46 protein-coding genes and 3 pseudogenes (1 of these 49 running past the window's edge) are annotated in these 57671 nt (G+C 68.3%); 26 read left to right on the top strand and 23 right to left on the bottom strand.

The window, feature by feature from the left end:
• Together AC0KUR_RS07445 and AC0KUR_RS07450 are read right to left on the bottom strand one after the other, a co-directional pair.
• On the bottom strand, positions 1-1080 hold the 5' portion of the coding sequence (locus AC0KUR_RS07445) for a DUF2957 domain-containing protein (RefSeq protein WP_049035969.1). The gene continues 534 nt to the left of window position 1, outside the view; the window shows 1080 of its 1614 coding nt (coding positions 1-1080); its start codon is at positions 1078-1080; its stop codon lies beyond the left edge, outside the window.
• A 620-nt stretch (positions 1081-1700) separates the two neighbouring features.
• On the bottom strand, positions 1701-1997 hold the full coding sequence (locus tag AC0KUR_RS07450) for a cupin domain-containing protein (RefSeq protein ID WP_059556917.1): 297 nt from the start codon (positions 1995-1997) through the stop codon (positions 1701-1703).
• A 420-nt stretch (positions 1998-2417) separates the two neighbouring features.
• On the opposite strand from AC0KUR_RS07450, the gene AC0KUR_RS07455 reads away from it, so the two are divergent.
• From AC0KUR_RS07455 to AC0KUR_RS07470, 4 genes are all read left to right on the top strand, one after another.
• On the top strand, positions 2418-3362 hold the full coding sequence (locus AC0KUR_RS07455; RefSeq protein ID WP_473375625.1) for an ABC transporter ATP-binding protein: 945 nt from the start codon (positions 2418-2420) through the stop codon (positions 3360-3362).
• A 3-nt stretch (positions 3363-3365) separates the two neighbouring features.
• Positions 3366-4127, top strand: a complete 762-nt coding sequence (locus AC0KUR_RS07460) for an ABC transporter permease (protein ID WP_034186063.1) — start codon at positions 3366-3368, stop codon at positions 4125-4127.
• Between the two features lie 152 nt (positions 4128-4279).
• Complete coding sequence (locus AC0KUR_RS07465) at positions 4280-5704, top strand: MFS transporter (RefSeq protein WP_034186062.1); 1425 nt, start codon at positions 4280-4282, stop codon at positions 5702-5704.
• Positions 5701-5940, top strand: a complete 240-nt coding sequence (locus AC0KUR_RS07470) for a hypothetical protein (protein ID WP_301742272.1) — start codon at positions 5701-5703, stop codon at positions 5938-5940. The genes AC0KUR_RS07465 and AC0KUR_RS07470 overlap by 4 nt, the downstream gene beginning before the upstream one ends.
• A 45-nt stretch (positions 5941-5985) precedes the next feature.
• Here AC0KUR_RS07470 and AC0KUR_RS07475 read toward each other — a convergent pair whose 3' ends face one another.
• A complete protein-coding gene (locus AC0KUR_RS07475; protein WP_034186060.1) occupies positions 5986-6216 on the bottom strand; it encodes a hypothetical protein in 231 nt (76 codons plus the stop codon).
• 207 nt (positions 6217-6423) lie between these two features.
• Between AC0KUR_RS07475 and AC0KUR_RS07480 the strand changes: the two genes are divergently transcribed.
• From AC0KUR_RS07480 to AC0KUR_RS07500, 5 genes and pseudogenes are all read left to right on the top strand, one after another.
• Positions 6424-6855, top strand: coding sequence for a YciI family protein (locus AC0KUR_RS07480; RefSeq protein WP_034186059.1), 432 nt, complete (start codon positions 6424-6426; stop codon positions 6853-6855).
• A gap of 105 nt (positions 6856-6960) precedes the next feature.
• A complete protein-coding gene (locus tag AC0KUR_RS07485) occupies positions 6961-7767 on the top strand; it encodes a DinB family protein (RefSeq protein ID WP_473375626.1) in 807 nt (268 codons plus the stop codon).
• Positions 7764-8504, top strand: coding sequence for an alpha/beta fold hydrolase (locus AC0KUR_RS07490; RefSeq protein WP_069705501.1), 741 nt, complete (start codon positions 7764-7766; stop codon positions 8502-8504). The genes AC0KUR_RS07485 and AC0KUR_RS07490 overlap by 4 nt, the downstream gene beginning before the upstream one ends.
• Before the next feature lie 110 nt (positions 8505-8614).
• Positions 8615-9493: an alpha/beta hydrolase gene (locus AC0KUR_RS07495; RefSeq protein WP_175026750.1), complete on the top strand. Its 879-nt coding sequence runs from the start codon at positions 8615-8617 to the stop codon at positions 9491-9493.
• Positions 9490-9615 (top strand): annotated as a pseudogene (locus AC0KUR_RS07500) (helix-turn-helix domain-containing protein); the annotation flags it as partial. The gene AC0KUR_RS07495 and the pseudogene AC0KUR_RS07500, both read left to right, overlap by 4 nt.
• 85 nt (positions 9616-9700) lie before the next feature.
• Here the strand turns inward: AC0KUR_RS07500 and AC0KUR_RS07505 are convergent.
• Positions 9701-9931 carry a hypothetical protein gene (locus AC0KUR_RS07505; RefSeq protein WP_034186208.1) on the bottom strand — a complete coding sequence of 77 codons (231 nt, stop codon included), beginning with the start codon at positions 9929-9931 and terminating at the stop codon, positions 9701-9703.
• A gap of 207 nt (positions 9932-10138) precedes the next feature.
• Positions 10139-11038 carry a hypothetical protein gene (locus tag AC0KUR_RS07510; RefSeq protein ID WP_473375627.1) on the bottom strand — a complete coding sequence of 300 codons (900 nt, stop codon included), beginning with the start codon at positions 11036-11038 and terminating at the stop codon, positions 10139-10141.
• 78 nt (positions 11039-11116) lie between these two features.
• Here AC0KUR_RS07510 and AC0KUR_RS07515 point away from each other — a divergent pair, with 78 nt between their 5' ends.
• Positions 11117-11455 (top strand): helix-turn-helix domain-containing protein, encoded by a 339-nt coding sequence (locus tag AC0KUR_RS07515; protein ID WP_006493567.1) that lies wholly within the window; start codon positions 11117-11119, stop codon positions 11453-11455.
• A gap of 18 nt (positions 11456-11473) precedes the next feature.
• On the opposite strand, the gene AC0KUR_RS07520 is transcribed toward AC0KUR_RS07515, so the two are convergent.
• The 7 genes from AC0KUR_RS07520 to AC0KUR_RS07550 form a co-directional block, all read right to left on the bottom strand.
• On the bottom strand, positions 11474-12172 hold the full coding sequence (locus tag AC0KUR_RS07520) for an energy transducer TonB (protein WP_473375628.1): 699 nt from the start codon (positions 12170-12172) through the stop codon (positions 11474-11476).
• A 212-nt stretch (positions 12173-12384) separates the two neighbouring features.
• The gene (pqqE, locus tag AC0KUR_RS07525; protein ID WP_473375629.1) at positions 12385-13524 is read right to left on the bottom strand and encodes a pyrroloquinoline quinone biosynthesis protein PqqE; all 1140 of its coding nucleotides are present in this window, start codon (positions 13522-13524) and stop codon (positions 12385-12387) included.
• 1 nt (position 13525) lies between these two features.
• Complete coding sequence (gene pqqD, locus AC0KUR_RS07530) at positions 13526-13807, bottom strand: pyrroloquinoline quinone biosynthesis peptide chaperone PqqD (RefSeq protein WP_049035955.1); 282 nt, start codon at positions 13805-13807, stop codon at positions 13526-13528.
• Entirely contained in the window at positions 13804-14523 is a 720-nt protein-coding gene (pqqC, locus tag AC0KUR_RS07535) for a pyrroloquinoline-quinone synthase PqqC (RefSeq protein WP_049035954.1), read from the bottom strand. Before pqqC ends, pqqD begins: the two co-directional genes overlap by 4 nt.
• A gap of 2 nt (positions 14524-14525) precedes the next feature.
• Complete coding sequence (pqqB, locus tag AC0KUR_RS07540) at positions 14526-15449, bottom strand: pyrroloquinoline quinone biosynthesis protein PqqB (RefSeq protein ID WP_049035953.1); 924 nt, start codon at positions 15447-15449, stop codon at positions 14526-14528.
• A 61-nt stretch (positions 15450-15510) separates the two neighbouring features.
• Positions 15511-15585, bottom strand: a complete 75-nt coding sequence (pqqA, locus tag AC0KUR_RS07545; protein WP_006485436.1) for a pyrroloquinoline quinone precursor peptide PqqA — start codon at positions 15583-15585, stop codon at positions 15511-15513.
• A 314-nt stretch (positions 15586-15899) separates the two neighbouring features.
• Positions 15900-17921: a sigma-54-dependent Fis family transcriptional regulator gene (locus AC0KUR_RS07550; protein ID WP_473375630.1), complete on the bottom strand. Its 2022-nt coding sequence runs from the start codon at positions 17919-17921 to the stop codon at positions 15900-15902.
• 317 nt (positions 17922-18238) lie between these two features.
• Here AC0KUR_RS07550 and AC0KUR_RS07555 point away from each other — a divergent pair, with 317 nt between their 5' ends.
• Positions 18239-19228: an alpha/beta fold hydrolase gene (locus AC0KUR_RS07555; RefSeq protein WP_473375631.1), complete on the top strand. Its 990-nt coding sequence runs from the start codon at positions 18239-18241 to the stop codon at positions 19226-19228.
• A gap of 59 nt (positions 19229-19287) precedes the next feature.
• Here AC0KUR_RS07555 and AC0KUR_RS07560 read toward each other — a convergent pair whose 3' ends face one another.
• Positions 19288-21618, bottom strand: a complete 2331-nt coding sequence (locus AC0KUR_RS07560) for a TonB-dependent receptor (protein WP_473375632.1) — start codon at positions 21616-21618, stop codon at positions 19288-19290.
• Between the two features lie 400 nt (positions 21619-22018).
• On the opposite strand from AC0KUR_RS07560, the gene AC0KUR_RS07565 reads away from it, so the two are divergent.
• The 6 genes and pseudogenes from AC0KUR_RS07565 (at position 22019) to AC0KUR_RS07590 (ending at position 30381) form a co-directional block, all read left to right on the top strand.
• On the top strand, positions 22019-23740 hold the full coding sequence (locus tag AC0KUR_RS07565) for a methanol/ethanol family PQQ-dependent dehydrogenase (protein ID WP_034186047.1): 1722 nt from the start codon (positions 22019-22021) through the stop codon (positions 23738-23740).
• 80 nt (positions 23741-23820) lie between these two features.
• Positions 23821-25026: a c-type cytochrome gene (locus AC0KUR_RS07570; protein ID WP_049033822.1), complete on the top strand. Its 1206-nt coding sequence runs from the start codon at positions 23821-23823 to the stop codon at positions 25024-25026.
• Positions 25027-25124: 98 nt separating this feature from the next.
• Positions 25125-25439 carry a high-potential iron-sulfur protein gene (locus tag AC0KUR_RS07575; protein ID WP_034186207.1) on the top strand — a complete coding sequence of 105 codons (315 nt, stop codon included), beginning with the start codon at positions 25125-25127 and terminating at the stop codon, positions 25437-25439.
• Positions 25423-27297: a sigma-70 family RNA polymerase sigma factor gene (locus AC0KUR_RS07580; protein ID WP_473375633.1), complete on the top strand. Its 1875-nt coding sequence runs from the start codon at positions 25423-25425 to the stop codon at positions 27295-27297. Before AC0KUR_RS07575 ends, AC0KUR_RS07580 begins: the two co-directional genes overlap by 17 nt.
• A 360-nt stretch (positions 27298-27657) precedes the next feature.
• The gene (locus AC0KUR_RS07585) at positions 27658-28728 is read left to right on the top strand and encodes a porin (RefSeq protein WP_473375634.1); all 1071 of its coding nucleotides are present in this window, start codon (positions 27658-27660) and stop codon (positions 28726-28728) included.
• A 248-nt stretch (positions 28729-28976) separates the two neighbouring features.
• Positions 28977-30381 (top strand): annotated as a pseudogene (locus AC0KUR_RS07590) (methyl-accepting chemotaxis protein).
• Between the two features lie 21 nt (positions 30382-30402).
• On the opposite strand, the gene pbpC reads toward AC0KUR_RS07590, so the two are convergent.
• Positions 30403-32814, bottom strand: coding sequence for a penicillin-binding protein 1C (gene pbpC, locus AC0KUR_RS07595; RefSeq protein WP_473375635.1), 2412 nt, complete (start codon positions 32812-32814; stop codon positions 30403-30405).
• Between the two features lie 54 nt (positions 32815-32868).
• Entirely contained in the window at positions 32869-38865 is a 5997-nt protein-coding gene (locus AC0KUR_RS07600; protein ID WP_473375636.1) for an alpha-2-macroglobulin, read from the bottom strand.
• A 291-nt stretch (positions 38866-39156) separates the two neighbouring features.
• Between AC0KUR_RS07600 and AC0KUR_RS07605 the strand changes: the two genes are divergently transcribed.
• On the top strand, positions 39157-40425 hold the full coding sequence (locus tag AC0KUR_RS07605) for a lipoprotein-releasing ABC transporter permease subunit (RefSeq protein WP_473375637.1): 1269 nt from the start codon (positions 39157-39159) through the stop codon (positions 40423-40425).
• An 8-nt stretch (positions 40426-40433) separates the two neighbouring features.
• Here the strand turns inward: AC0KUR_RS07605 and AC0KUR_RS07610 are convergent, their stop codons facing one another.
• Positions 40434-41243 carry a hypothetical protein gene (locus tag AC0KUR_RS07610; protein ID WP_473375638.1) on the bottom strand — a complete coding sequence of 270 codons (810 nt, stop codon included), beginning with the start codon at positions 41241-41243 and terminating at the stop codon, positions 40434-40436.
• A gap of 503 nt (positions 41244-41746) precedes the next feature.
• On the opposite strand from AC0KUR_RS07610, the gene AC0KUR_RS07615 reads away from it, so the two are divergent.
• Together AC0KUR_RS07615 and AC0KUR_RS07620 are read left to right on the top strand one after the other, a co-directional pair.
• A complete protein-coding gene (locus AC0KUR_RS07615; protein ID WP_473375639.1) occupies positions 41747-43717 on the top strand; it encodes a Xaa-Pro dipeptidyl-peptidase in 1971 nt (656 codons plus the stop codon).
• 243 nt (positions 43718-43960) lie between these two features.
• Positions 43961-44218: pseudogene (locus AC0KUR_RS07620) on the top strand (NUDIX domain-containing protein); the annotation flags it as partial.
• A 21-nt stretch (positions 44219-44239) separates the two neighbouring features.
• On the opposite strand, the gene AC0KUR_RS07625 reads toward AC0KUR_RS07620, so the two are convergent.
• Positions 44240-45169 carry a 2-hydroxyacid dehydrogenase gene (locus AC0KUR_RS07625; RefSeq protein ID WP_473375640.1) on the bottom strand — a complete coding sequence of 310 codons (930 nt, stop codon included), beginning with the start codon at positions 45167-45169 and terminating at the stop codon, positions 44240-44242.
• A 166-nt stretch (positions 45170-45335) separates the two neighbouring features.
• On the opposite strand from AC0KUR_RS07625, the gene osmF reads away from it, so the two are divergent.
• The 6 genes from osmF to AC0KUR_RS07655 all read left to right on the top strand — a co-directional run bounded on the left by osmF (position 45336) and on the right by AC0KUR_RS07655 (position 50405).
• Positions 45336-46259: a glycine betaine ABC transporter substrate-binding protein OsmF gene (gene osmF, locus AC0KUR_RS07630; RefSeq protein ID WP_069705516.1), complete on the top strand. Its 924-nt coding sequence runs from the start codon at positions 45336-45338 to the stop codon at positions 46257-46259.
• Complete coding sequence (locus tag AC0KUR_RS07635; protein WP_473375641.1) at positions 46256-47434, top strand: ABC transporter permease; 1179 nt, start codon at positions 46256-46258, stop codon at positions 47432-47434. Before osmF ends, AC0KUR_RS07635 begins: the two co-directional genes overlap by 4 nt.
• On the top strand, positions 47431-48369 hold the full coding sequence (locus tag AC0KUR_RS07640; protein WP_301742284.1) for an ABC transporter ATP-binding protein: 939 nt from the start codon (positions 47431-47433) through the stop codon (positions 48367-48369). Before AC0KUR_RS07635 ends, AC0KUR_RS07640 begins: the two co-directional genes overlap by 4 nt.
• The gene (locus tag AC0KUR_RS07645; protein WP_034186035.1) at positions 48366-49133 is read left to right on the top strand and encodes an ABC transporter permease; all 768 of its coding nucleotides are present in this window, start codon (positions 48366-48368) and stop codon (positions 49131-49133) included. The genes AC0KUR_RS07640 and AC0KUR_RS07645 overlap by 4 nt, the downstream gene beginning before the upstream one ends.
• Before the next feature lie 32 nt (positions 49134-49165).
• Positions 49166-49561, top strand: a complete 396-nt coding sequence (arr, locus tag AC0KUR_RS07650; RefSeq protein WP_124607570.1) for an NAD(+)--rifampin ADP-ribosyltransferase — start codon at positions 49166-49168, stop codon at positions 49559-49561.
• Between the two features lie 157 nt (positions 49562-49718).
• A complete protein-coding gene (locus AC0KUR_RS07655; RefSeq protein WP_473375642.1) occupies positions 49719-50405 on the top strand; it encodes a lytic transglycosylase domain-containing protein in 687 nt (228 codons plus the stop codon).
• Between the two features lie 223 nt (positions 50406-50628).
• Here the strand turns inward: AC0KUR_RS07655 and AC0KUR_RS07660 are convergent, their stop codons facing one another.
• Genes AC0KUR_RS07660 through AC0KUR_RS07685 form a run of 6 tightly spaced genes read right to left on the bottom strand, consistent with a single transcriptional unit; the run spans position 50629 to position 57670 of the window.
• Entirely contained in the window at positions 50629-51069 is a 441-nt protein-coding gene (locus AC0KUR_RS07660) for a dihydroneopterin aldolase (protein WP_034186032.1), read from the bottom strand.
• On the bottom strand, positions 51066-51698 hold the full coding sequence (locus tag AC0KUR_RS07665) for a sarcosine oxidase subunit gamma (RefSeq protein ID WP_049036441.1): 633 nt from the start codon (positions 51696-51698) through the stop codon (positions 51066-51068). The genes AC0KUR_RS07660 and AC0KUR_RS07665 overlap by 4 nt, the downstream gene beginning before the upstream one ends.
• Positions 51688-54699 (bottom strand): sarcosine oxidase subunit alpha family protein, encoded by a 3012-nt coding sequence (locus AC0KUR_RS07670; RefSeq protein WP_059556933.1) that lies wholly within the window; start codon positions 54697-54699, stop codon positions 51688-51690. Before AC0KUR_RS07670 ends, AC0KUR_RS07665 begins: the two co-directional genes overlap by 11 nt.
• The gene (locus tag AC0KUR_RS07675) at positions 54696-55010 is read right to left on the bottom strand and encodes a sarcosine oxidase subunit delta (protein WP_034186029.1); all 315 of its coding nucleotides are present in this window, start codon (positions 55008-55010) and stop codon (positions 54696-54698) included. Before AC0KUR_RS07675 ends, AC0KUR_RS07670 begins: the two co-directional genes overlap by 4 nt.
• 15 nt (positions 55011-55025) lie before the next feature.
• On the bottom strand, positions 55026-56270 hold the full coding sequence (locus AC0KUR_RS07680) for a sarcosine oxidase subunit beta family protein (protein WP_006480591.1): 1245 nt from the start codon (positions 56268-56270) through the stop codon (positions 55026-55028).
• Between the two features lie 14 nt (positions 56271-56284).
• Positions 56285-57670: an L-serine ammonia-lyase gene (locus AC0KUR_RS07685; protein ID WP_034186028.1), complete on the bottom strand. Its 1386-nt coding sequence runs from the start codon at positions 57668-57670 to the stop codon at positions 56285-56287.
• Position 57671 lies beyond the last annotated feature (1 nt).

Below are 57671 nucleotides of genomic sequence, written 5' to 3' on the forward strand. Positions count from 1 at the left end.
GACTTCGGCATCGGCGACGGAGGCGAGCAGATTGGTCGCATCGACATACGTGTAGCCGACGCGAATCACGACCGGTATCCGTACGCCATTCAGCTTGCCGACGATCATGATGCCTTTGGCCTGGCTCGACGCAAGAAGGATGAGCGACGACCCCTGCCCCGCGATCGGATACGAGAGCACGCCAAACGCGTTCGGCAGCCCGTTGCTCACGAACACGTTGTCGGCCGACCCGTCCGCATTCTTGCGCAGCGTCCACGGCGTCCCGGTCGTCTGGCACGAGTAGTCGCTGCCCGGGGTGATCGTGCACGAACCGTCCGCATTGAGCGTTTGGTTCCAGTTGACGACGTCCGGTTCCCAGCCGATTGGCCCGGGCGCGCTCTGCCCGCCCCCGCCGAGCGGCGACAGATGGATGCCTACCTCGTTGTAATTGCCCGCGACCTTCGAAAAATCGGTTTCCGTTTCGATGAAGCCGATGAACGGATAGAAATCGAACGTGCGCGACGGCACGTAGCCGATGGGCAACGGAGCGCCGAGGTCGATGCCCTTGAACGCGATTGTCGCCCCCGGAATCCCGCCGCCCACGACACCATTGCCGACGAACAGCATCGGCGGATCGGCGCGATTGATCGTCACCGCATACGCGCCGTCGCTCGTCGCGCCGCTGTCGAGCACGAACGCGCAGCGGTTCTGCTCGGCCGTCGGGAGGTTGGTCGGATGATGGAACGCGCCGCTGATCGTCAGGCCCGCGCGCGTGTTGTTGACTTGCCCTGCCGACGTCGGCACCGACGATTCGATGAACTGCATCTGGTAGGTGAGCTTCGTCGTGTCGAACTTCACCTTCACGTACTCGCCGCTGCCGGCGCCGCCCGTATACGTCGTCGTGTAATCGAGCGCGTCCGGACACAGCTTCGCCACGACGGGCGGCGTCGTTTCGGCGCCGCTCGGCCCGCAGGCGCTGCCCGAGCACTGCGGCACGTTGATCGGCCCCGGATCGTCGCCGCCGCCGCAACCGGCGACGAACGGCAGCACCAGCACCGCGCACGACAGGATCGCCTTCCGCCATTCAGGAATGCAAATCATCAACCCCTCCTTTTCAGGTACGACAAGTCTCGTCCGGCCAGGCTGCATGGCCCGCCGGTTGGTATCGCGCCGCCGCCCGAACGCGCGGCGCATGACAATGCGCGCCAGACGGCCGCGATGCCGGTCAGGCATGTGCGGCACACGCCGCTGCGGCAGACAAGCGCGGTCCCGCAGCGCCGTCATGCGGCACGGCGCCGTCGGAACGATCGGAACGGAAAGTGGTTCGCCGCGCTACACGGCGAGGTGACGACGCAGGCATGCGACCTGCGTCGCGCCTGCATGCAGCGAAAAATCGGGAAACGGCAGTCCGGCTGGCCCCGCGGATGGGCGTCTCATGGTGTGGTCTCCATACGTACGCTTGATTCGTTATCGTGATGCGTCGTTTGTCGAGACTATGATCGGACCATTCAAACAAGTAAATGGATGCAGAGTTCCAAACGAATGAACCCGCGCGATCCTAGCGTTTACACGGTATTTAACAGATTTTCAAACAGCCTTCATTTTATTTGCTCAGACAAATACCCGGGCTGTGGAACACGCGTTTGAACGGCACTCGCGCAATCCGCGCCGAGCCAGGCCAGGCGGCCTTCAGCGGCCCGCACGCATGTTGCGGCGCAACCTCATACGTCGATGATCGCGAGCGTGCCGTGGCTGCCGGGCAGCACCGCGTGACGTATCCCGGCGCGCGCGAGATACATCTGCCCGGCCCCGACCACCACCGTCTCACCGTCAACCTCGAGCATCAGCGTGCCGTCGAGCACCAGCAGCCCCTCGTTGTAGTCGTGCACTTCCGCGTCGTACGGCTGCGCATCCATGCGCAGCACCTTGATCCGGGCCGGCCCGACCTCGCCGACGATCGTGGATTTCCATGCGGCGGCCTGCGCGGCGGCCACGGACTTGAAATCGACCAAAGACATGCGCCCGCTCCATGAACGATGAAAGGAACGCATTATCGCGAGCGCGATGCGTGCCGTCCCGGTACGGCGCAAGGGTCTTCCGGCAGCACAGTCGACGTGCCGCAACGGCGGAACCACGGTCGCGGCGGGAATCATGAGAAATGCGGCAAATTGTTCGCTCAATTCAAATAAAGCACGTATTTGCTGATCGAAGTACGGCCGATTCATGCAAATCCGGCGCCGGCAATACGCGGCCTTTCCACCGGAATGCATTTCGATCTACCGATTGCTAATATGGCGGTCCTGCGATCCCGCACCACAACGTCGTTCGACATGACGCCCGACCGCCATGCCGTCCCCGGTCCCGGCCGCTTCGCAGCGGCGGCGACGCCGGGCACGCGCGGCGCGGCGTCGCGCCGGCCGGCCGTACCACCCGTGAGCATGCAACCGATCCTTTCCGTCTCCGACCTCTCCAAGACTTACGCGTCCGGCTTCCAGGCGCTGAAGCACGTGACCCTCGACATCCGCCCCGGCGAGATCTTCGCGCTGCTCGGGCCGAACGGCGCCGGCAAGACCACGCTGATCGGCTCGATCTGCGGCATCGTCACGCCGACCGAAGGCCGCGTGACGGTCGGCGGTCACGACATCCGCGATCAATACCGCGCGGCCCGCGAAATGATCGGCCTCGTGCCGCAGGAGCTGACCACCGACGCGTTCGAAAGCGTCTGGGCGACCGTGTCGTTCAGCCGCGGGCTGTTCGGCAAGGCGCCCGATCCCGCGTATATCGAGAAGACGCTGAAGGCGTTGTCGCTGTGGGACAAGCGCGACAACAAGCTGATGACGCTGTCGGGCGGCATGAAGCGCCGCGTGATGATCGCGAAGGCGCTGTCGCACGAGCCGCGCATCCTGTTCCTCGACGAGCCGACGGCCGGCGTCGACGTCGAGCTGCGCCGCGACATGTGGAAGCTCGTCGATTCGCTGCGCGAAAGCGGCGTGACGATCCTGCTGACCACGCACTACATCGAGGAAGCCGAAGAGATGGCCGACCGGATCGGCATCATCCTCGGCGGCGAGCTCGTGCTCGTCGAGGAAAAACGCGAGTTGATGCGCAAGCTCGGCAAGAAGCAGCTGACCGTGCAACTCGAGCACCCGCTCGCGGAGGTGCCGCCCGCGCTCGCGCCATTCGGGCTCGAACGCGCGGACGACGGCGCCGCGCTCGTCTACACGTACGACTCGCAGCGCGACGACGCGAGCATCGCGAAACTGATCAGCGCGCTCGGCTCGGCCGGCATCGGCTTTCGCGACCTGCACACGACGCAGAGCTCGCTCGAGGACATCTTCGTCAGCCTGATCGACAACCGCCGCAACGGCGTGCAAGGAGCCTGACGCATGAACTGGCATGGAATCCGCGCGATCTACCGCGCAGAAATGGCCCGCACGCGCCGTACGCTGATGCAGAGCATCATCGCGCCGGTGATCTCGACGTCGCTGTATTTCGTCGTGTTCGGCTCCGCGATCGGCTCGCGCATCAGCGACGTGAACGGGATCGGCTACGGGTCGTTCATCGTGCCGGGGCTCGTGATGCTGTCGCTGCTGTCGCAGAGCATCTCGAACGCATCGTTCGGCATCTACTTCCCGCGCTTCACCGGCACGATCTACGAGATCCTGTCCGCGCCCGTGTCGTACTGGGAGATCGTGATCGCCTACGTCGGCGCGGCCGCGTCGAAGTCGATGCTGCTCGGCGTGATCATCCTCGCCACGGCCGGCCTGTTCGTGCCGCTGCACATCCTGCATCCGTTCTGGATGGTGCTGTTCCTCGTGCTGACGGCGATCACGTTCAGCCTGTTCGGCTTCGTGATCGGCATCTGGGCCGACAGCTTCGAGAAGCTGCAGCTCGTGCCGTTGCTGATCATCACGCCGCTCACGTTCCTCGGCGGCAGCTTCTACTCGGTCGACATGCTGCCGCCCGCATGGCGCGTCGTCACGCTGTTCAACCCGATCGTCTACCTGATCAGCGGTTTCCGCTGGTCGTTCTACGGACTGGCCGACGTGCACGTGTGGATCAGCCTCGCCGCGACCGGGCTGTTCCTCGTGATCCTGCTCGCGATCGTCGCGTGGATGTTCCGCACCGGATACAAGCTGAAGAATTGACGGCGCACGCGCCGCCGCGCCGATGACGCATTTGGGCAAGCAGGCGGCGTTTTTCCTCTGATGCGGCAGTTTGTGGTCGCGTCTACTGAACGTGAAGCATCGGGGCCCTGGAGCATGCGCTGCGCGGCCCCTTTTTCATTTCAGAGGACGCCATGCCCGCCGCCACCGCTCCCGTCTCCGCCGCCGCCCGGCTCGAACGCCTGCCGTTCTCCGGCTATCACAAGCGCATCTTCTTCATCATCGCGATCGCGTTCTTCTTCGACTCGGTCGACCTCGGCACGATGACGTTCGTGCTCGGCTCGATCCGCAAGGAGTTCGGGCTGTCGACCGCGGCCGCCGGCCTCGTCGCGAGCGCGAGCTTCTTCGGGATGGTGCTCGGCGCGGCCGTCGCCGGCCTGCTCGCCGACCGCTTCGGCCGCCGGCCCGTGTTCCAGTGGAGCATGGTGCTGTGGGGTGCCGCGTCGTACCTGTGCTCGACCGCGCAGAGCGTCGACGCGCTGATCGTCTACCGCGTGCTGCTCGGCATCGGGATGGGCATGGAATTCCCGGTCGCGCAGACGCTGCTGTCCGAGTTCGTGCCGACCGAGAAGCGCGGCCGCCTGATCGCGCTGATGGACGGCTTCTGGCCGCTCGGCTTCATCACGGCCGGCGTCGTCGCGTACTTCGTGCTGCCGCAGTTCGGCTGGCGCACCGTGTTCGCGCTGCTCGCGATTCCCGCGGTGTTCGTGCTCGTCGTGCGCCGCATCGTGCCCGAATCGCCGCGCTGGCTCGAGCACGCGGGCCGGCACGCGGAAGCCGACACGGTGATGCACGCGATCGAGGCGAAAGTGATGCGCTCGGCCGGCGTCACGACGCTGCCGCCGCCGTCGCGACTCGCGGAACCGGTCGTCGCACGGGGCCACGGCGCGCTGCGCGAGATCTGGAGCGGCGTGTACCGTCGCCGCACGGTGATGGTGTGGCTGCTGTGGTTCTTCGCGCTGCTCGGTTTCTACGGCCTCACGTCGTGGCTCGGCGCCCTGCTGCAGCAAGCCGGCTTCGAAGTCACGAAATCGGTGTTCTATACGGTACTGATCTCGCTGGGCGGCGTGCCGGGGTTCCTGTGCGCCGCATGGCTCGTCGAGCGCTGGGGGCGCAAGCCGACCTGCATCGCGTCGCTGATCGGCGGCGGCGCGATGGCGTATGCCTACGGCCAGAGCGCGCTGTACGGCGGCAGCACGACGCTGCTGATCGTCACGGGCCTCGCGATGCAGTTCTTCCTGTTCGGGATGTGGGCCGCGCTGTACACGTACACGCCCGAACTGTACGGCACCGGCGCGCGCGCGACGGGGTCGGGCTTCGCGTCGGCGATCGGACGCGTCGGTTCGCTGATCGGGCCTTACGTGGTCGGTGTCGTGCTGCCGATCTTCGGCCAGGGCGGCGTGTTCACGCTCGGCGCGCTGTCGTTCGTCGCGGCGGCGATCGCCGTGTGGACGCTCGGGATCGAGACGAAGGGCCTCGCGCTGGAACAACTGGCGGCCGGCGACGCGGCCGGGGGCAGCGGCCGGTATCCGGCGGCGGCGGCGGATAAAGTGTCGTGATCGCCGGGGTTCGCTTTCAGGCCGGGAACGCGTTCAGCGCCGTTCCCGGCCGCTGCGTCAGCCATCAGGCTTCGCGCCCGTGGCCGGTCATCCTCGAATCGATCCGGCGCCCGGACGACCTGCCGTCGCTCGCGCGCGTGGCGAACGCGCCGCGGCGGATCCCGGCACCCGATCTCGGCCTCTTCCTGCCGATACCCGGCGCGACGATCGCGCACTGCGAAGCCGCCGCCGCGTAAGCCGCGGAGGCGGCAATTCAACGATGAGGGTGCGGCCGGTGCCGGTCAGGCACCGGCGACGACGAACTCTTCGGCCGCCTTGCGCTGGACCGCGGCCATCACGGCCAGTTCGCGCTTGCTGCGCGTGTCGCCGGACACGACACCGGTCGCGTGCTTCGCCTTCGCACCCAGCGGGAAAAACACAAACGACGCGCCGGCCGGCGCGGCCGGTTCCGCACGCAGGCGCTTGTTCAGGATCTTCAGGTACTTCTTCTTCGAGACTTCCTTAGCAGCCATGGCACCCTCCGCGTCAACGTGGTGAAGATCAGCATACCAGTTTTGGTGATGCGCTCCGCGGCGGCGGCCGCCAGTTCGCCCTTCACGGAAAATGCTTCGCGCGCGCTGTCGATACGCGTCCTTCTCGTACGTCGTGTTGTCGTAACCGATCGTTTTGCCGTCGATGCGGCCGGCGGTTCCCTCATTCATTTTTCAGGAGATACGACAATGCGCGTCATGGTCATCGTCAAAGCCACCGCCGATTCCGAGTCCGGCCGGATGCCCGACACCGAAAGCATGGCCGAAATGGGTCGCTTCAATGAGGAACTGGTCAAGGCCGGCATCCTCCTCGACGCGGACGGGCTGCGCCCCAGCAGCCACGGCAAGCGTGTGCATTTCTCCGGCACGCATCGCTCCGTCGTCGACGGCCCGTTCGCCGAAACGAAGGAACTCGTCGCCGGCTACTGGCTATGGCAGGTGAAATCGATGGAAGAAGCCGTCGAATGGGTGAAGCGCTGCCCGAACCCGATGCCGGGCGACTCCGACATCGAGATCCGCCCGCTGTTCGAAGCCGAGGATTTCGGCGACGCGCTCACCCCCGAACTGAAGGAACAGGAAGCGCGGATGCGCGCGGAAGTCGACGCGCGGCAGAAATCCTGAGCAGCAGGCGGGCACGCGCCTCGCGCGTGTCCGGAGACGCCGGTTGACGAGCACCCGATTAGTAACGTATCGTTTTGATACGTTACTAATCGAAACCCGTTCGTCATGCATTCCCGTTTCGACCGTTTCCGCACGACCGCGCTCGGCGCCCAGCTCGAAGCGTTGATCGAACAGCCCGAGCGCTATCTCGAGTTCGCCGCGCTGTCGCGCGTCGGCGTCGCCGCGATCGGCGCGATCCAGGACGAGATCGCGCGCAAATTCCCCGAAATCGAAGCGGACACGACGGCTCGCCAGTTCTGCGGCGCGATGGTCGCGGAAGTCATGCGCCGTCACGGTCACGAGGTCGTGCAGGCGCGCGGGCGGCTCGGCGGCGCGCTGTTCAGCTACGGTGCGGTGTTCAGCCCGTTTCCGCGGCGGCTGCCGTTCGCCGACGTCGCCGCCGCGCTGGCCCGCATGCCCGACCGGCTCGCCGCGTATGCCGCGCGGGTGCCGGTCGCGCTGCGCACGCGCCGCCCGACCGATACCGGCTTCTCGCTCGTCGAACACGCGTACCACCTGCGCGACCTCGACGCCGTGTTCGCCGAGCGCATCGACGTCGTGCGTACGGCCGAATTGCCCGTGATCGAGTCGGTCGACGGTACCGCCCTCGCCGCGCAGCGCGACTATCTTGCGCAGCCGCTCGCCCCCGCGGTCGACGCATTCCGATCGGGTCGCGCCGCGCTGTGCGCCACGGCCGCCGCGCTGGAACCGTCGCAACGCGCGCGCTGCGGGCTGCGCGACGGGATCCGCCGGATGTCGCTCGACGAACTCGTGCGCGAACTGCTCGACCACGACCGCACGCACATGCTCGAACTCGACGAACTGCTCGCCGAACTCGCGTTGCCGCCCCTGCCCTCCGTATCCGCCGAATGACCCAGCCCGCGCCCGTCGTCTTCATTCACGGTTTCATCGGCACGTTCGACGTGCGCGGATGGAACGGCCCGCATCTCGCGCCCGACCTGCTCGGCTACGGCGCGCATCGCGCAACCCCGTTCGATGCGATCTCGCTTGCCGCACAGGTCGAACACGTGCGCCGGACCGTCGCCACGCATTTCGGCGCGCAGCCGGTCGATATCGTCGGCCATTCGGTCGGCGGCGCGATCGCGATGCTGTTCGCGCATGCACATCCTGAATGCGTGCGGCGTGTCGTCAACGTCGAAGGCAACTTCACGCTCGACGATGCGTTCTGGTCGGCGGCGGTCGGCCGCATGACGCCCGACGAGGCCGACGCGATGCTCGACGGCCTGCGCGCCGCCCCGCTCGACTGGCTGCGCGGCGCGATCGACGCACCGTCGCCGAGCCAGCTCGACGCCGCACGCCGCTGGCTCGCGCATCAGCCGGCATCGACGCTGCGCGCGATGGGCCGCTCGGTGGTCGCGACGACCGGCGCTCCCGGCTACCTGCAGGCGCTCGCGCAAGTCTTCGAGCGTCACGGCGTCTGGCTGGTCGCCGGCGAACGCTCGCGCGCGGGCTGGCACGTGCCCGACTGGGCGCTCGCGCGCTGTGCGGGCTTCGACACGATCGCAGGCTGCGGTCACCTGATCGCGGCCGAGCAGCCCGATGCGTTTCGCGCCGCCATCGAGCGCATCGTAGCCGCGCCGCCCACCTGACAACCCGTAGGATTCACCGAAATTTGTCTGAAAGGCACGGTTGCTAGAGTCGCCTGAACAGGGTTTTCCCGGTGCCCGGCGCCGGACCGAGTCGACACATGCGAGGATCGATGAACCTGGCACGTACCTTCTGGCTGCTTCTGCTGCTCGCCGTCACGAGCCCTGCGTTCGCGTTTCACGCGCGGGTCGTCGCGATCCCGAGCGCCGCGATGCACGAGACGCTGAAGGCGACCGTCGTGCTGCCCGACGATTACACGCACGGCAACCGCGGCGACGAACGCTATCCGGTCGTCTATCTGCTGCACGGCTCCGGCGGCGACCATACCGACTGGACGTCGAACACGCGCATCGCCGCGCTGGCCGACCGCTATCACGCGATCCTCGTGATGCCCGACGGCGGACACGAAAGCTGGTACATCGACAGTCCGTTCGATTCGGGCAGCCGCTACGAAACCTTCATCGGCGACGAAGTCGTGTCCTACGTCGATCTGCATTTCCGCACGATCGCGACGCAGCACGCGCGCGCGATCACCGGGCTCAGCATGGGCGGCTTCGGCGCGCTGCGCATCGCACTCGACCGGCCCGACACGTTCGGCGCGGTCGGCAGCATCAGCGGCGCGGTCGATCCGCGCTGCTGCGCGGACGAGCCGGGCATCGACCACGTGTTCGGCGATCCCGTGCGCCATCCGTCGTTCTGGAACCGCAACGTGATCGTCGAAAGCGCGCGCGCGTTCGTCCGTGCGCATCTCGACCTGACGATCGATTGCGGTCGCGACGATTCATTCGTCGACTCGAACCGCACGCTGCACGAACGGCTCGTCGCGCTCGGCGTGCCGCACGACTATACGGAACGGCCCGGCGGTCATACCTGGGATTACTGGGCGAACGCGATCCGCTACCAGATGCGGTTCTTCGCGACGTCGTTCCAGCATCGCGGCTACGCGTACCGCCCCGCGCCTGCCGCGCCGGGCATGACGCGCGCGGGCTGACGCACGCGCCGCGCGACAACCCGGCAGGCCTGCCTGTCTTCGTCGCCGTCACGCGCGAGCGCAGCTTCACGCGTGCGGCCGCCCGACTCGGCGTGCCGCAATCGGCACTCGGTTACACGATGATGGATTGACAGGCCGGGCAACCCGCTCGCATGAAGCGGTACGCACGCGGCCCGGCGTGCGAAGACAACGGCGGAAACGGATCGGTCAGTTGCCGTGCGTGGCGTCCGCGCCGACGACGCGATCGAAGCATTCCTGTGCACGCGCCAGTTCGTCGAGCGCGCGATCGAGGCGCGACATCGCACGTGCGTATTCGGCCGACGAACCGTCGTCGTCGCTTTCGCCGCGCACCGCGCGAAACGCCTGATCGACGTTGCGCGTGGCTTCGACGAAGCGCTGTGCGGCCTGCGCTTCCCGCGAACAGATGTGGGTCGACATCGACACTCCTCCCTCAGGATTGCAGTGTGAAGCACGCCGACGCTCAGTGTACGTGGTGCGCATGTCGGCGGCGTGAACCACGACCCATCGCGTATCGACGCATCGGCCGCCGCGCAGCGCGCTTCGTGCCGATTGTCCCTCTGCGCTCGCCGATCCGCCACGGCGAGATTGCAACAAATTCTTGCGCGGCCTGCCGCGCGCCTGGCGTCACGCGCGCCCGATACGCGGATGCGCAAGCCCTGCAAACGCAGCCGCCTCACCCGGCGACAGGTCGAACAGATCGCCGGTGAGATCGCGCGGATGCTCGACGGCCGGCCGGTTGCGCATACGCGCCACATGGGCGGGCGCAACATACGCGGCCGCCGTTTCGATCGGCGGCACGTCGAACAGATCGCGCGTGACGCCGCGCACGGCGTCCGTCGGCGAACGGCCGCGCAGGCGCGCGACGAGCTCGACGAAGCGATCGAAATCGCCCGCGCGCGTGGCCTTGTTCACTTCCGCGAGATCGCGCGCCTTCAGCACGCACGGCTGCGCGAGCCGCACGAAATACGGCGCTTCGAGCTCGACCGACAACGCGAGCGGATAGCTCTTGCCCGTCTGCTCCCTCGCCCGCCCGACGCAATCGACCACGGCCGCACCCTGTGCGGCGCCGAGCGGCTTGCCGGTGCTCACGCTGCGCAGATGATCGGGAAACACGCGCAACTGCGTGCCGACCGTCAGCGCGGTGGACGACGCACACACGAGTGCGTAGTGCTGTTCGCGGCGCCGGCCCGACGGCAACGTCGAGCGGCTGGCGATGAACGTATGCGGCGGCAACGGCCGCACCTGCCCGCTTGCGTCGACCCATGCATTCCACAGCAGCGCGTCCTTGCGCTCGCCCGCGCGCGGGCGCGACGCGACCGGCGAAAACAACGCGAGCAACGAGCCCGTGCGATGCGCGGCGACTTGCGCGCTGCTGCCGAGCGGCTGGTTGATGCCCCACAGAAAACGCCCGCCCCCGAGCCGGCGCTCCCATTCCTTGCGGAGCACGACGGTCGGCAGTTCCTCGCCGGACTCGGTACCGATCTTGGTCCAGCAGAACGTGGGAGGGAGGTGTTTCAGTGTCATCAACTTTCTCGGGATACAGCCTCGCTGGTGACAGCAAGCCCATTCAACAGCCGTAACTGTATAGGTATAATGCATCGCATGGAAGCCCCGGACCAAGATTTTCCCGTTCAAGACCTGTTGCGCCGCCTGCTGGCAGACACACGCTCGTCCAGCGAAATAGCGCGACTTTCCGGGGTAAGCCAGCCGACCGTGTCGCGCCTGCGGCTGTCGAACGGACGGCGGCTGCGCCGCAGCGCCCCATTCAACAAGCTATGCAGTTTCTATGGTGTCGATACGGAGCCGTCGCGCCGGCGCTACAACGACCTGCTGCGCGACGCGATCGTCGACGCGTGGGACGGGTCGGACGAGCACGGGCGCGCGCTGCTGGTCGTGATCCAGGGGCTGAAGGATTTGCAGGCGAAGGCGGATGACGGGTGATGTCGCCAGAGTGCCCGGTCATTCATCGAGAGTGAACGTGATCGGCACGCGCGCCCGTATCGGCAGCGGCGTGCCGTTCTCGACCTGCGCAGCGCAGCGGCTCTCCAGCACCGCGTCGCGCGCCGCCGCATCGAGGCGCGGAAAACCGCTGCCGGTCACGACACGCGCAGCGACCACCCGGCCGGCCGCATCGGTTACCAGTTCGACGAGTACGGTGCCGTGCTCGCCCGTACGCAACGACTGCGGCGGGTAGCCGGGGGTGGCCAGCGCACAGTCGGGATGCGCGACGAAGCGCGGCGTCGCGGGCGCCGGTGAGGTCTGCGATTCGGATCGTGCCTGCCTGGTGTCGGGATGCGCGTCGTCGTGCGGCGTGACGCTTCGCTCGCTTGCCGTCGCGGACGGCACGGGCGGCGACGGCGCCGCCGCATCGCGTGCCGGCGGCCGGGTTCGATCCGGTGCGGCGGGTTGGATCGTCGGCAGCTTGCTGCTCACCGACGAGCGAGGCGCGGACACCGTGCGATGCATCGCGTGCGACGCAGCCCTCGAATTCGCCGCGGCAGCCGCCGCCGTCGGCACTGCCGGTGCCGGCGCAATCAGCGTCGCCACCATCACCCGGCGTTGCACGGTCACGCCGCGCACGGCCGGTTCGCGGGCGAGCAGGATCAATACGCCCACATGCAGCACACAGGTCGCGGCGATCGCCAACGCGATACGCACGCCGCCAGGGTCGACGCGATCGTGGAGGGCGCCGCGCGCCCCGTTCATCCTTCGAATACCCGCATCAGCCGCACGCATCACGCACTCCGTCCCGCGTTCAGCTTTCGTTGCGCGCGAAATTGCGCCAGATATATCCGGAGGACTGCGTATCGATCGTTCAGACATCCATTGCGTCGCGCTGCCTCACCCGCGCTCGTCCTGACCGCGCCCCGTCAGCCGTCGCACGCCGCGCCGCCTTGCGCGAGCGAATTCTCCTTGCTGCGAAACACCAGCGGCCGTTCGTCGCGCGGCGCGCGACGTCGCGCGAACTGCACGGCCTGTTCGACCTGGCCGTGATGGGCGGACTTCTCGCACACCGGATCGGCCTCGTTCGGATCGCCCGTCAGCAGGTATGCCTGACACCGGCAACCGCCGTGATCCGCATGCCGCTCGTCGCACGTGCGACACGTTTCGCGCATCCAGTCGTCGCCTCGAAACGCGTTGAACGCGTCGCTGTCGTACCAGATTTCCCGCAGTGACCGGTCACGCACGTTCGGCAATGCGAGCCCCGGCAGCGACCGCGCGGCATGGCACGGCAGCGCGGTGCCGTCCGGCGCGACGCCGAGAAACACCGAACCCCAGCCGTTCATGCAGGCCTTCGGGCGGCGCTCGAAATAGTCGGGCACGACGAACAGGATCTTGCAGCGCTCTCCGATCAGCTTGCGATAGCGGTTGACCGTATCCTCGGCCTCGCGCACCTGCTCGACGGCCGGCATCAACTGGTCGCGATTGAGCATCGCCCAGCCGTAGTACTGCGTGTTCGCGAGCTCCAGGTAATCGGCGCCGAGGTCGAGCGCCATCTCGATGATCTGTCCCACATGCGGCAGGTTGTAGCGATGCAGCACGCAGTTGAGCACCATCGGGTAGCCGTGCGCCTTGATCAGCCGCGCCACGTCGCGCTTCAGTTCGAACGTGCGCGTGCTGGTCAGGAAATCGTTCAGCTCGCGCGTCGAATCCTGCAGCGACAACTGGATGTGGTCGAGCCCGGCGGCCTTGAGCCGCTCGATGCGCGCGACGTTCAGCCCGATGCCCGACGTGATCAGGTTCGTATAGAAGCCGAGCCCGCGCGCATGCGCGACGAGCGTCTCGAGGTCGCCGCGCTGCAGCGGCTCGCCGCCCGAGAACCCGATTTGCGCGGCGCCGAGCGCGCGCGCATCGCTGATGACCGTGCGCCACGTGTCGGTGTCGAGTTCCGCGCCGTGCGTCGCGAAGTCGACCGGGTTGTAGCAGAACGCGCAGTGCAGCGGACAGCGGTACGTGAGTTCCGCGAGCAGCCACAGCGGCGCGGACGGACGGGAGGTGTCGGACGTCATGTCAGTCGAGCCAGCCGCGCAGTCGCGCATGATCGAGGAAACGGTAGACGTCGGTCGCGAGATCCGATTGCATGAACAGGCGCTCGAGCTCGCCGATGATGTCGTCCAGTTCGCGCGTGCCGTCGCAGCGCGCGAGAATCTCGCCCGCACTCGGGTTCAGCTTGACCATGCCCTCCGGATAGAGCAGCACGTACGCCTCCTGGGCCGCCTCCCATTGCAGGCGGTACATGCCCCTGAGGCAGGGGCGCAGCGGCACGCCGCTGGCGGCTTCGATCGCATTCATAACGGGTAGGCCTTTTCGACGGCGTCGAGCATCGACCACAGGATGTCGAGCTTGAATTGCAGAATGCCGAGCGCGCGCTGCTGCGCTTCCGGTGTCGTGAAATGCGCGAGCGTGACCGAGAGCCCGTGCTCGACGTCGCGCTGCGCGAGCGGCACGCGACTGCGGAAGTAATGCAGCCCGGCCGGCTCGATCCACGGGTAATGCGACGGCCAGCCCGCGAGCCGGTCGAGATGGATCTGCGGCGCGAACATCTCGGTCAGCGACGAGCACACCGCCTCCTGCCATGGCGCGCGCCGCGCGAAGTTCACGTACGCATCCACCGCGAAACGCACGCCGGGCAGCACGTGTTCGAGCGACCACAGTTCGTCTCGCTCGAGACCGCATGCCTCGCCGAGACGCACCCACGCCTCGATGCCGCCTGCGTTGTCGCCCTGCCCGTCGTGGTCGATCAGCCGCTGGATCCAGCGGCGCCGCGTCTCGCGATCCGGGCAGTTCGACAGGATCGCCGCATCCTTGAGCGGGATGCAGATCTGGTAGTAGAAGCGGTTCGCGACCCAGCCGCGAATCTGCGTGGGCGAACAGGCGCCGCCGTTGAGCCGCCGGTTGAACGGATGATGGATGTGATAGCGCGATTCGAGCGCACGCAGGCGCGCCTCGAATTCGGTCGCGGTCCAGGGCGTCGCGTGCAACGCCGTAGCGGGGATCGGTGCGTTCATCGTCAGACCTGGAATTGCATGCCGTCGTGCGCGACATCGATGCCATGCGCGCGCAGGTGCGCGTGTTCGACGGAATGCGGATCGAGAATCGGGTTCGTGTTGTTGATGTGCGTGAGCACCTTGCGCGTTCGCGCGGGCAACCTGTCGAGCCAGTCGATCATGCCGGGCCGCCCGTGTTCCGCGCACTGCGCGAGATGTCCCATGTCGGACGCGTGCTTGCCCGACAGGCCGAGATCGATCATCTCGGTCCCGGTCCAGAAGGTGCCGTCCACCAGCACGAGATCGGCGCCGTCCATTGCCGCGCGCACGTCGTCGGTGACCGACGCGAGCCCCGGCGCATAGAACGCGCGCCGCCCGCTCGCGACGTCTTCGATCGACAGCGCGATGTTGTCGCCGGGCGCGGCCGACGCGCGCCGCGGCGAATAAGGCGGCGGCTTGCTGTCGACGGCAATCGCGGTGAAACGGATCCCGCTCGCCGCCGGCACCGCAAACGGCTCGCCGGGCACGATCGTGTGCGCGGCAACGCCGCAGTAATGGCCGAGCAGCGGCACGAGCGGCAAGCCGGTCGACAGGTCGTCGAGTACCGGCGCGCTCGCGTAGAGCGGCAGCGGCGTCGAGCGCTCGCGCAGCATCAGCAGGCCCGTCACGTGATCGATCTGCGCGTCGCACAGCACGACGGCGGCGATGCCGCTGTCGCGGATCGCGCGCGCCGGTTGCAGGTCCGGCGCCGCGCGCAACTGGGAAAGAATGTCGGGCGATGCGTTGACCAGAACCCAGTCGATGCCGTCGTCGCTGACCGCGATCGACGACTGCGTGCGCGACAGCACGTGGCCGCTTCCGCTGCGCGCACGGCGGCAGTTCGCACAATTGCAGTTCCATTGCGGCAGGCCGCCGCCGGCTCCCGAGCCGAGTATCTTGATCTTCATGGGCGTCAGCTCCCGAGACCGCCCGCGCCGACCACGGCGAAGCGGGCGGCACGCGCGGCGATCAGCGGTTGGCGATGTACATCGTGATTTCGAAGCCGAAGCGCAGGTCGGTGTAAGACGGTGTCGTCCACTGCATGGTGTGTCTCCTGTCGAGTTGAGGATTGATGCGTTGCTGGATGAGTCGAACGACCGCGGCAATCGAGCGGTCGGTTACTCTTCAGCAAGGAGCGTGCCGAAGCCGTATTTCGGCGGTGCGGCGGCGGCAGACGGCCCTCGTCCGGGGATCGGGGCGCAATCCTTACGAATGGCCGACACGATTCGCGCGAATGCGGGCCGCCACCCCGGCGGCGCGATGTCCGCGAGTGGTGACAGGTGTTGAATCGTTGAACACCGGTGTTGCAACTTGACACACCGGCTGTGACAGGCCGCGCCCGGCGCGACGGCTGCGCGTCAGCTTTCGTCCGACGGCGGGCGCCCCGCGTCGGCTGCCGGCATCTTCCGGTAGATCGTGTTGCGCGAGACGCCGAGCGCGCGCGCCGCGGCGGACACGTTGCCGCCGTGACGGGCGAGCGCGGCAGCGATCGCGGACGCGGCGACGTCCTGCAGCCGCGCGTCGGCGGCCGGCAACGCATCCACGATACAGGGCCCGGCGGCCGCCGCGGCGGACGAATCGGGCGCGGCCTGCGCATCGCCACGCCGCAGGTCGTCGAAGAAGTCGTCCGGCAGGTGCTCGCGGCGGATTTCGCCGTCGTCGTCGACCATGGCCGCCGCCGTCCGCAGCAGGTTGCCGAGCTGGCGGAAGTTGCCAGGCCACGTGCAGCGCACGAACAGCGCCATCACGTCCGGCGCGACGGACAAAGGCGGACGCCCCGGGCCCGCGAACGCTTCGCGCTGCAGCATCTTCTGCACGACGACCGCGAGATCCGTGCGGTCGCGCAACGGCGGCAGGCGCACCACGAGGCCGTTCAACCGGTAGTAGAGATCCTCGCGGAAACGGTTCTGCGCGATCATGTCGCGCAAGTCGCGGTGCGTCGCGCAGATGATCGCGATATCCACGGCGATCGTCTTCGTCGAGCCGAGCGGGTTGACGAGGCGCTCCTGCAGCACGCGCAGCAGCCGCACCTGCAGCGGATACGGCATGTCGCCGATCTCGTCGAGAAACAGCGTGCCGCCGTTCGCCTGCAGCAGCTTGCCGATCGCCCCCTTGCGGCGCGCGCCGGTGAACGCCCCCTCCTCGTAGCCAAACAGCTCGGACTCGATCAGCGTCTCCGGAATCGACGCGCAGTTGACCGCGACGAACGGCGCGTCGCGGCGCGGCGAGTCGTTGTGGATCGCCTGCGCGAGCAGTTCCTTGCCGGTGCCGGTCTCGCCGGTGATCAGGATCGGAATGTCCTTGCCGATCACTTTGCGCACTTTCGCGATCACGCTGGCGACCTGCGCATCGCCGGTGTCGAGATAGTTGAGCCGCGACAGGCCGGCCGACGTGCCCGCCGCCGGCGCGGGCACCGCGTTCGCGCGCGCGGCCGGCGCCCCCGCATCGTGGACGTCCGTCGGCCGGCTGCCTTCGGCGAGCGTCGCGCGGCGGAAGTGCACGCGCGCGCAGACCACCGCGCCGTTGCCGAGATTGAGCATCAGGTGCCGGTCGGTGCTCGCGCGCATGCGGTCGATCAGCTGCGCGCTGGTGACGTCGAACAGCGACGACAGCGTGTGCGCGCGCAGCACGGCGAGCGGCATGCCGAGCTGGAACTGCGCGCTGCGATTGGCCGACAGGAAGCGCCCGTCGGCGGTAAACGCGACGATCCCCTCCATCAGCGTGCCGAGGAACTCGGGGCGGCCATGGAACGATACCTGCAGCGTTTCCTGAAACGTCGTCGTAAACAGGTGATTCTCGATCATCTGCACCGACATCTTCGCGAGCGCCATCGTGTGCTGGTGATAGCTGCGGTGATCGCCCGTCACGTCGAGCACGCCGATCGCATCCCCGTACGGATCGAGAATCGGCACGCTCGAACAGGTCAGGAAGCGGTTCGCGGCCAGGAAGTGCTGGTCGCCGTGGACGACCATCGGGCACAGCTCGGCCAGTGCCGTGCCGATCGCGTTGGTGCCCTGCCGGTTCTCCGCCCAGTTCGCGCCCGGGCGCAGCGCGACCTTTTCCGCGCGGCGCAGGAAATCGTCGTCGCCGATCGAGTGCAGGATCAGCCCCTCCGCATCGGTGAGCACGATCATGCTCTGCGTATTGACGATCTGTTCGTGCAGCGTCTCCATCACCGGCATCGCGTGCACGCACAGCACCCGGCTCTGCTCGCGCTTGAGCACCAGCGCCGAGGTCGACAGCACGTCGTAATCGGGCCGCGCCGATACCTGCAGGCCGAATGTCTCCGAGCGCTCATGGGCCTTCTGGATCGACGGCGCGGGCCAGCCAGCGGGATGCACGGCCCGTGACCCGGCCGCCTGCTCTACGTCATCGCGCATTGTCTCCTCCGGGGGATCCTTCCGGTCAACTGCCGGACTCTTTGCCGTCATTGCAAGCAAGCATCGGGCCACGCCGACGCCACGCAACTTCATGAAAGGACAATGTAATCAGCCGTCCGGGCACGGCCGGGCGTGTCGCGTCGCGCGACGGCCTGCCTGCGTGATACCGTGATTTCCCGCCGCGTGACTACCCGTGCGAATCCGGATCTTCGCGGCCGGCGCGCCGCTGGCTCGCTTCTCGCTTGGTCGCAGGGCAGGCCCGGCGACTGCCCGGCCGCCGACGGTTACCGTTCCTATTCCGCGCGAACCCCATCGACATGACACGCCGCCCGCTTCGCTCCACGCCATCGCCCGCCTCGCCGGCCATGCCCGTTCGCCGGCACCTGCATCGCGACGCGCAATCGATCGCGTTCGCCGTGGCCGGCGCCCCGCAGGGCCACCCGGTCGTCGTGCTGCACGGCGGGCCCGGCAGCGGCAGCCAGGCCGGCATCCTGCGGCTGTTCGACCTCGCGCGCATGCGCGTGGTGCTCGTCGACCAGCGCGGCGCGGGCGCGTCGGGGCCGCGCGGCGGCACGCGTCACAACCACACCGCGCGGCTGATCGCGGATCTCGAGGCGGTACGCGCGCAGCTCGGCATTGCACGCTGGGGCGTCGTCGGCGGATCGTGGGGCGCCGCGCTCGCGCTCGCGTATGCGGGCACGCATCCGGAGCGGGTGACCGGGGTCGTGCTGCGCGGCCTGTTCCTGACGTCGCGACGCGAAGTCCGCGGCCTCTTCGTGACGTCCCGCACACGTGCCCCGCGCGAATGGCGCCGCCTGCATGCGGCAGCCGGCGGCGGCCAGCCGGAACGCCTGCTGGCGCGCTGCGCGCAGCGGCTGCGCCGCGGCGCAAGCGCAGCCCGACAGCGCGCGGTGGCGCTCGCGTGGCACGCCTATGAAAACGCCCTCCTCGCATCGGCGCGCACGCGCCGCTCGCCCGTCCGCACGATCCGGTCGAACGAGACCGTCGGGCGGCTGATCGACAAATACCGGATCCAGGCGCACTACCTGCAACGCGATTGCTGGCTCGGCGAGCGCCGCGTGCTCGCGCTCGCGCGACGCGCCGCCCAGGCCCAGGTGCCGCTGTTCGCCGCGCACGGGATACACGATCCCGTTTGCCCGGTCCGCAACGTCGAGCGCCTCGCGCGGGCCGTACCCGAGGCGAAAATCGAACGCGTGCGGGCCGGGCATCTGGCCAGCGACCCGGCGCTGGCGCGCAGCGTCGCACGCGCCGCGCATGCGATGTTCGCGACGGTGCCGTTGACCTGACGGCCCCGCGCCCGCTCGCGGCATGACGCCGCGCGACGACACGAGCGAACGCGCCGCGCTCAATCCCACGCGTAGCGCACGCCGACCCATGCGCCGCGCGGTGCGCCGGGCCCGACGAACTGCTCGTTCACCGGATTCGCGCCGTCGAAGGTGTGGTTCGGCCCGTTGAAGAAATTCTGGCCCAGTGCGCCGAAGCTCGCGTAGCGCCTGTCGAACAGGTTCGTCACGCTCGCGAACACCTCGAACCGCTTCGTGATCCGGTAACGCATGTCGAGATCGACCAGCACGTAACCTGCGATCCGGCCGTTGACGTCCTCGTTGTTCTCGTCGCCGCGCGCATACACGCCGCTGCGCCACGTTACGTTCGTACCGATGTCCCACGCGGACGTCGCCGCGTAGTCGAGCCGCAGCTTCACCGTATGCGCGGGAATGCCGGGGATGCGGTCGCGCGGCTTGACCGTCACGTTGCCGTTCGCGTCGGCCGCCGAATTCGCCGGGCTGTGTTCGGTCCACGAAGACCGGTAGGTCGCCTCGACATGGCTGTACGACAGCCCGACACCGAGCGGGCCGAACCGCGTGCGGCCGGCGAGCTCGATCCCCTGTCGCCGCGTATCGCCGACGTTGCGGAAATAGCCCTGCGCGCTGGCCGGGCTGCTGATGAACTGAATGTCGTCGCTCAGTGTCGTGCGATAGGCCGCGACGCTCCAGGTCGTCGCCGCGCCGACGCGGCCGCGCACGCCGGCTTCGAACGTCTTCGAAATCACGGGCTTGAGCGCCGGGTCGGCGATGAAGTCGTTCGGCAGCGAACACGGCGCGGACGGGTCCGCGCACGCGAGCTCGATCGCGGTCGGCGACCGCATGCCCTCGTTGTAGGTTGCATACGCGGTGAATCCCGCGACCGGATTCCAGTTGAGCCCGACCGCCGGGTTGAAGCGCGAGAATACATGGTTGCCGTCGAGCAGCGGCTGCACGCCGCTCTCGTCGCCGATTCGCGCTTTCGACCAGTCGTAGCGGCCCGACAGCGTGAGCGTCCAGTGCGGCGTCAGCGACAGCGCATCGCTCAGGTATGCACCGACGCTCGCGTTGCGCGTCTTCGCGCTGGTCTGCCGGACGAAATCGCCGATGCCGATCGCCTCGCGCGCATCGGTGAACGATGCGTCCTGCGACGACGCGACGTAGCTCGAGTTCGCGACATCGGCCGAGACGCCCGCGACCAGCCGGTTCGCCATTCCGCCGAGCTTGCCGAGCAGCGTGAGCTGCACGCTGCCGCCGTAGCTGTCGGTGACGATCGTCGATTGCGCGTTGCTGCCCTGCACCGTGTCGACCGTGCCGTCGTCGTTCACCGAACCGTAATCCGTATTGTTGTTGCTGCTCGTGTTCGCGTTGCGCAGGTGCCGGTAGTATGCGTTGCCGCTCAGCTCGACGTTCTCGCCGAAAAAGCGATCGCCCGACAGCGTCAGGTAGCCGGCGCTGTTGTGGTTCCGGTCCGGATACGTATACGCCTGCTTCGGGTTGTCGACGAACGAGCGCGGGATCGTCTGGGTGCCGGACAGCGTGTTGTCCGCGCCGCCTGCGGCGATCGACAGCGTCGTGTCCGCATCGGTATAGCGCAGTTTGCCGAACGCCTGCCGCACGCGGCTCGCGTTATGGTCCGCCCAGCCGCCGTCGTTCGCGAGGTTCGCGGTCGCATAGTAGTCGAGGTTCGGGCCGATCGTGCCGCCCTGCTCGATGCTCGCGGTCTTGCGGCCCCACGCGCCGCCCGACACCTCCGCCTCGCCTCCCGGGCTCGATTTGCCGTTCTTCGTCGTGATCGCGAGCGCGCCGCCGAGCGTGTTGAGCCCGTACACCGGGTTGGAGCCCGGAATCAGCTGCACGCGGTCGATCGCCTGCACCGGCAGGATGTCCCAGTTCACGACGTCGCCGAACGGCTCGTTCACGCGCACGCCGTCGACGAACACCGACAATCCCTGCGGCGTGCCGAGGAGCGGCGACGCGGTGAAGCCGCGATAGTTGACGTCCGTCTGATACGGATTGCCCTGCGCATCCGAGATCGTCACGCTCTGCAGGTTCGCGGCGAAGAAATCGGCGAGCGTCGCGCGGTGCTGGATCTCGAGTTCCGCCGCGCGCACCGTCTGCACGTTCGCCGGCACCTTCGACAGCGGCGTGCCGATCCCGAGCAGCGGCGTGGTGCCGACCACCACCACCGCAGGCAGCATGACGGCCGGCGCGGGCGGCACGATCGCGGCGGCGTCCGGCTGCTGCTGCGCGCGCACGCCGCCGGGCGGCAAGCCGAACAGCGCGAGCGCGCCGAGGGTCGTGCCGACGCATCGCGCACGCCGGCCACGTCGTGTCGCGCCGTCACACCCGGCGGCCTTTGGTCTCCTGATCATTTACGTTGTCTCCGCATTCCTATTCCGCCGGCGCGGGCGATGCACCGCGCGGCGACGAGTTGTCGCGAAGCGGGCGTGCGAGAACCGTGCCAGCGCAGCGCTGCGGAACGGCATGCGTGCAACCGGCGGCCCGCTGCGCCGCGGACTGCGCCACCTGTCATGTTTGGCAACACTTCGCGCGCGACGGTGTACCTGAATGCAACACCTGCGTCGACGTCATGGCGCGTCTCGCCGATCGGCACATCACCCGCGACCCGCCGGTGTACCGCGCCGCACCGGCATCCCGCCGCGATGGCATGCGACTTGCGTAAAGGGCAGTGCACTCGGCCCGGACACCCCAACCGTGCCGGCGCGACGAATCGTTCGCGGCGGTGCGACCACAATGACTCAGGAGACAACCATGAAGAAACTCTCGGCTTCAGCGAGCCGGCTGGCGACGACCGTAGTCGCGGTGGCCGCCGCCATCGCACTGAACCCCGGCCTCGTCGAAGCGGCCGCGGACTACCCGGCCGTGACCTACCAGCGCCTGACCGATGCACACGGCGACCCCGGCTGGCTGACCTACTACCGCACCTACGACGGCCGCTCGCATTCGCCGCTCAAGCAGATCGACACGTCGAACGCGAAGGATCTCAAGCAGGTCTGGGCGTACAAGTTCCCCGCCGACCTGAAGCAGGGTTTCGAAGCCACGCCGATCGTCAACGGCAACTATCTGTTCGTGACGACGCCGAAGGACAACGTCTACGCGTTCGACGCGAAGACGGGCCGCCAGCTGTGGAAATACGAGCCGAAGCTCGGCGCGGCCTCGTTCAAGACCGCGTGCTGCGACGTCGTCAACCGCGGCGTCGCGCTGTACGGCAAGAACGTCTACATCGCGATGCTGAGCGGTGAAATCGCGGCGCTCGACGCGCAGACCGGCAACCTCGTGTGGAAGAAGCAGATGTTCGAACCGGGCCTCGGCTACGCGTTCTCGCTCGCGCCGCTCGCGATCGACGGCGCGATCGTCGTCGGCACGTCCGGCGGCGAATACGGCATTCGCGGCTACATCGCCGCGCTGAACCCGGAGGACGGCTCGCAGGTCTGGAAGCGCTACACGATTCCCGCCGCCGGCGAAAAGGGCGCGGAAACCTGGCCCGACGGCATGCAAAGCCACGGCGGCGGCGCCGCGTGGCTCACCGGCACGTACGACGCCGCGTCCCGCACGCTGTACTGGGGGGTCGGCAACCCCGGCCCGTGGCTCGCCGCGCTGCGCCCCGGCGACAACCTGTATTCCGACTCGCTGCTCGCGCTCGACGCGAAGAACGGCAACCTGAAGTGGCACTACCAGTACACGAACAACGACACGTGGGACTACGACGGCGTGAATGCGGCCGTCCTCGCGGACATCAAGTACAAGGGCAAGGACTACGACGCGATCATCCACGCGGACCGCAACGGCTTCTTCCACGCGATCGACCGCACGACCGGCAAGCTGATCTACGCGACGCCGTTCGTGAAGGCGTTGTCGGTCACCGGCTACACGGCCGACGGCAAACCGATCCAGGACGCATCGAAGTTCCCGAAGGCCGGCACGACGATCGAAACGTGCCCGAGCTTCCTCGGCGGCAAGAACTGGTGGTCGATCTCGTACGACCAGGAACGCAACATCGCGGTCGTGCCGGCACTGCACGCGTGCATGAGCCTGACCGGCAAGTCGGTCAGCTACATGGAAGGCCTGCCGTATCTCGGCGAAGGCTTCGAGATCAAGCCCGAACCGGGCAGCGAAGGCTACGGCGAACTGACGGCCATCGATGTGAACACCGGCAAGAAGCTGTGGAGCCACTGGTCGAAGAAGCCGTGGAACGGCGGCGTCGCGACCACGGCGAGCGGCCTCGCGTTCAGCGGCTCGCTCGACGGCCACCTGTACGCATTCGACACGGCGACCGGCAAGGTGCTGTGGGAAAGCCCGCAACTGGCGAGCGGCATCATTTCGCAACCGTCGGTGTACGAGGTCGACGGCAAGGAGTATGTCGCCGTGCTCGCCGGCTACGGCGGCGCGAACCCGATCTGGGGCGGCCCGATGGCCGACATCGCGAAAGACGTTCCGCGCGGCGGCACGCTCTACGTGTTCGCGCTCGACTGAACGCGCGCCAGCCCCGAGTCGCGCCCGCATGCGCCCGATGCGGGCGCGACGCCCCACCCGCCTCAACCGGACACACGACCATGAATACTCGTCTCACCTCCGTTACCGTCGCCAGTCTGCTCGCCGTGGGCGTGGCGCTGACACCGGCAGCCGCGTCGGCCGGCGTGCGCGTCTGCACGTTGCCCGGCAGTCCGACCACGGCGCTCGACCGCGCCGTTGCGCGCGAAGTGTTCCGCACCGCGGGCATCGCCGCGACCTTCAACAAACGCGGCGTCGACGACAATGGCGACGACGACGGCATCTCCGCCAGCGAGCTGACGAAGTCGCTCGAACGCGACTGCGACGTGATCGCCGGCTTCCCGCGTTCGGCGATCGCCGATGCGTCGGGATCGAAAATGACGTTCTCGCAGGGCTATCTGCGCTCCGGCTACGTCAGCGTGTCGCTGCGCGATGCGCACGCACCGGCCGGCACGAAGGAAACGATCGCGGCCACGTACGGCAGCCCGTCGCAACTGATCGCCGCGCAGCAGGCGAACGCCCGCTTCGACCTCGAGAACACGAGCGAGCAAACGATCGGCGCGCTCGCCGCCGGCCGCGCGCAGCGCGCGATCGTCTGGTATCCGAGCGTCGTCGCCTACGCGCACGCCCATCCGAAACAACGGTTCCAGGTTGCGGCGACGTCGTCGCCGTATTCCGACTGGCAACTGTCGTTCGCCTTCGGGCCGGGCAAGGACGCGCTGCAGAAGCGCATCGACGCCGCGCTGTCGCAGATGAGCGGTAACGGTCGTCTCGCATCGCTCACGCGCGGCTGGACGCTTCCCGACGACATCGCGCAAGCCGCCGCCACGACCGCGCCCGGCCGGTTTCTCGACGGCGCGCTCGCGTCCGCGCAGCGGCCGGCAAGGAGCGGTTTCATCAAGGTGTCGACGGGCGAAGGCAGCGGCGTCCCGTCGTTCGACCAGACGCAGGTGCAGCACGGCAAGAAGCTGTACGCCGATGCGTGCGCGAAATGCCACGGCGACCAGCTAGAGGGCAATACCGCGCCCGCGCTGAGCGGGGAGGCGTTCGCTCCCGAGGGCAAGTCGCACATCACCGTCGGCGGCATCTTCCTGTACATGTCGAGCAACATGCCGGCCGATCGCCCCGGCAAGCTGACCGCGGAGGAATACGAGGACCTGATGGCGTTCCTGCTTTACTCGAACGGCTACGACACGTCGAAGAGCAAGCTGACCGCCGATATCGCCAACGCCTCGAAGGCGCCGCTCATCGCCGGGCCGCGCAAGTAAGCTCCCCGCCCACCTTCGCTTCGATCGACCGTCGCGCCGGGATGCACGCCCGGCGCGCGGGCCGGACTTTTTCCCATCATTTCATTCAGGACGACATCATGATCTCCCGCCATCGCCGAACCTTCTTCGTTCAGGCCGCCGGCCTGTGCGCCGCGCTCGCGGCCGGCACGCGCGCATTCGCGGCCGCACCGCCCGTCGACGAAAACGACGCGACAGCGAAGACGCTCGGCTACCGCGCAAAGGCGACGACCGTCGACGCAGGCAAGTTCCCGAAGTACCAGGCCGGCCAGACGTGTTCGAACTGCCGCTTCTACAAGGCTGCCGCGGGCGAATCCTTCGGTACGTGCCCGATGTTCGCGGGCAAGGCGGTTGCCGCCGAAGGCTGGTGCAACGTCTATGCAAAGCTCGCGTGACGCCGGGCCCGGGCGCGACGGCGCGCCGCGTCGCGGCACGGACGCCGAATACGCGGTCCGTCTGCATGCGCTGATCGCGCTGGGCATCGACCGCGGATACGTGACACGCGGCGAAATCGCCGATGCGTCGCCCGGCGACGCGGTCGACGGTCCGGATTTCGATGCAGCCGCGTCGATTCTGCGCGAGCTCGGCATCGACGTGCGCGAGCATGCGGACGCGCGTACCGCATGGACGCTCGACCGCCATTTCGCGCAAGTGTCGGAAGTCGCGGCGCCGCTCGCCGACGCATCGACGCCGCTCGCGGCCGACGACCTGCCCGCGGGCCGGACCAACGACCCGATTCGGCTCTATCTGCGGGAATTGAGCGCGACGCCGCTGCTCGAACGCGACGAAGAAATCGCGCTCGCGCTTCGCCTGGAAAACGGCCGCGCGGCATGCATCGGCGCCTTGAGCCGCGATCCGGCGGCGCTCGCCGTCATCGCGGCGATCGCGGACGACATCCGCGCCGGCAAGGTAGCGGCGTCGGCTTACGTGACGGGGCTCGTCGGCGATGCCGAGCCGTCAGCGCGTGCGCCGACGATGTTGCCGGGCGATCCGACCGTGGCATCGCCGGTTTCCGACGACGGCGCCGGTCTTGCCCTCGACAGCCCGGCGTGGCGCGATACGATCGTCGACGCGCTCGAGCGCGCCGCTGCGCCGGCATCGGCGATGCAGCACGCGTTGCATGCGAACGGTTTCGCGTCGGCCGCTTACCGGGCACTGCTGCGCGACGCAGCCGCATCGACCGGCCGAATTCGCTTCACCTCGCGCGCGATCGAACGTATCGCGCAAGCGAACGGCTTGCGCGCGACTCAGGCGCGCACGGTCGAAAAACGGCTCGCCGATACGCTGGCCGCCTCGGGCATACGGATCGAAGCCGCGCGCCACGATTTGTTCACGCGATGCGACGACGTACGCGCATGGCTACACGCATGCAGCACCGCGCATCCCGGCTGCGCGGCCGCCCTCGCCCGTCATGCGCCGGCGCTGCTCGAAGCGCGCAGCGCGCTCGCTCGCCTGGCTGCCCAGTCGCCGCTACCGCTCGACATCGCGATCGCGCTCGATGGGAGGCTTTCGCGTATCGAGCGTGCGATGCAACCCGCGAGAACGAAGCTGTTCCAGAGCAATCTGCGGCTCGTCGTCTCGGTCGCCAAACGCTATGCCGATCGCGGCCTGCCCTTCTCCGATCTGATCCAGGAAGGCAATATCGGCCTGATGGAGGCAGTCGATCGCTACGATCACCGGCGCGGCTTCAAATTCTCGACGTATGCGACGTGGTGGATCCGCCAGGCGATCACGCACGCGCTCGCCGATCTCGGACGCACGATACGCGTGCCCGCGCATACGGTCGATTCGCTCAACAAGCTGTCGCGGCTCGCACGACTGCACCGGCAGCGGACCGGCGACGTCGCGGACGCACGGTCGCTCGCCACGCAGATGCGGCTGCCCGTCGACAAGGTGCGCGAACTGATGAGCATCGTGCGGGAACCGATCTCCGCCGACCTGCCGGTTTCGTCCGATCACGACCTCACGCTGGGCGACGTCACGATCGACGCGGATGCGCCGACGCCGGAAGAAGCGGCGAGCGCCGGCCAGTTGCGCACCGCGGTTGCCGCGCTGATCGACTGCCTCCCGGTACGCGAAGCGTGGATTCTTCGCCTGAGGTACGGCATCGATGTCAAAAGCGAGTATTCGCTGCGCGAGATCGGCCGGCAACTGAACCTGTCGGCCGAACGCGTTCGTCAGCTCGAGGTATCCGCGCTCGAACGCATCCGGCAATTCCGGCACGCACCGGCGCTGCGCTCGCTGATCGCCTGACGCGGCGGCACCGGGCGACCATCATTCCGCTCGCACGAAAACTGATCAGGACTGCAACACGATCTGCTGCATTTATGAACGCTTCCTCGTGTCGCGCTACCGTCCGCGATGTCGCTGGGTCGACCAGGTGGTTCGCCACGCGCCCGGCTGTCGCGGCTTTCCCCGCCTGCACGCACCGGTCGCGCGCCTGGCATGCATGTTGCATTTTCCCGAGCGCCGTCAGGAATCACATTCGCGCCGGCAACAAGCATCGCCGTGCGTTCCCCGACGGCACGGCATGCAGGCGGCTCACATCGATTCCGTTACGGCGCTTTTAATTAGTAATACGTATTACAACACTCAAAAAAACGGAGACAGACGATGAAGAGCAGGACATGGACGATTTGCGCGGCGCTGCTCGGCGCGGCGGCAAGCACGAGCGGTTTCGCGCAGAGCAGTGTCACGCTGTACGGCGACCTCGACGCCGCCTTGCTCTATACGAGCCGATCGCTCGATTCGGCAACCGGCGGCAACGCCGGGCGCCAGTTCGCGCTGACCGACACGGGCATGACGCCGACCAACTTCGGCATCACCGGAAGCGAGGATCTCGGCGGCGGGCTGCACGCGAAGTTCAAGCTGGAGAGCGGCTTCAACGTCACGGATGGCGCATTCGGCCATTCGAACGGCAACTTCTTCGGCCGCCAGGCGTGGGTCGGGATCGACGGCGGATTCGGCGAAACGAAGGTCGGCCTGCAGTTCTCGCCGTTCGTGCTCGCGATACTCGGATCGGACCCGCGCAACGTCTCCCACTTCGGCGCCGCCCTGGTGCCGTACGTCGACAACGTGCTCGTCACGGGCCTCTTCAACCCGAACGCGATTTCGTATACGAGCCCGACGATCGCCGGGCTGACGGCCAGCGCGATGTTCGGCTTCGGCGGAAAGGCCGGCGACTTCCAGGCGGGACGCCAGTATTCCGGAAGCGTCACCTATACGAACGGCCGCTTCATGCTCAACGCGGCGCTCTACGACGGCAACGGCGGCACGTCCCCGACGCCGGTTGCGAGCACGGTCGCGTTCGTCGGCCGCACGATCGGTGCCGCCTATACGTTCGGCCCCGTGACCGGCAAGGCGTCGTTCACGAGCTACAAGGTCGCCGGCTCGTTCAGCAACAACGTGTATAGCGCCGGCCTCGACTATCGCGTCACGCCGGCCCTCGACCTGAATACCGGCGCGTGGTACACGACCGACCGCAACGATTCGCACAATCACTCGCTGCTTGCCGCGATCGGCGCCGACTACAGCCTGTCGAAACGAACGGGCCTGTATGCGCAGGTCGGCGTCGTCAACAACCACGGCGCGATGAATACCGGCCTCGGCATCACGGGCGGCGCGTTGTACGGGTTGCCGGGCACGACGGTCGGCGTCAACGCCGGCATCCGCCACGTGTTCTGACGCAGCGCTCGCGAACGGGCGGCCGGCACGCGCCGCCCGTTCGGCTGCGCAAGTCGGCACGGCCCGCACGGCAACGCGGCGCAAACCCGACGCAAACGCGCCCCGCCCGGCGCCGGTCCGGTCGTCCGGCACGCCGATCTCGATGTTTACCCGACCTCAAGTCCGCGGCCGGGCGGCCGTCAAGTCAGGAACGCACGCCCAACCTCCGCCGGGAACCCGGCGCGCGTCTTTCAAGGAGACCCACCCACGTGAACTTCTTCGGAATCGGCCGCGGCCGCCGTTCGACGAGCGCGCTCGTCGGCGACATCGCCGAACAGGCCGGCAGGCTCGGCATCGAGATCTGCGACGTATCGGGCCACGTCGAGGAAGTCGCGGCCCGCGTCGCCCGGCAGGCCGAGGTATGCCATACGCTGCGCGAATCGGCCGCCCTCACGCTGCGCGGCAACCACCGGATCGCCGAGGCCGCGCAGCAGGTGCGCGACGTCAGCGCCAATGCGTCGAATGCGGTCCGGCAGTCGCAGCAGACGATCGAGGCATCGCTCGCGGACATTCACGGCCTCGTCGAGGGCGTCACCACGATCGGCGACCAGATGGGCGCGCTGCGCGACGCGCTCGATCACGTGCGGGCCGTGTCCGAGGAAATCTCCGTCATCGCGCGCCAGACCCACCTGCTCGCGCTGAACGCCGCGATCGAGGCCGCGCGGGCCGGCGAGTCGGGCCGCAGCTTCGCGGTCGTCGCGGCCGAGGTCAAGAACCTGTCCGCGAAAACCGGGCAGGCGACGGCTCAGATCGAGACGACCCTCGCGCGGCTCGCCGAGCAGACCGAGCGCCTGCTCGCGGAAGGCACCGACAACGCCGCGCGCGCATCGCGTGCGCGAGGGCACGCGCACGATCGGCGAGGTCGTGCACGCGACCGGGCACGCGATCACCGAGCTTGCCGGCGGGGCCGAACAGATCGCGTCGCTGACGGACGAGATCGAGGCGCAGTGCCACCGACTCGACGAGCAGGTAGGCGAGATGGCGTCCGGCGTCGAGAACTCGGCCGACAATTTCTCGCAGGCCAAGGACCGGCTCGGCAATCTGCTCTCCGTTTCCGAGACGCTCATCGAGCTCACCGCCGCAACCGGCATCGAATCGCCCGACACGCGCCTGATCGGCACCGCGCGGAGCACGGCCGCCGCGATCGGCAAACTCTTCGAGGAAGCGGTAAGCCGCGGCGATATCGCACTCGACGCGCTGTTCGACACGCACTACGAACCGATTCCGGGCACCGACCCGCAACAGTTCATGACACGCTTCACGGCATTCACCGATCGCGTGCTGCCGGCCGTCCAGGAGCCGGTCCTCGCCCTCGACGAACGCATCGTCTACTGCGCGAGCTTCGACCGGCAGTGCTACCTGCCGACCCACAACCGGAAGTTCTCGCTGCCGCAGCGCGCGGACGCCGCCTGGAACGCCGCGAATTGCCGGAACCGCCGGATCTACACGGACCGGACGGCGCGCATGTCGGTATCGCATGACAAGCCGTTCCTGCTGCAGACCTATCGCCGCGACATGGGCAACGGCCAGTTCGCGCTGATGAAGGACGTCTCCGCGCCGATCGTCGTCGGCGCACGGCCGTGGGGCGTCCTGCGAATCGGCTACAGCGTCTGAACCGGGGCGTGCGGGCCGCGCCTATTGCTCCAGCCCTACTCCCAGCGGCCGCTGATCGCTGCGCCCGTGATCGTCGACCACCCGCACCGTATAGCTGCCGGCCGTCCCCGGCTGCCAGAACAGCGCGTCGCCCGGCGTACTGCGGCCGACATACGCATCGTTGACGAACCAGTACAACGCATGCGCGCTCGCATCGGCCGTCGCGTTGAACGCGATGCGCGTCTCCCCGGTGCGCGTCACCCGCATCGCATACGTACTGCCGCGCAGCGGCGACGTGATCCGCGGCGGGTCACCCTCCACCTGCCCCGCATCGCGGCAGTCCGCATTCTGCGGCGGCCGCCTGCGTGGAATACCCGCCTGCGCGAACACCTGCTGCAGGTCCGACGGCCAGAACTCGAAGATCTCCGTATGCGTGCGCTTGCCGTCGTACGGCGGACACGCGGCCTTCCCCGTCGCATCGTCGATCACGACGGGCCGGTGCACGTTGCTCACGCGAATCGGCGACGTGCCCGGAACGAACCACGTCCAGCCCTGTTGCGGACACCATTCGTTCGGCAGATCGCCGCTCGCGAGACAGATCCGCACGCGCTTCAGCCGCGGCGGCATCGCGCGCGGCGGCTCGGCGAGCGGGCGCTCGGCGTTCATCGCATCGACGACCTGGAAGAACAGCGGCGCGGCCGCATCGACGCCGACGAAGGCCGTATTGGCCGAATTGTCGAAATTGCCGACCCACACGACCAGCACGTACGGGCCGAACACGCCGGCCGTCCACGCATCGCGGAACGACCATGACGTGCCGGTCTTCCAGTACACGGGCACGCTCGACGGCTGCGCGCCGCTCGTCTCGTCGGGGCGCAGGTGCTGGCGCAGCATGTCCATCGTCATGTAGCTCGCGTCGGCGCTCAGCAGGCGCCGGGCGGGCCGCGCCGGCTCGTCCGCGCGCAATCGCAGCGGCCGGAACTCGCCGCGATTCGCGAGCATCGCGTACAGCGCCGCGAGATCCTGCATCGTCACTTCGCCGCCGCCGAGCACGAGCGCGAGCCCGTAGTGCTGCGCGCTCGCGAGGCGGCGCACGCCGGCTTCCTGCAGGAACCGGTACAGATCCGGCGACTTGAGCTGCGACGCGACCCATACGGCCGGCACGTTGCGGCTGCGGTTCAGTGCGTCGGTCGCGGTGATCGGCCCGAGGAAATGGCCGTCGAAATTCTCCGGCGCGTACGGGCCGAACGACGTCGGCACGTCGCGCAGCACCGTCTGCGGATGCAGCACGCCCTGGTCGAAGCCGAGCGCATAGATGAACGGCTTGAGCGTCGAGCCCGGCGAGCGCCGCGCGAGCGTGCCGTTCACCTGCCCGTCGATCGTGCGATCGAAGAAGTTCGCGGAGCCGACCAGCGCCTTCACGCCCATGTCGCGCGTATCGACGAGGATCGCCGCCGCGTTGCGCACGCCGCGCGTGTCGTTGCGCGCGACATAGCGTGCAACCTGTCGTTCGAGCGTGCGCTGCAGGTCGAGATCGAGCGTCGTCACGAGCCGCGCGCCGGCCTCGCTGTCGTCCGCCGCACCGCCCGACGTCGTGCGCCACGCGCCGCGCGCGGCGAGCGCCTGGTCGACCGCATGCGGCGCGTCGAACGGCAGCGCGGACAGCGGCCGCATCGCGAGCGGCAACGCGAACAGCGGCTTCAGCGCAGCATCGCCGGGATGCGTCGTCAGCCAACGCGCAAACAGCCGGTTGCGCGACGCGGCCAGCGCGCGGTTGATCTCGTCCTGCCCGCCGCGCACGCGCCGCGCCGGGTCCTGCGGAATCACCGCGAGCGCGAGCGCTTCGGGCAACGTCAGCGCATCGGGCATCCGGTCGAAATAGACGACGCTCGCGGTGCCCGCGCCTTCGACGTTGCGCCCGTACGGCGCGTCGTTCAGATAGGCTTCGAGGATCTGCCGCTTCGAATAGAACAGCTCGAGCTGCAGCGCACGCGCGACCTGCGCGAGCTTGCCGGCCGGCGTGCGCGTGTTCAGCTTCCACAGCGAGCGTGCGAGCTGCATCGTCAGCGTCGACCCGCCCTGCGGATTGCCGCCGCGCACGTACGTGATCCACGCGCCGCGCGCGAGCCCGTACGGGTTGAAACCCGGATGCCACCAGAACCAGCGGTCCTCGTGCAGCATCACGGCTTCGACGAGCTGCGGCGACATTCGGTCGAGCGGCACCCATAGCCGGTAGCGCTCGTCCTTCGCGAGCGTCAGGCGCAGCAACCGGCCCTGCGCGTCCGTCACCGCGACCGACGACGGCTTCCAGTCGCGCAGCGGCGGATGCGGCCACAGCCGGCACGCAACCAGCGCGCCGACCACGAGCAGCACGCCCACGAGCCAGTTCTGCCAGCGGTGCAGCCAGCGGCCGGCACCGTGCAGCGCGCGCCGGACGGCAGAGGCTTCAGCCACGCGCGAGCACTCCCCGCTTTCGACGTGGCGCGCAACGCCGCGGCATCCGCCTCGTCATCGCGCGCGCTCCACCGTCAGCGCCGTGCCGCCCGGCGCCTGCGCCTGCACCCGGCGGTCGTACATCGACTCGCCGTACGCGGGCGGCGCCACGAAGCGGCCCGCGTTGCTCGCCTTGATGCGGTAGACGAATTCGCGCACGTCGGTCGTCGCGGTGCCGTAGATCACCACGCGATCCTCGCGCACATCCGCGAACTGCGGCTGCCACGTCGACCCCGTCACGCCGATCGGCGACCGCCACGGCGCATCGGCCACCGGCGCCGACGCGCCGCCGTTGCCGTCGCCATCCTGCGTGTCGGTCGCGGGCGGCGGCGCGATCACCGGATCGAAGCCGCCCGGCAGCAGGTCGACGATCGCGATGTTGCCGACGTTCGCCGAACCCGTCGCGCGGATCTTCAGGTGCACGTCGATCTCCTGGCCGAGCGTGATCCTGTCGAGCGGCTTGCCGTTCGTGTCGGTGTAGTCGCGCACGATCTCCAGCCCGTTCCTGATCGCCTTCGTCGACGTGCCGCGGTCGTAGCCCGACTGGCTCGCGACCCACCACGCCGGCAGCGTGCTGCCGTTCACGAAGTCGACGCGCGACGCGCCGGCCGCCCACGTGCCCGAGCGCACGAGGCCCGCCTGGATCGACGACACGTCCTTCGCGCCGGCACCCGCACGCACCTCGTCGATCGCGAGCCGGTCGAGCTGGCCCGCGTTCGACGCCGCGTATGCGTCGAGCGCGAGAATCGTCATCGCCGACGACAGCGTGTTGTAGCGGTTGTCGACGAGCGGCGCGGCGAGGTTGTCCATCGCGCGCGGCGACAGCTTGCTCACGCGTTCGGGGAAGTGCTTCGCGAGCAGGTACAGCACGCTCGCGTCGCGCGTCAGCGGGTCGATGTAGTAGCCCGTCACGTAATCGCCGTCCGACGCGCGCTTGCGTTCGAGCAACGCCTGCGGGCCCGCGATCAGCGCGGCGGCTTCCTTGTCCTGCTTCAGCAGCTGATACGACGCGGCGAGCCATGCGGCCGCGAGATCGTTGTTCCAGTCCTTCGGGTACGCCTCCTGCAACCGTTTCTGCACGGCCGCGAGGCTGTTGGTCGTCACGTTGCCCTGGCGCGTCAGCAGGTACACCGCGTATGCGCGCTGCCGCAGCAGGTCGAGCGAGCCGAGCGCGTCGTTCGCGGCGAGCTTCTGCAGATAGGCGTTGCCGGCATCGAGCATGTCCTTCGGCACCGCGATGCCGCGATCGCGCGCATCGAGCAGCACGTGCATCGCATACGCGGACACGAACGGATCGGCGTCGGGCGTCGCGCTCCACAGCCCGAAGCCGCCCTGCGCGTTCTGCCGGCCGCGCAGCACGCCGAGGAACTGCGCGATCGCGCTCGCATTCGCCGCATCCGCGCCGGCTTCGGGCGCATGCATCGCGCTCGTCAGCGCGCGCACCGACAGCCACTTCGCCGCGAACACGCGCGGCACGACCGCGCTGACCATCTGCTCGCTGCAGGCGTGGTCGAAGTTCACGAGATACGACGACAGCCCCTCGGACAGCACGAGCGGCGCGGTCGAGATGCTCGCGTCGCGCGACGCGTACGCGTCGTACATCGACCGCAGGTTCGGCACGCTCGCCTTCTTGCCCGGATCGACGCGCGCGATGTCGAGCTGCGTACGGAACGCGGCGGCCGGCCGCACCGACACGTCGACGCGCTGCTGCGCGCCCTTCGCGCCGTAGCGCGCGCCGAACGACAGCGCGCCCGAACCGAGCGTATCGGTCGCCTTCACACGGAACATCGCGACGCCTTCGTGCTGCGGCGCGAGCGCGACGCTCTGCGTCGCCGGACCGATCACCTGCAACTGCGGGCCCGTCTTCAGCGTGACCGCCACCGGCACCGGCTGGTTGCCCACGCCCGTCAGGTTGTTCGCGACGCCGACGCTGACGTCGGCCTCGTCGCCCGGCGCGAGCGTCGTCGGCACGTTCGGCGACAGCACGAAATCGCCGCGCACCGTCGTCGCGCCTTCAAACGTGCCGACCAGGTCCGGCGACACCGACACGGCCATCACGCGCAGCTTGCCGTTGAAGTAGTCGGGCACCGTGTAGCTCAGGCGCGTGTCGCCGTTCACGTCGACGATCCCCGACCAGTAGACGACCGGCTTGTCGCGCTTGCGCTTGAACGGGTTCAGCTGCCGGCCGATCGCGTCGTCGGCGTCGCCGCCGGGCGCGGCCATCGCCATCAGCTTCTCGAAGTCCGGCAGGATCAGGTCGAGGATCTGCGACGTGCCGACTTCGAGCATCCGCTTGCGGAAGAAGAACTTCAGCGGATCGCCGAGCTTGTAGCGCGCGACCTGCAGGATGCCTTCGTCGACCGCGAACACGACGACCTTTGCCGGCTTCGCCGAATGCACGGTGAAGTTGACGGTATCGCCCGGCTTCACCAGCGCCGGCGCCTCGACGCTCACCGCGTTGCGGCGCGCGTCGAGATTCACCGAGAACGGCACGACGCCGTAGCTCAGCGGGCTCATGAAGATCTCGTCCGACGACGGATCGCGGATGTACTGCACGTTGATGTAGCCGTTGCCTTCGAAGCCGGCCGGCACCGTGATGTGCTGGATCGAGCTCGTCGTGTCCGCATGGAACCATGCATGCGCGTACACCTTGTCGCGCTCGATCGTGATCAGCCCGCTGCCCGCATAAGGCGCGCGGATCGCGATCTCGACCTGCTCGCCCGGCCTGAAGTCGTGCTTCGCGAGGCTCACCTGCAGCTCGGCGTTGCGGTCGAGCGAGCGCGTGACGTTCGCGGCGCCCGTGACCGAATACTCGATCCGGTTCACCGCGGTGCCGTCCGCGCGGCGGATCACGAGCGCGTAGCTGCCCGGCTTGTCGGTACGCAGCGCGAAGTCGAGCCCCGCGGCCGGAATCGACAGCGGCTTCTCGTCCACCGGTACTTCCTTCAGCCGCGAATCGTATTTGTATGCGCCGGAATCCTGCTTGGTCAGCACCGACACGTAGCGCTCCTCGACGAGCTGCGCACGCAGGTCCTTCACGTCGATCGCCTTCGCGCCCGGATCGATCGCGACGAGCCGCACCGAGCGCGGGCTGCCGCGCTTCACGTAGCCGAGATCGTCGACCGACTTGTAGCCGACGAGCCAGTCGTTGTTCGACACGAGCGTCTGCGCGTTCGCCACGACGTTGCGCCCGCCCTCCGCTTCGTATGCCTTCGCCTGGAAGTACAGCTGGTAGGTCGCGTCCGCGTACTTGTCGAGATCGAGGTCGAACTCGGCATGGCCCTTGTCGTCGGTCGTGCCGTCCTGCAGCGTCGTCGTGTAGCCCTCCTTCGCGCGCCGCGCATCGAAGAAGTGATAGCCCTGCCAGCTGCGGAACGACGGCCATACGGGGCGCAGCGTCAGCGTCGCCGCGACGCGGCGCTTCTCGGCCGGCGTGCCGAACAGGTTCTGCGCATCGACGATGCCCTTCAGCCCCTTCGGCTTCACCCACCCTTCGACGACCTGCTGCGACAGCTTCACGTCGACCTTCATCCGGTCGGGCAGGAACTCCTTCACCTGGACGGTCGTGCTGCCGATCGGCTCGGCACCCGGCTGGCCGTCCTTCACGATATACAGGTTGACCGTCCACGTGCCGGTCGGCGCCGTTTCGGCGGTCGTGTAGCCGAGTTCGGTGAAGCCCGTCGCATCGACGGTCACCGGCTTGCGCTCGACGGTGATCCCGCGCGGGTCGACGATTTCCGCCTGCAGCGGCACGCCGGCCGGGCTGCGCGCCCAACTGGCCGCGCGCACGATCAGGCCGATGTGGAACGGATCGCCGGGCCGGTACAGGCCGCGATCCGAGAACAGGTACGCCGACAGCTGCCCCTGGCCCGTCGCGTTGCGCTCGCCGTCGACGTCGAAGCGCGAGAAGTCGAGCTGACGGTCGCGCCCGGCCACCGGCAGGAACGACAGGTCGGTGTCCTTCTTCACGACATACAGCTGCGGACGCTTCTCGCGGTCGAGCCCCTTGAACGCGGGGAAATGCACGACGCCGTCGGCGCTGGTCGTCTGCGTGAACAGTGCCTGGCCGTTGACCGCGAGCACCGACACGGTTGCGCCCGCAACCGGCCTGCCGGTGCGGATCGACTGGATGAACACGTCCTGGCTGCCATCCAGCGCCTTCTTGACCAGCATCCCGAGATCGGTCACGACGATCAGGCGCGTGTCGCCGAGTGCGTTGTCGCCGTCGTCGCCATTGCCGCTGCTGTCGCCCGCATCGGCGTTGTCGGACTGATCCTGGCTACCGTCGGCGGACGATGCATCGTCATCCTTCGCGTCGTCGGTCTGCTTCTTCGCGGCCGCCGGATCGAACTTCGACAGGTGCAGCAGGAACACGCCGCGCTTGCCGCCCTTCAGGTACTGGCCGAGATCAATGCCTTCGTAATGGGCCTTGCCGGGCTCGCCGGCCGGGAACGCGCGCGTCTGCACGAAGCGCTCGACGATGTGATCCTCGCTGAACGAATAGGACAGCTCGGGCCGCGCGTACGTGCCGTTGTTGAAGCTCACGAGATGCTGGATCTGGTCGGGCAGCACGCGGCCGATCTCGACCTTCATCCCCGGCAGGTTGCGCGACACGACCGACAGCCGCTTGCTGCCGCTCATCGACAGCAGCGAGCCGTCCGCCATGAAACGCAGCAGCTTCGGATAGTCGGGCACCGTGAACGCGCTCGTCACGGGCTTGCCGAGCAGGTAGCCGCCGGCCGACTTCAGGTCGCCCTCGACCCGCACGACGACGCGCTCGCCCGGCGTCGCGTGGTACTTGAAGCTCTGCAGCGTCGCGAAATCGTTCTCGGTCGGCACCGCTTCGAGCGGCAGCGGCTTCGACTGCTTCAGCACCGCGTCGCTGATGTCGGCCACGTTCCATTCGTACGGCGGATCGTCGTCCGACTGCTCGACGCCCGGCTTGCGCTTCGGCAGCACCCACGCCTTCGCGCGCGCGGCGAGATCGGCGCTGCGCACACCGTCGGACGTTTCGGCGACGAGCACCTGCTCGGGCTCGTAGCGCTCGTTGTCGACGAGGGTCGGCGCGACGTTGCCGATCGACAGGCTGTACAGCCCCGGCACGCCGACCGACGCATGCAGCACGTCCGGCGTGCCGTTGCCGCCGCGCGCGCTCTTCACGCCCTTGTCGACGTCGAGCCGCACCGACAGCGGATCGCGCGGGATCTCGAGCGGCTGCGAGTAGACCCACGCGCTCGTCTTCATCTTGTCGTAGTTGACCGTATAGCGCAGCGGCGACGCGCTCTTGCCGTCGCGGCCGACCAGCACGAGGCCGATGCGCTTCTCGAACTCGGCCGGATCGACCGGGTAGTTGAAGCGCAACTGCAGCAGGGCCTGCTTCTCCGCCGGGTTGTCGGAGTTCTGGTAGAACTCGTTGTTGCCGAAGGTGGCGGCGAACGCCGGCAGATCGAACGCGAAACGATCGTCGCGCATGATCACCTGCGGCGCGAACACGCGGTGCACCGCGAAACGCACCTCGACGTGCGCGCCGACCGGCCAGTCGGCCGCCGGCGTGAAGCGCAGCGTCTTGTCGTCGACCCACTCCCACGCGCCCTTCAGCGCGGGCGTCATCTCGATGCCGTCGCCGGCCGGCTTGCCGACCCGCTCGATCGGCGCGGCCGACTGCGCGAACGCCACTTCGAGCGGATGCACGGTGATCTTCGGCTTGTCGGTGTCGTCGACCTCGTAGGTCGTGATCGCCGGCGCCTTCACGGTGAAGCCGACGGTTTCGGGCTCGGGCGGCTTCGGGCGATGCTTGAACCAGTAGCCGCCGTAGCCGAGCGCGGCCGCGAGCAGCACCAGGCCGCCGGCATGCCACGGACGGCGGCGCACGGCCGCCGCGGTGATGCCCATCCACGCGGGCGCCGTCCACGACACGTCGCCGACCAGCGGCCGCAGCGCGCAGCCGAGCAGCCACCAGACGAAGCCCGCCACGCGAATCGGCAGGAGCAGCAGGAAGCGCAGCAAATCCATGTTGTTATTTCCTTGTTCAAGGACGTGCGGCCGGCTTCGGCGGCGTTCCCCGAGATTTATCGGTCTGTGACGGCGCGGCCCTGGTTGCGCCGTAATGCTTGGAATGTTGTGTTCGACCGGATGCTGGCCGCCATTATCGATCAGACCCGAAAGGATGGAAATATCGGTGTGCCGGCGCGCAACGCCGCCCGACGACCGGCCGGACGGGCAGGTTTCGGCTCTCCGCCCCGACCTCGGCACACGGCCGCGCCGCGTTCGCTAGAATGCGCGGCTCGGCAGGATCGAATCGAAATGAAAGGAAACCGCTTGAAACTCCCGTTCGAATGGCAGATCGGGCTGCGCTACGCGCGCGGCGGCCGGCGCTCGGCCGGCGACGGCTTCGTGTCGTTCATCGCCGGCGCCGCGATGGCCGGCATCGCGCTCGGCGTCGCCGCGCTGATCGTCGTGCTGTCGGTGATGAACGGTTTTCGCACCGAGGTGCGCGACCGGATGCTGTCGGTGCTCGCGCACGTGGAAATCTTATCGCCGACCGGTTCGATGCCGGACTGGCGGCTGACCGCGCACGAATCGCTGCGGAACCCGGCCGTGCGCGCGGTCGCGCCCTATGTCGACGCGCAGGCGCTGCTGACGAACGCGGGCAGCGTGACGGGCGTCGCGCTGCGCGGCATCGACCCCGTGCTCGAACCGCGCGTGTCCGAAATCGCGCGCAAGCTGAAGACCGGCCGCCTCGACGCGCTCGTGCCGGGCGAGATGGGCATCGTGCTCGGCGCGGCGCTCGCCGATGCGCTGCACGTGAAGATCGGCGACCGCATCACGTTCTTCGCGCCCGGCCACGGCGCGCGCATCGGCGAGGCGCTGCCGCGGTTCCGCCAGTTCAACGTGGTCGGCACGTTCGAGTCCGGCCATTACCAGTACGACAGCGCGCTCGCGTACATCCACATCCACGACGCGCGGAAGCTGTTCAACGTGCCCGCGCCGACCGGCGTCCGGCTGCGCGTCGACGACCTGCAGCGCGCGCCGGAGATCGCGCTCGCGCTGTCGCGCACGCTGTCGGGCGACCTGTACATCCGCGACTGGACGCGGCAGAACCGCACATGGTTCGAAGCCGAACGGCTGCAGAAACGGATGCTGTCGCTGATCCTGATGCTGATCGTCGCGGTCGCCGCGTTCAATCTCGTGTCGTCGCTCGTGATGACCGTCACGCAGAAACAGGGCGACATCGCGATCCTGCGCACGCTCGGCGCGCCGCCGCGCTCGATCATGAAGATCTTCGCGATCCAGGGGACGACGATCGGCCTCGCCGGCACGCTCGCGGGCGTCGCGTCCGGCTGCGCGATCGCGGTGAGCATCCCGTGGGTGCTGCCGGCGATCGAGCAGGTGCTCGGCATCCGCTTCCTCACCCCGTCCGTGTACTTCCTCAGCTCGCTGCCGTCGAAGCTGTCGGCGATCGACGTGATCGAGGTCGCCGCGGCCGCCTTCCTGATGTCGTGCGCCGCGACGCTGTACCCGAGCTGGCGCGCCGCCCGGGTACGGCCGGCCGAGGCGTTGCGCGACGAATAGGCCGCGCGTTACGCGGTCTCGTGGAAGCCGACGCTGTGGCTGCCGTCCGGCGTGTAGGCGGCGAGCACGTCGAGGCCGACGTCGACGAGTTCCGCGCGCATGCCGGCCGTCTTGTGGCCTGACGGGTCGACCAGGATCGCGGTGCCCGACGACAACTGGCGCACGGTATTCAGCAACGCGAGCGTGCCGCGCGCGGTGCCGGCCGACTGCCCGACCGTCAGCGGCGTGCCGTCTTCCGCGACGAGGCGCTGGCCGGACGTCAGCGGCTGGTTGCGCGCGACGGACGCGTTGAGCAGGCTCATGAAATGAAAACGCGCATCGGCGTTCCGGCCGGCCGCCGCGCGGTCGCTGTCGGTGAACGTGTCGCCGCGCACGGCCGCGCCCTGCGCGGCGAGGTCGACCGCCTGGTCGTGAAACGCGTTCACCGCGGCCACGAGGCCGGCATTCGCGTTCAGCGTCGACTCGATCCACGCGCGGTCGCTCTCCGGCAGGCTCGTCGAGTCGACCTTGATCTGCCCGTTGTCGGTCGTGAAGTCGAACGACGCGTCGGCCAGATCCGGCCGCTTCGCGACGATCTCCTGCATGCTCGCCGCGAGCGGGTCGGTCACGCCGCGCAGCTTCATCGTCAGGTCGCCGACCATCGACAACTGTTTGGTCAGCGCCGCCTGCATCGCTTCAGGATCCAGTGCGCTGACCGTGAGCGGCTGGCCGGGCGGGTTCCCGGAATCCGCCGTATCCGTGCCCTGGCGCCCGTCGAGCGCCGCCTGTGCCATCTGCGCGAGCGACAGGCCGCCCGCAGCCGTAACCGAAATCGTCATTGCCCTCTCTCTCCTTTCAGACTGTTTTTCACGGTTTACGGACGGATTCCACGAAAGTTGAGACGGTATCGCGTCAACACATGCAAACTTTGTTTGACTCAAGCTAAAAAAGTTTGACACGGACATTTCACTGAGATAACTTTTGCGCAAGCTTCCGGAAAGCAATCCGGCCCGCCGTGCCGGCTCGTTTCGCGCTTTCCTGCCATTGCCGCACCGCCGTTCGCAACATTCCCGCGTCACCGCATCGCGCCGTTCCGTTTCATCCGAAACCTGAAGGAAGCCCGGTCATGCCTGCGTTTGATTCGCACTCCTGCATTCATTCCGTGCCGCCGCCGCGCTGACGCGCCATTCGCGCTCCGTTCGGGGCGAGACGCCGGTGCGCGTCGCCCGCCGCTTTTGATGGTGCAGTTCCGCTTCATCCGATGCAGTACCCGGCCAGGCCGCAGGGGGCGTATCGCGAGCCGCGTCGGTTCCAGACAATCACAAGAGACGAGGTCGATCCAATGAACATTCATCGAACCGGATTCCGGCGCGCGTGGCTGCCCGCGCTCGTGGCAGCCGCGACGCTCGCCGCGTGCGGCGGCGACGACGGCGGCGGCGCGGCGGGGGTATCCGCACTCGCGCAGGGCCAACAGGAGGGGGCCGCCGCAGCGGCGGCCGATGCGCAGTCGCTGGCGTCGCACGTGTCGCCGTCCGGTGTCCCGTACGCGAATCCGGCCAGCAACGGACGCTACAAGCCGGTGATCAGCAACGGCCAGGTGCAGCCGTCGCTGTCGGGCGGCACGATCGAGGAAAACGCGTGGGTCGACACGCCGGTCGATTCCGACGGCGACGGCACGCGCGACCGCATCCACGTGCGCATCGTGCGGCCGTCCGAAACCGCGAACGGCGCACGCACGCCCGTCATCGTGCTCGCGAGCCCGTACTACGCGGGGCTCGCCGACAGCCCCGACCACGACGTCGACGTCGAACTCGACGGCACGCCGCATCCGGCCGCGAACGCCGGCGCACCGGCACCGGCATCGGCATCCACGCGCATCCTGGCCGCCGCGCCGCAGTCGCGGATGCTGCAGCAGGTCGAAGCGGCCGCCGCCGGCCGCTCGTGGATCGAGAGCTACTTCGTGCCGCGCGGCTTCACGATCGTCTACGCGGATTCGCTCGGCACCGCCGGCTCGGACGGCTGCCCGACGATCCTGACGCGCGACGAATCGGTCGCGATGGCGTCGGTGATCCGCTGGCTCGGCCGCGACGCGACCGCGAAGGACGCGAACGGCAAGACGGTCGTCGCGAACTGGTCGACGGGCCACGTCGGCATGTACGGCGTGTCGTACGACGGCACGCTGCCGAAGATGGTCGCGAGCCTGCGCACACGCGGGCTCGACGCGATCGTGCCGATCGCCGGGCTGACGAACATGTACGGCTACTACCGCTCGGGCGGGCTCGTGCGCGCGCCGGAAGGCTATCAGGGCGAGGACGTCGACGTGTACATCAAGGCGCTGCTGACGAACGCGCATCCGGAACGCTGCACGCACCTGATCGACGAAGCGTTGCAGCAGGAAGACCGCAAGACCGGCGACTATTCGCCGTTCTGGGCCGCGCGCGACATCCCGACGGGGTTCGCGGTCGCGCCGGCACTCGTCGCGCAGGGGCTCACCGACGACAACGTGCGCGTCGACCAGTCGACGTCGTGGTATCTCGCGATGCGGCGCCAGGGCGTGCCGACGCAGCTGTGGCTGCACCGCCTGAAGCACACCGACCCGACGCGCGTGCCGGCGATGGGCGAAGCGTGGACCGCGGAGGTGAACCGCTGGTTCACGCGCTACCTGATCGGCTACAACAACGGCGTCGAGCGCGATCCGCGCGCGGTGATCGAGCAGGCCGACGGCACGCTGCTGAAGGAAGCCGACTGGGCCGCGCGCCGTGCGACGCCGGTCACGTACTTCGCGGGCGGCGACGGCGCAGGCACCGGCACGCTGCTGCGGCTGCCGAGCGGCGGCCCGCTCGCGCGCTTCACCGACGATGCGCGCATTCCGGCGCTCACGCTGGCGAACACGCCGACGGGCGAAAACCGCAGCCGCTTCGAAACCGCGCCGCTGACGGCCGCGGCGCGCCTGTCCGGCACCGCGACCGCACGCGTCAGGCTGACCTTCACCGGCGTCGCCAACGTGACGGCGCTGCTGGTCGATCGCGCGCCGGACGGCACGGCCACGATCGTCACGCGTGCCTGGACCGACCCGCGCAACCGGCTGTCCGAGTGGCTGACGGAACCCGTGCTGCCCGGCCTGCCGTACGACCTGAAGCTGACGTTCATGCCGCGCGACTACAAGCTGGAAGCCGGCCACCGGCTCGGGCTCGTCGTCCTCTCCAGCGACTACGAGGCGACGCTGCGGCCGACGCCCGGCACGGGCCTGACGCTCGATCCGGCCGGCACGTCGGTGACGGTGCCGCTGGCTTCGACGTCGGCGGGCGTGTAGTCGCACGCCGGCTGCCGGCATGACGGCACGGCCGCCCCCGCCTGCGCGCCCGTCGGCGCGGGCGAGGGGATCGCTGCAGGAACGGCACGCCTGCGCCAGGCTGCGAAAATCGAACGCCAACGGTGCCCTCCCATGATCCCCCTCAGCGCGAAAGCGATCGTCCGTGACGGCCGCTCGGTCCTGTTCCTGCGTAATCCACGCGACGAATGGGCGTTGCCGGGCGGCTGACCCGAAGCCGGCGAATCGCTCGAGGAAACCGTCACGCGCGAAGTGCGGGAGGAATGCGGGATCGTCGCCTCGGCGATCCGCCACGTGGCGAGCCGCTCGTGCGAGGTCGTGCCGGGCAAGCGCGTGCTCATCGTGTGCTTCGAGTGCCGGGTCGATCGTCATGAAATCGTCCTGAGCGACGAGCACAACCCGTTCGGCTGGCTCGACCTCGATGCCGACAAACCGGCGAACCTGCCGGATTTCTATTGGGCATTCCGCAGGCAGGCGGGCTGATTCGCGCCCGCCCTTCGGCACTCACACCGGCGTCAACACCGGCTGCCCCGCGAAATGCCGCGCCGCGTTGTCGAGAAACTGCTGCACCGACCGATCGAGCGCCTCGGGCGACCAGCCGCCCATGTGCGGCGTCAGCACGACGTTGTCGAGATCCGTCAGCGCGCGCGGCGGCTCCGGTTCGCCTTCGTACACGTCGAGCCCCGCACCGGCGATGCGCCGTTCGCGCAGCGCGTCCGCCAAAGCAGCCGTATCGACAACGCTGCCGCGCGACACGTTGACGAGAAAACCGCCGGGCCCGAGCGCATCGAGCACGGTGCGGTCGATCAGGTGCCGCGTGCCCGCGCCGCCGGGCGTCGCGACGATCACGAAATCGGCCCACTGCGCCAGCGCGTCGACCCGGTCGAAATAGCGGTAGGGAACGGGCTTCTCGGACCGGTTGTGATAACCGATCTCGATGTCGAAGCCGGCCGCACGGCGCGCGCACTTCTCGCCGATCTTGCCGAGCCCGACGATGCCGAGCTTCCTGCCCGACACGTTCGGCGGCATCGGCAACCCCTCGCGCCACACGCCCGCGCGGGTTTTCGCATCGAGCTGCACGACGTTGCGCACCGCCGCGAGCAGCAGCGCGAACGCGTGATCGGCGACACAATCGTCGTTGGTGCCCGCGCCCGTGACGACCGTGACGCCACGCGCCTTCGCATGCGCGACGTCGATGTGCTCGTAGCCCGCGCCGAGCGCGCTGACGAACGTCAGTTGCGGCAGCCCGTCGATCTCGGCGGCGGTGAGCCCCGTGCTGCCATTGGTCAGCACCGCGCGAATCGTGCCGCCGTGTTCGGCGATCGCGCTTGCGCGTTCGTCGGGCATCGGAGCATGGCGCACGTCGAACGACGCGGCGATCTTGCGCTGCGCGTCGCCGCGCAATGCGATGAGGACCAGCAACTCGGGCTTCATGTCGGCAAGTGTCCGCAGGCAGGGAACGAATTTCAGTGTAACAAGCGCACGCGACGGATGCGGGTTATCCCCACACGGGCTGTGGACACACCGCCGCACGCGGTTTGCCAAAGCCGGCTCAGTCAAGTAACTTTCGGCGTACGCCCCCGTCCTGGAGATCGGCCCAATGAAGCTCGCCCTGCCCGCCCGGATCCTGGGCCTCGTGTTCGCCGCCGCCATCGTCGCGCCCGGCGCGCACGCCGACACGCCCGTCGTGGTGTCGTCGAAGATCGACACCGAAGGCAACCTGCTCGGCAATCTCGTCGCGCAGGTGCTGAAGGCCCACGGCATTCCGGTCACCGAAAAGATCGCGCTCGGCACGACGCCGATCGTGCGCAAGGCGCTCACGAGCGGCGAGATCGACATCTACCCGGAATACACCGGCAACGCCGCGTTCTTCTTCAACAAGGCCGACGACCCCGTGTGGAAGAACGCCGCACAAGGCTACGACACCGCGAAGAAGCTCGACTATGCGGCGAACCACCTCGTGTGGCTCGAGCCGGCGCCGGCGAACAACACGTGGGGCGTCGCGCTGCTCGCCCCCGTCGCGCAGTCGCAGCACCTGAAGACCCTCTCCGATTTCGGCAAGTGGGTGGCCGGCGGCGGCAAGGTGAAGCTCGCGGCATCGGCTGAATTCGTGAACAGCGCGTCCGCGCTGCCGTCGTTCGAGAAGGCGTACGGCTTCAAGATGAAGCCCGAACAGCTCGTCGTGCTGTCCGGCGGCGACACGGCCGCGACGATCAAGGCCGCCGCGAACCAGACCGACGGCGTGAATGCCGCGATGGTCTACGGCACCGACGGCGGCATCGCGTCGAGCGGCCTCGCGGTGCTCGACGACGACAAGCACGTGCAGCCCGTCTACGCCCCGGCGCCCGTGATCCGCGAAGCCGTGCTGAAAGCGCATCCGCAGATCGCCGACTACCTGAAACCCGTGTTCGCGAGCCTCGACCTGAAGACGCTGCAATCGCTGAACGCCCGCATCCAGATCAACGGTGAACCGGCCGCCGGCGTCGCGAAAAGCTACCTGAAAGCGAAGGGCTTCGTTAAATGACGGATCGCGCGGCCGCATCCGCGCGGCGCGTGACACTCGACAAGGTCGGCATCCTGATCGGGGTACTGACGATCGTCGCCGTGTTCGGCCTGTCGTTCGCGGTGCTGCGGCCGAACCGGATCGCGGCCGGCACCGGGCTGTCGGTGTTCGCCGCGCTGCCCGCGATGCAGGGCGCCGCGCTCGCCGCGCTGTGGACCGCCGGCGCGTTGTGGGCGATGACGGCGAGCCGCCCCGCCTGGCGGCTCGCGGCCGGCTGCGCGGGGCTCGCGACGCTGGCGTATGCGGTCGGCGCGGCCGCGCGGCATGTCGTCGCGCCCGACGACATGCTGGCCCGCGTGTCGCCCGACGCGGGCGTCTGGCTGCTGCTGTTCGCGTGGGCCGTGCTCGTCGCCGACGCGCTCGCACGACTCGCGTTCGGCCCGTGGCGGCGCCTCGTCGCGCTCGTCGTCGCGATAGCGGCGATTTCGGTGCCGCTCGCCAGCGGCTGGTGGGACGGCCTCTCGGTGATGCGCGAATACGCGGTGCGCAGCGAAGATTTCTGGCGCGAGGCGATCCGTCACGTCTCGCTCGCGGGCGGCTCGGTGGCCGCCGCGCTCGTCGCGGGCCTGCCGCTGGGCATCGCATGCGCGCGCGTCGCGTCCGTGCGGACCCTCGCCATGCCCGTGCTCAACGTCGTGCAGACGATCCCCAGCATCGCGATGTACGGGCTGATGATGGCGCCGCTCGGCCTGCTCGCCGCGCACGTGCCGCTCGCGGCCGCGCTCGGCATCCGCGGGATCGGCGTCGCGCCGGCCGTGCTCGCGCTGTTCCTCTATTCGCTGCTGCCGATCGCCTCGAGCGTCGTGGTCGGGCTCGGGCAGGTGCCGCCGCACGTGACCGAAGCGGCACGCGCGATGGGCATGACGCGCGCGCAGCGGCTGCTGCGCGTCGATCTCGTGCTCGCGCTGCCGGTGATCCTGAGCGGCGTGCGCATCGTGCTCGTGCAGAACATCGGCCTGACCGCGGTGGCCGCGCTGATCGGCGGCGGCGGGTTCGGCACCTTCATCTTCCAGGGGATCGGGCAATCGGCCGCCGATCTCGTGCTGCTCGGCGCGATCCCGACGATCGCGCTCGCACTGGCGGCCGCCGTCGTGTTCGAAGCCGCGACATCGCTCGCGAAGGGGCGTGCAGGATGATCGAGATCGAACGGGTCGGCAAACGCTTCGGCGACGTGGTCGCCGTCGACGACGTGTCGCTGACGATGCAGCGCGGCACGATCACCGCGCTCGTCGGTGCGTCGGGCAGCGGCAAGTCGACGCTCCTGCGCATGATCAACCGGCTGATCGCGCCGACCAGCGGCACGATCCGCATCGACGGCGTCGATACGGCGACCGTCGCGCCCGAGCAACTGCGGCGCGGCATTGGCTACGCGATCCAGGGGCATGGGCTATTTCCGCACTGGAGCGTCGCGCGCAACATCGCGACCGTGCCGCGCCTGCTCGGCTGGCCGCCCGGGCGCATCGACGCGCGCGTGAACGAACTGCTCGACCTGTTCCATCTCGCGCCGGCCGAATTCGCCGGCAAGCTGCCACATGAACTGTCGGGCGGCCAGCAACAGCGCGTCGGCGTCGCGCGCGCGCTCGCGGCCGAGCCCGCGATGCTGCTGATGGACGAACCGTTCGGCGCGCTCGACCCGATCATTCGCGGCAAGGCGCAGGACGACCTGTTCGCGCTGCAGCGCCGCCTCGGCATCACGGTCGTGATCGTCACGCACGACATCGAGGAAGCGCTGAAGCTCGGCGATACGATCGCGGTGATGGACGGCGGCAGGCTGCTGCAGGTCGCGCCGCCGGCCGAGATTCTCGGCAAGCCGGCGGCCGGTGTCGTCGAGCAGCTCGTCGCGGGGGTCGACCGGCCGCTGCGCCTGCTCGCGCTGACGCCGATCGATACGGTGGCCGAACCCGGCCACGCCGACGGCGAGCCGATCGCCGCGACGCGCACGCTGCGCGATGCGGTGTCCGAGCTGCTGTGGCGCGGCGTCGACGCGCTGCCTGTCGACGACGGCGGCGAGCGCAATGCGCGCCGCATCACGCTCGATGCGATCCGCGCGCATGCGAGGAAGCCCGCATGACGGCGCATGGCAGCGTGCGGCCGACGCGTTCGGCGCTTCCCGCGTACGTCGCCCGCGCGGCCGCGCTCGCGCTGCTGCTCGTGCTGCTGTTGCGCCCCGCGTGGCTGCAGGGGGTATTCGCGCCGTTCGCGGACAACGGCGCGCCGGTCATCTACGATCGTGCGAGCCTGCTCGATCTCACGCTCGCGCATCTCGGCACGGTCGCGCTGTCGAGCCTGATCGGCACGATCGTCGCGGTCGCGGCCGGCATCGCGGTCACGCGGCCGGCCGGCGCGGATTTCCTGCCGGTCGCGCGCAGCGTCGTCGATATCGGCCAGACCTTCCCGCCGGTCGCGGTGCTCGCGCTGGCCGTGCCGGCCGTCGGCTTCGGCCTGAAGCCCGTACTGATCGCGCTCGTGCTGTACGGGCTCCTGCCGATTTTCGAAAGCACGATCGCAGGGCTCGAGGACGTGCCGCGCGACGTCGTCGACGCGGCGCGCGGGATGGGGATGAGCGGCTGGCAGCAACTCGTGTCGGTCGAACTGCCACTCGCGTTTCCGGTGATCGTCAACGGGATCCGGCTCGCGGTCGTGATCAATCTCGGCACCGCGACGATCGGCTCGACGGTCGCCGCGCGCGGGCTCGGCGACGTGATCATCGCGGGCCTGCAGACGTCGAACACCGCGTTCGTGCTGCAAGGTGGCGTGATCGTCGGGCTGCTCGCGGTGCTCGTCAGCGATGCGATCGGGTCGATTGCGCGAGTGGCGAGCGCGCGGCGCGCCTAGAAAACACGGCGACATTTTTCGAAGGAGAAGCCATGGGCGTCCTGGACACCGGCCCGTTTTTTCATGGCACGAAAGCGGATTTGCGGATCGGCGACTTGCTGACGGCGGGCTTCAGATCGAATTATCGGGATGACGTCGTGATGAATCACGTTTATTTCACGGCCCTGCCCAAGGGCGCTGGCCTGGCTGCGGAAATGGCCAAAGGCGACGGCAAGCCGCGGGTCTATATCGTCGAGCCCACCGGGGCATTCGAAAACGACCCGAACGTCACGGACAAGAAATTCCCGGGCAATCCGACGCGCTCGTATCGAAGCACATCGCCTTTGAAGGTCGTTGGCGAACTCGATCACTGGGAACCGTACGATCCGGCGTTCATTCAGCAGCTGAGAATCCGCATCGAAGCCGGCATCGGCGAGATCATCAACTAGCGGTCATCCGGACTCCGATGCGTGTCCGCGCAACGATCGCCGCGTCGATCGTTGCGAACGTCACAAGCCTACACATCGCTTTCATTCGAGCCGGCGCTCGACCGTCTGGCGCGATTGGCCGATATACTGTGCGCCTCCCATTTCCCCGCACTCGACCATGCGACGACGGTTTTTCTGGCTGATCGTGCTCTCGCTCGGCATTGCGCAACAGGTATCGGCCGAGCAGACGCCCGCTATGCCCGCCTCTGCGCCCGACGTGCTGGCATCGGCGCCGGCTGTCGCCTCCGCGCCGCTCGCGAACGCCAACGATCAGCCGAACGAAGCAAACCGCCGCATCACGTCCTACCTGACGAAGAAATTCGGCGTCGCAAGAGAAAAGGCCGCGAAGCTCGCCGATATCGTGAGCGTCACCGCGACGAAATATTCGCTGCCTCCCGCCCTCGTTTACGCCATCATCTCGATCGAATCGCGCTTCCAGGAAAAGGCGCGCGGCCAGCACGGCGCGACCGGGCTGATGCAGGTCGTGCCGTCCGCGCACCGCGGCATGCTGCGCAACGTGAAGGACCTGACCGAACCGAATGCGAACGTCGAGGCCGGCTCCCGGATTCTCTCCGGCTACGTGAAAGCGGCCGGCGGCAACGTCCAGGCCGGGCTGAAGAGCTACAGCGGCGGATCCAGCGCGTATGCGGCGAAGGTCATGCAACGGGTCGATTCGTTCCGGTTCGTGCTCGAACCCGATGACGATGCGCAAGCCGCGAATACCGCGAACGACGGGAAGGCGCAGATGGTGCCGGTCAGCGATCCGTCCGGCCCTGCGCCCGCCGCGAACCGCACCGCGAAGTAAGCAATGCGCACCCGCGTTCGCGCGTCGACGATCCGACATATTGCGATTCACAGGCCGAACCATCGATTGTTCCGGTATTTCAGGAACACAAGCGCCAATGGGCGGCAACGTCACATTCTTCGCATATTTCAGGAACGATAAACGCGTGCGGCGGCGCATTCGCGCCGCCGCCCCGTGGAGTCACCGGATCACCTCCCTCGTGCCTTGATCCAGCCCCCTTTGATCAAAGCTGCCCGGCCGCCCCGGTCCACCGCAAGTAATCCCCCCGCGTCCAGTCCAGCGACACGCCGACGCGTTTCGTCCCCGGCCGGATCTTCGGCTTGTACACCGACAGCGTGAGCGACTCCAGCGCCGGCCACTCGCGGAACGACAACACCGCGATATCGGCGACGAGCGTCTCCAGCAGCCGCGTATGCGGCTTATGCGACAGGAACGACGCGACACGCGCGCAATAGCCGTCGTAATCGATCCACTCGCCCTGCTCGCTCGGCTCGCAGCGATACCCGAGCCGCGCGTCGATCACGATCGGCTGCGGCGCTTCATGCTCGTGCGCATGAATGCCGATCCGCGCGGGCACCTTCAGTTCGTCGACGAACACGCTCCAGCCGCGCCCGCGCAGGCGCGGCGCGTCGATCGCCACGAACGGTTCGTCGAACGGCTTCATGACACGAGCGGCGCCGCGGCGTCGAGCATGATGCGCACGAAATAGTCCGCGAAGCTGCGACGCAGGACGATCTCGAACGTGTCGTCGCCGGTCGGGATCAGCGTGATCGGCGACTTGAAGTAGTGCGACTGCGCGCACTGGCCCGGCTTGAACACGCGCGGATGCAGATCGAGCGGGCAGCCGCGCGCGATCACGTCGCGCACGCGCTCGCCGCTGATCTCGACGACCGTATAACCGCTGCCGACATCGACGGCCGCCGCATACGAACCCTGCACGGCTTCCGCGAGCTTCGCCTCGAGCACGCCGGCCGGCACGGGCCCGTTCGAGCGCACGAGCCACTCGTCGGGGCCGAGCCACAGCACGTCGTACTCGGCGCCGCGCGCAACCGTGTTCGGCTCCGCGGGCGGCCGGCAGCCGACCACGCGCTCGAACGCGGCGACGAACGCCGGATCGCTCAACTCGCCGCGCACGTTGACGAGATCGAGGAAGGGCCGCTCGCGCAGCGTGAACTTCTTCGATGCGCGCGCCTGATGCGGCTTGAGCACATCGGCCGCGCCGACGAACGGCGATTCAAGCGTCACGCCGCCCGCGCCCGCCACCTGCGTCTGGTTTCTCGTTTCATTCCACATGCTGGCGCACCCCTTCGGTATCGTAGAAAACCGGGCTCGAGATCGTCGCGGTGATGCGCTTGCCGTTGGCCAGCGGAATCACGACGCTCTCGCCCATCTTGTTCAGGCCGCCCTTCACCACCGCGAGCGCGATCGAGCGCTTCAGGATCGGGCTGTAGTAGCTCGACGTCACGTGACCGATCATCGGCGTCGGATCGACCGCCGACACCTGCGTGTCCTTCGCGATGATCTGCGCGCCTTCCGGCAGCACGAACTGTTCGTCTTCGGTCAGCAGGCCCACGAACTGCTTGCGGCCTTCCTTCGCGGTGTCCGACCGCGCGAGCGAGCGCTTGCCGAGGAAGTCCTTCGACTTCGCGACGACCCCGCCCATCCCGAGGTCGTACGGCGTGATCGACCCGTCGGTATCCTGGCCGACGATGATGTAGCCCTTCTCCGCGCGCAGCACGTGCATCGTCTCGGTGCCGTACGGCGTGATGTCGAACTCGGCACCGGCCGCCATCAGCGCTTCCCACACCGCGCGGCCCGCGTTCGCCGGCACGTTCACTTCATAGGCCAGCTCGCCCGAGAAGCTGATCCGCATCACGCGCGCCTTCGCGCCCGCGACGGTACCGTTCCGGTAGCTCATGAACGGGAATGCCTCGTTGCCGAAGTCGATGTCCTGGCACACCTTCTGCACGACCTTGCGGCTCTTCGGGCCGACCACCGCGAACGTCGCCCAGTGGTCGGTGACGGACGCGAGCCGCACCTTCATGTCGGGCCATTCGGTCTGCAGCCAACGCTCGAGCCACGTGAGCACGCGCGCCGCGCCGCCGGTGGTGGTGGTCATCATGAAATGCTGGTCGGCGAGGCGCACGGTCACGCCGTCGTCGAACACCATCCCGTTTTCGTCGAGCATCAGCCCGTAGCGGCACTTGCCCACTTCGAGCTTGTTCCACGGGTTCGTGTACATCCAGTTCAGCAGCTTCACCGCGTCGGGGCCCTGGATGTCGATCTTGCCGAGCGTCGATGCGTCGAGGATGCCGACGCTGTTGCGCACCGCGAGGCATTCGCGCTTCACGGCCGCATGCAGGTCCTCGCCGTTCTTCGGGAAATACCACGGCCGCTTCCAGTTGCCGACGTCCTCGAACAGCGCGCCGTGCTCGACGTGCCATTCGTGCACGCAGGTCTTGCGGATCGGGTCGAGGAAATCGCCCGTTTCGCGCCCCGCGAACGTGCCGAACGACACGGGCGTGTAGTTCGGGCGGAACGTCGTCGTGCCCGTTTCGGGAATCGTCTTGCCGAGCGCGCCCGCGAGGATCGCCATCCCGTTGATGTTGCCGAGCTTGCCCTGGTCGGTGCCGAAGCCCATCGCCGTATAGCGCTTCACGTGCTCGACCGACTCGAAGCCTTCGCGCGCGGCGAGCAGGATGTCGGCGGCCGCCACGTCGTTCTGGAAGTCGACGAACTGCTTCGGCCCGCGTGCGGCTGCCTCGCGGCTGCCGACGAGCCACAGCGGCTGCAGTGCGCCTTCGACGGTTTCCGCGACCTGCGGCGCGACCGGGCGCTGCGCGGCCGTGAAGCCCGCGGCCTTCGCCGCTTCCACGCCCGCATCGACCGCGAGCCGCAATGCGCGCGCCAGCCCGAATTCGCCGGCCGCCGCGCCGACGCTCGCTTCCGCCTGCACGGGCTTGCCCGGCAGGAAGCAGGCCTTCTCGTCGTTCCAGCAAGCCTTGCCGCCCGACTGCGCGAACAGGTGCAGCACCGGGCTGAAGCCGCCCGACATCGCGACCAGGTCGCACGGGATCGTCTGCAGCTTGCCGCCTACCTGGCCGTTCGTGAGGGACGCGACGTCGACCGACGATACGCGCCACTTGCCCGACGCGGCCGTGACGACCGCCCCGCTCATCACCGTCACGCCCTGCCGCTTCGCGGCGGCCGGCAGCGCGCCGTTCGACGACGCGCGCGAATCGACGACCGTCACCTTCGCGCCGCACGCCTTCAGGTCGAGCGCGGTCTGGTATGCGCGGTCGTTGTTCGTGAACACGATCGCGTTGCGGCCCGGCAGCACGCCGAAACGATGCACGTAGGCGGACACCGCGCCCGCCAGCATCACGCCCGGCAGGTCGTTGTTGCCGAACACGATCGGACGCTCGTGCGCGCCGGTCGCGAGGATCACGCGCTTCGCGCGGACCTTCCACAGCAGCTCGCGCGTGCCCTTGCGCATCGACACCGGCAGGTGATCGGTCAGGCGCTGCGTGACCGTCACGAGGTTGTGGTCCTGGTAGCCGAACGCGGTGCTGCGCGACAGGATCGTCACGTCGGGCAGCTTGCGCAGCTCGGCCTCGATCTTCTCGACCCACTGCAGCGCGGGCTTCGCGTCGATCTCCGCGCGGCACGACAGCAGGCTGCCGCCCAATTCGCGCTGGTCGTCGACGAGAATCACGCGCGCGCCGGCCGTCGCGGCCGCATGCGCGGCGGCGAGGCCCGACGGGCCACCGCCGACCACGAGCACGTCGCAGTGCGCGTAGCACTTGTCGTAGCGATCGGCGTCGAGCACGTCGGGCGCCTTGCCGAGGCCGGCCGCTTCACGGATCTTCTCTTCGTATTTCGGCCACATGTTGCGCGGCCACATGAACGTCTTGTAGTAGAAGCCGGCCGGCATGAAGCGCGAGAACTTCTGGTTGATCGCGTACTTGTCGTTCTCGAGCGTCGGCTCGGCGTTCACGCTCGTCGCGACGAGGCCCTGATACAGCTCGATCTCGGTCGCGCGCGCGTTCGGCACGGTATACGGGCCGGACTCCAGTTGCACGACGGCGTTCGGTTCGGCCACGTCCGCCGTCACGATGCCGCGCGGACGGTGGTACTTGAAACTGCGCGCGACGAAGTGCACGCCGTTCGCGAGCAGCGCGGACGCGAGCGTGTCGCCCTGGAAGCCCTGGTACGTGCGGCCGTTGAACGTGAACGTCAACGGAATCGCGCGATTGATGCGGCCACCGGTGCCGAGGCGGTCTTTCTGGCTCATTTGCTCGTGCCCTCTTCGTGTGCGTTGCCGGCAGCGGCGCCGCTGATGGCAGCCCCACCGAATTTTTCGTAGCCCTTGATATCGTAGGTCACCGTGTCGCGCGTGACCTTGAACCAGCGGCGGCAACCCTGCGTGTGCAGCCATTGCTCCTTGTGCAGCCCGCGCTTGTTCTCGCGCATGAACACGTACTCGCCCCATTCGCGGTCGGTCATGTTCTCGTTGTTGACGGGGCGCACGATGTCGGCTTCACCGCCGCACGAGAATTCGGATTCGGCGCGCGGCCCGCACCACGGACATTCGATCAGCAACATGTTGTTTCTCCTCGTTCAGTGCGCGACGGCGGCAGCGCCGTGCTCGTCGATCAGGTGGCCCGTGTAGAAGCGGTCGAGCGCGAACGGCGCGTTCAGCGGATGCGGTTCGTCGCGCGCGATCGTGTGCGCGAACACCCAGCCCGAGCCGGGCGTCGCCTTGAAGCCGCCGGTGCCCCAGCCGCAGTTGAAATAGAGGCCCTTCACGTCGGTCTTGGTGATGATCGGGCACGCGTCCGGCGACACGTCGACGATGCCGCCCCACTGGCGGTTCATCCGCACGCGCGAGAACACCGGGAACATCTCGACGATCGCCTGCAGCGTGCTTTCGATGATGTGGAAGCTGCCGCGCTGGCCGAAGCCCGTGTACTGGTCGATACCCGCGCCGATCACGAGGTCGCCCTTGTCGGACTGGCTGATGTACGCGTGCACCGCGTTCGACATGATCACCGAGTTGACGACCGGCTTGATCGGCTCGGACACCAGCGCCTGCAGCGGGTGGCTTTCGATCGGCAAGCGCACGCCGGCCATGTCGGCGAGCGTCGTCGTGTTGCCGGCCGCGACCACCGCGACCTTCTTCGCCTTGATGAAGCCCTTCACCGTATCGACGCCGACCACCGCGCCGCCCTCGCGGCGAATGCCCGTCACCTGGCAGTTCTGGATGATGTCGACGCCGGCGCGGTCGGCGCCGCGTGCGAAGCCCCACGCCACCGCATCGTGGCGCGCGACGCCCGCACGGCGCTGGATCGATGCGCCGAGCACCGGGTAGCGGCTGTTCAGGTTGATCGTCGGCTCGATTTCCTTGATCTGCGCGGGCGTCAGAAATTCGGCGTCGACGCCGTTCAGCCGGTTCGCATTCACGCGGCGCTCGGTGTCGCGCACGTCCTGCAGCGTGTGGGCCAGGTTCATCACGCCGCGCTGGCTGAACATCACGTTGTAGTTCAGGTCCTGCGACAGCCCTTCCCACAGCTTCATCGCCTTCTCGTACAGCGCGGCCGACTCGTCCCACAGATAGTTCGAACGCACGATCGTCGTGTTGCGCGCGGTGTTGCCGCCGCCGATCCAGCCCTTCTCGAGGATCGCGACGTTCGTGATGCCGTGTTCCTTCGCGAGGTAGTACGCGGTCGCGAGGCCGTGGCCGCCGCCGCCGACGATCACGACGTCGTATTCCTTCTTCGGTTCCGGGCTCTTCCACTGCTTTTCCCAGTTCTCGTGATACGAGAGACCGTTGCGGAACAGGCTGAATATCGAGTAGCGGCTCATGTTGTGGTCCTTCGTTAGCATTCGATGACGTTCACGGCGAGACCGCCGCGCGACGTTTCCTTGTATTTCGTCTTCATGTCGGCGCCGGTCTCGCGCATCGTCTTGATCACGGAGTCGAGCGACACGTAGTGCTGGCCGTTGCCCTTGAGCGCCATGCGCGATGCGTTCAGCGCCTTGATCGCGCCCATCGCGTTGCGCTCGATGCACGGGATCTGCACGAGCCCGCCCACCGGATCGCAGGTCATGCCGAGGTTGTGCTCCATGCCGATCTCGGCCGCGTTCTCGACCTGGTCGGGCGTACCGCCCATCACGGCGGCGAGCGCGGCGGCGGCCATCGAGCAGGCGACGCCCACTTCGCCCTGGCACCCGACTTCCGCACCGGAAATCGACGCGGTTTCCTTGTAGATGATCCCGATCGCCGCGGCCGTCAGCAGGAATTCGACGATGCCGGCTTCGTTCGAGCCCGGCACGAATTTCACGTAGTAGTGCAGTACCGCGGGGATCACGCCGGCCGCGCCGTTGGTCGGCGCGGTGACCACGCGGCCGCCGGCCGCGTTCTCTTCGTTCACGGCCATCGCATACAGGTTGACCCAGTCGAGCATCGACAGCGGGTCGCGCAGCGACTCTTCCGAACGCGCCCGCAGGCGGCCGTTCAGCTCGGCCGCGCGGCGCTTCACGCGCATCGGGCCCGGCAGGTCGCCCTCGACCTTGCAGCCGCGCTCGACGCAGGCGGCCATCGTGCGCCAGATCGCGAGCAGCCCGGCGCGCACTTCGTCGGCGGGGCGCAGCGCGCATTCGTTGCGCATCATCAGCTCGGCGATCGACAGGCCGTGCTCGCGGCACTGGCGCATCAGGTCGTCGCCGGTGCGGAACGGGTACGGCACCTCGACCGCCGCGCGCACGCCGTTCACGCGATCGCCGTCGCGGTTCACGACGAAGCCGCCGCCGACCGAGTAATACTCTTTCTCGACGAGCAGCTGGCCGTGCTCGTCGAATGCCTGGAAGCGCATGCCGTTCGGGTGCACGATGCTCGTGCCGCTCATCAGCTTGCGATAGAAGCCGATGTGCTCCTTTTCGTCGAAGCGCACCGTCTGCCTGCCGAGCAGCGACAGCGTCTTCTCCGCGCGGATCACGGCGAGGCGCGGCTCGATCAGGTCGGGATCGATCGTGTCGGGCAGGTGGCCCTCGAGGCCGAGCAGCACGGCCTTGTCGGTGCCGTGGCCCTTGCCGGTCGCGCCGAGCGAGCCGTACAGCTCGACCCGCACGCGGCGCACGAAGCCGAGCAGGTTCGCGTCCTCGACGTGCGACGCGAAGCGGCACGCGGCGATCATCGGGCCGACCGTATGCGAACTGGACGGGCCGATGCCGATCTTGAACAGGTCGAACGCGCTGACGTTCATC

It is taken from the genome of Burkholderia sp. YHN3-13, from assembly GCF_055810675.1.

Bases quoted from the DNA above. Each gene is read 5' to 3' on its own strand.
- AC0KUR_RS07450 (WP_059556917.1), bottom strand. From the start codon at position 1,997: ATGTCTTTGGTCGATTTCAAGTCCGTGGCCGCCGCGCAGGCCGCCGCA.
- AC0KUR_RS07455 (WP_473375625.1), top strand. From the start codon at position 2,418: ATGCAACCGATCCTTTCCGTCTCCGACCTCTCCAAGACTTACGCGTCC.
- AC0KUR_RS07460 (WP_034186063.1), top strand. From the start codon at position 3,366: ATGAACTGGCATGGAATCCGCGCGATCTACCGCGCAGAAATGGCCCGC.
- AC0KUR_RS07465 (WP_034186062.1), top strand. From the start codon at position 4,280: ATGCCCGCCGCCACCGCTCCCGTCTCCGCCGCCGCCCGGCTCGAACGC.
- AC0KUR_RS07475 (WP_034186060.1), bottom strand. From the start codon at position 6,216: ATGGCTGCTAAGGAAGTCTCGAAGAAGAAGTACCTGAAGATCCTGAAC.
- AC0KUR_RS07480 (WP_034186059.1), top strand. From the start codon at position 6,424: ATGCGCGTCATGGTCATCGTCAAAGCCACCGCCGATTCCGAGTCCGGC.
- AC0KUR_RS07485 (WP_473375626.1), top strand. From the start codon at position 6,961: ATGCATTCCCGTTTCGACCGTTTCCGCACGACCGCGCTCGGCGCCCAG.
- AC0KUR_RS07490 (WP_069705501.1), top strand. From the start codon at position 7,764: ATGACCCAGCCCGCGCCCGTCGTCTTCATTCACGGTTTCATCGGCACG.
- AC0KUR_RS07495 (WP_175026750.1), top strand. From the start codon at position 8,615: ATGAACCTGGCACGTACCTTCTGGCTGCTTCTGCTGCTCGCCGTCACG.
- AC0KUR_RS07505 (WP_034186208.1), bottom strand. From the start codon at position 9,931: ATGTCGACCCACATCTGTTCGCGGGAAGCGCAGGCCGCACAGCGCTTC.
- AC0KUR_RS07510 (WP_473375627.1), bottom strand. From the start codon at position 11,038: ATGACACTGAAACACCTCCCTCCCACGTTCTGCTGGACCAAGATCGGT.
- AC0KUR_RS07515 (WP_006493567.1), top strand. From the start codon at position 11,117: ATGGAAGCCCCGGACCAAGATTTTCCCGTTCAAGACCTGTTGCGCCGC.
- pqqE (WP_473375629.1), bottom strand. From the start codon at position 13,524: ATGACGTCCGACACCTCCCGTCCGTCCGCGCCGCTGTGGCTGCTCGCG.
- pqqD (WP_049035955.1), bottom strand. From the start codon at position 13,807: ATGAATGCGATCGAAGCCGCCAGCGGCGTGCCGCTGCGCCCCTGCCTC.
- pqqC (WP_049035954.1), bottom strand. From the start codon at position 14,523: ATGAACGCACCGATCCCCGCTACGGCGTTGCACGCGACGCCCTGGACC.
- pqqB (WP_049035953.1), bottom strand. From the start codon at position 15,449: ATGAAGATCAAGATACTCGGCTCGGGAGCCGGCGGCGGCCTGCCGCAA.
- AC0KUR_RS07550 (WP_473375630.1), bottom strand. From the start codon at position 17,921: ATGCGCGATGACGTAGAGCAGGCGGCCGGGTCACGGGCCGTGCATCCC.
- AC0KUR_RS07555 (WP_473375631.1), top strand. From the start codon at position 18,239: ATGACACGCCGCCCGCTTCGCTCCACGCCATCGCCCGCCTCGCCGGCC.
- AC0KUR_RS07560 (WP_473375632.1), bottom strand. From the start codon at position 21,618: ATGATCAGGAGACCAAAGGCCGCCGGGTGTGACGGCGCGACACGACGT.
- AC0KUR_RS07565 (WP_034186047.1), top strand. From the start codon at position 22,019: ATGAAGAAACTCTCGGCTTCAGCGAGCCGGCTGGCGACGACCGTAGTC.
- AC0KUR_RS07570 (WP_049033822.1), top strand. From the start codon at position 23,821: ATGAATACTCGTCTCACCTCCGTTACCGTCGCCAGTCTGCTCGCCGTG.
- AC0KUR_RS07575 (WP_034186207.1), top strand. From the start codon at position 25,125: ATGATCTCCCGCCATCGCCGAACCTTCTTCGTTCAGGCCGCCGGCCTG.
- AC0KUR_RS07580 (WP_473375633.1), top strand. From the start codon at position 25,423: ATGCAAAGCTCGCGTGACGCCGGGCCCGGGCGCGACGGCGCGCCGCGT.
- AC0KUR_RS07585 (WP_473375634.1), top strand. From the start codon at position 27,658: ATGAAGAGCAGGACATGGACGATTTGCGCGGCGCTGCTCGGCGCGGCG.
- AC0KUR_RS07600 (WP_473375636.1), bottom strand. From the start codon at position 38,865: ATGGATTTGCTGCGCTTCCTGCTGCTCCTGCCGATTCGCGTGGCGGGC.
- AC0KUR_RS07605 (WP_473375637.1), top strand. From the start codon at position 39,157: ATGAAAGGAAACCGCTTGAAACTCCCGTTCGAATGGCAGATCGGGCTG.
- AC0KUR_RS07610 (WP_473375638.1), bottom strand. From the start codon at position 41,243: ATGACGATTTCGGTTACGGCTGCGGGCGGCCTGTCGCTCGCGCAGATG.
- AC0KUR_RS07615 (WP_473375639.1), top strand. From the start codon at position 41,747: ATGAACATTCATCGAACCGGATTCCGGCGCGCGTGGCTGCCCGCGCTC.
- AC0KUR_RS07625 (WP_473375640.1), bottom strand. From the start codon at position 45,169: ATGAAGCCCGAGTTGCTGGTCCTCATCGCATTGCGCGGCGACGCGCAG.
- osmF (WP_069705516.1), top strand. From the start codon at position 45,336: ATGAAGCTCGCCCTGCCCGCCCGGATCCTGGGCCTCGTGTTCGCCGCC.
- AC0KUR_RS07635 (WP_473375641.1), top strand. From the start codon at position 46,256: ATGACGGATCGCGCGGCCGCATCCGCGCGGCGCGTGACACTCGACAAG.
- AC0KUR_RS07640 (WP_301742284.1), top strand. From the start codon at position 47,431: ATGATCGAGATCGAACGGGTCGGCAAACGCTTCGGCGACGTGGTCGCC.
- AC0KUR_RS07645 (WP_034186035.1), top strand. From the start codon at position 48,366: ATGACGGCGCATGGCAGCGTGCGGCCGACGCGTTCGGCGCTTCCCGCG.
- arr (WP_124607570.1), top strand. From the start codon at position 49,166: ATGGGCGTCCTGGACACCGGCCCGTTTTTTCATGGCACGAAAGCGGAT.
- AC0KUR_RS07655 (WP_473375642.1), top strand. From the start codon at position 49,719: ATGCGACGACGGTTTTTCTGGCTGATCGTGCTCTCGCTCGGCATTGCG.
- AC0KUR_RS07660 (WP_034186032.1), bottom strand. From the start codon at position 51,069: ATGAAGCCGTTCGACGAACCGTTCGTGGCGATCGACGCGCCGCGCCTG.
- AC0KUR_RS07665 (WP_049036441.1), bottom strand. From the start codon at position 51,698: ATGTGGAATGAAACGAGAAACCAGACGCAGGTGGCGGGCGCGGGCGGC.
- AC0KUR_RS07670 (WP_059556933.1), bottom strand. From the start codon at position 54,699: ATGAGCCAGAAAGACCGCCTCGGCACCGGTGGCCGCATCAATCGCGCG.
- AC0KUR_RS07675 (WP_034186029.1), bottom strand. From the start codon at position 55,010: ATGTTGCTGATCGAATGTCCGTGGTGCGGGCCGCGCGCCGAATCCGAA.
- AC0KUR_RS07680 (WP_006480591.1), bottom strand. From the start codon at position 56,270: ATGAGCCGCTACTCGATATTCAGCCTGTTCCGCAACGGTCTCTCGTAT.
- AC0KUR_RS07685 (WP_034186028.1), bottom strand. From the start codon at position 57,670: ATGAACGTCAGCGCGTTCGACCTGTTCAAGATCGGCATCGGCCCGTCC.